At 64.2% G+C, this 57,671-nt stretch carries 44 protein-coding genes, 1 tRNA gene and 1 pseudogene (1 of these 46 running past the window's edge); 34 read left to right on the forward strand and 12 right to left on the reverse strand.

The features are described 5' to 3' along the window. Positions 1-233: 233 nt before the first annotated feature. A complete protein-coding gene (locus BCHO_RS06660; protein ID WP_024541522.1) occupies positions 234-1,841 on the reverse strand; it encodes an alpha-amylase family glycosyl hydrolase in 1,608 nt (535 codons plus the stop codon). A 255-nt stretch (positions 1,842-2,096) separates the two neighbouring features. Between BCHO_RS06660 and BCHO_RS06665 the strand changes: the two genes are divergently transcribed. From BCHO_RS06665 to BCHO_RS06725, 14 genes and pseudogenes are all read left to right on the forward strand, one after another. Next, positions 2,097-3,368: an extracellular solute-binding protein gene (locus tag BCHO_RS06665; protein WP_024541523.1), complete on the forward strand. Its 1,272-nt coding sequence runs from the start codon at positions 2,097-2,099 to the stop codon at positions 3,366-3,368. 303 nt (positions 3,369-3,671) lie between these two features. Beyond that, on the forward strand, positions 3,672-5,048 hold the full coding sequence (locus BCHO_RS06670; protein ID WP_024541524.1) for a carbohydrate ABC transporter permease: 1,377 nt from the start codon (positions 3,672-3,674) through the stop codon (positions 5,046-5,048). Further along, complete coding sequence (locus BCHO_RS06675) at positions 5,045-5,941, forward strand: sugar ABC transporter permease (RefSeq protein ID WP_024541525.1); 897 nt, start codon at positions 5,045-5,047, stop codon at positions 5,939-5,941. Before BCHO_RS06670 ends, BCHO_RS06675 begins: the two co-directional genes overlap by 4 nt. A gap of 2 nt (positions 5,942-5,943) precedes the next feature. Further along, a complete protein-coding gene (gene pulA / locus BCHO_RS06680; protein WP_029675716.1) occupies positions 5,944-7,992 on the forward strand; it encodes a type I pullulanase in 2,049 nt (682 codons plus the stop codon). A 20-nt stretch (positions 7,993-8,012) separates the two neighbouring features. Continuing rightward, on the forward strand, positions 8,013-8,834 hold the full coding sequence (locus BCHO_RS06685) for an HAD family hydrolase (protein WP_024541527.1): 822 nt from the start codon (positions 8,013-8,015) through the stop codon (positions 8,832-8,834). A 36-nt stretch (positions 8,835-8,870) separates the two neighbouring features. Continuing rightward, positions 8,871-9,638, forward strand: a complete 768-nt coding sequence (locus BCHO_RS06690) for a TraX family protein (protein WP_024541528.1) — start codon at positions 8,871-8,873, stop codon at positions 9,636-9,638. An 85-nt stretch (positions 9,639-9,723) separates the two neighbouring features. Further along, complete coding sequence (locus BCHO_RS06695; RefSeq protein ID WP_024541529.1) at positions 9,724-10,764, forward strand: LacI family DNA-binding transcriptional regulator; 1,041 nt, start codon at positions 9,724-9,726, stop codon at positions 10,762-10,764. An 890-nt stretch (positions 10,765-11,654) separates the two neighbouring features. Continuing rightward, on the forward strand, positions 11,655-13,517 hold the full coding sequence (dnaK, locus tag BCHO_RS06700; protein ID WP_024541530.1) for a molecular chaperone DnaK: 1,863 nt from the start codon (positions 11,655-11,657) through the stop codon (positions 13,515-13,517). Next, the gene (gene grpE / locus BCHO_RS06705) at positions 13,517-14,209 is read left to right on the forward strand and encodes a nucleotide exchange factor GrpE (RefSeq protein ID WP_024541531.1); all 693 of its coding nucleotides are present in this window, start codon (positions 13,517-13,519) and stop codon (positions 14,207-14,209) included. Before dnaK ends, grpE begins: the two co-directional genes overlap by 1 nt. 186 nt (positions 14,210-14,395) lie before the next feature. After that, positions 14,396-15,436, forward strand: a complete 1,041-nt coding sequence (locus BCHO_RS06710; RefSeq protein WP_024541532.1) for a DnaJ C-terminal domain-containing protein — start codon at positions 14,396-14,398, stop codon at positions 15,434-15,436. A gap of 5 nt (positions 15,437-15,441) precedes the next feature. After that, on the forward strand, positions 15,442-16,002 hold the full coding sequence (locus BCHO_RS06715; protein WP_024541533.1) for a heat shock protein transcriptional repressor HspR: 561 nt from the start codon (positions 15,442-15,444) through the stop codon (positions 16,000-16,002). Positions 16,003-16,191: 189 nt separating this feature from the next. Next, positions 16,192-16,941, forward strand: a complete 750-nt coding sequence (locus tag BCHO_RS06720) for an HAD family hydrolase (protein ID WP_232513850.1) — start codon at positions 16,192-16,194, stop codon at positions 16,939-16,941. A gap of 42 nt (positions 16,942-16,983) precedes the next feature. Continuing rightward, positions 16,984-17,201, forward strand: a pseudogene (locus tag BCHO_RS09610) (FMN-binding protein); the annotation flags it as partial. A 151-nt stretch (positions 17,202-17,352) separates the two neighbouring features. Beyond that, the gene (locus BCHO_RS06725) at positions 17,353-17,715 is read left to right on the forward strand and encodes a GlsB/YeaQ/YmgE family stress response membrane protein (RefSeq protein ID WP_369126145.1); all 363 of its coding nucleotides are present in this window, start codon (positions 17,353-17,355) and stop codon (positions 17,713-17,715) included. Positions 17,716-17,786: 71 nt separating this feature from the next. Here the strand turns inward: BCHO_RS06725 and nagA are convergent, their stop codons facing one another. The 5 genes from nagA to BCHO_RS06750 form a co-directional block, all read right to left on the reverse strand. Continuing rightward, complete coding sequence (gene nagA, locus BCHO_RS06730) at positions 17,787-19,076, reverse strand: N-acetylglucosamine-6-phosphate deacetylase (RefSeq protein ID WP_051354947.1); 1,290 nt, start codon at positions 19,074-19,076, stop codon at positions 17,787-17,789. Positions 19,077-19,123: 47 nt separating this feature from the next. Further along, entirely contained in the window at positions 19,124-19,912 is a 789-nt protein-coding gene (gene nagB / locus BCHO_RS06735; RefSeq protein ID WP_024541537.1) for a glucosamine-6-phosphate deaminase, read from the reverse strand. Between the two features lie 88 nt (positions 19,913-20,000). Next, on the reverse strand, positions 20,001-20,969 hold the full coding sequence (locus BCHO_RS06740; protein ID WP_024541538.1) for an ROK family protein: 969 nt from the start codon (positions 20,967-20,969) through the stop codon (positions 20,001-20,003). Positions 20,970-21,015: 46 nt separating this feature from the next. Further along, positions 21,016-22,164, reverse strand: a complete 1,149-nt coding sequence (locus BCHO_RS06745) for an ROK family protein (protein WP_024541539.1) — start codon at positions 22,162-22,164, stop codon at positions 21,016-21,018. Positions 22,165-22,324: 160 nt separating this feature from the next. After that, on the reverse strand, positions 22,325-23,848 hold the full coding sequence (locus BCHO_RS06750; protein ID WP_024541540.1) for a hypothetical protein: 1,524 nt from the start codon (positions 23,846-23,848) through the stop codon (positions 22,325-22,327). 313 nt (positions 23,849-24,161) lie between these two features. On the opposite strand from BCHO_RS06750, the gene BCHO_RS06755 reads away from it, so the two are divergent. The 6 genes from BCHO_RS06755 to BCHO_RS06780 all read left to right on the forward strand — a co-directional run bounded on the left by BCHO_RS06755 (position 24,162) and on the right by BCHO_RS06780 (position 32,622). After that, positions 24,162-25,478 carry an ABC transporter substrate-binding protein gene (locus BCHO_RS06755; RefSeq protein WP_033491079.1) on the forward strand — a complete coding sequence of 439 codons (1,317 nt, stop codon included), beginning with the start codon at positions 24,162-24,164 and terminating at the stop codon, positions 25,476-25,478. 244 nt (positions 25,479-25,722) lie between these two features. Next, positions 25,723-26,589 (forward strand): carbohydrate ABC transporter permease, encoded by an 867-nt coding sequence (locus BCHO_RS06760; RefSeq protein WP_232513900.1) that lies wholly within the window; start codon positions 25,723-25,725, stop codon positions 26,587-26,589. 38 nt (positions 26,590-26,627) lie between these two features. Next, entirely contained in the window at positions 26,628-27,545 is a 918-nt protein-coding gene (locus BCHO_RS06765; protein WP_418215008.1) for a carbohydrate ABC transporter permease, read from the forward strand. A 159-nt stretch (positions 27,546-27,704) separates the two neighbouring features. Next, entirely contained in the window at positions 27,705-29,864 is a 2,160-nt protein-coding gene (gene gnpA / locus BCHO_RS06770) for a 1,3-beta-galactosyl-N-acetylhexosamine phosphorylase (RefSeq protein ID WP_024541544.1), read from the forward strand. A 45-nt stretch (positions 29,865-29,909) separates the two neighbouring features. Beyond that, the gene (locus tag BCHO_RS06775; RefSeq protein WP_024541545.1) at positions 29,910-31,061 is read left to right on the forward strand and encodes a phosphotransferase enzyme family protein; all 1,152 of its coding nucleotides are present in this window, start codon (positions 29,910-29,912) and stop codon (positions 31,059-31,061) included. Then, positions 31,054-32,622, forward strand: a complete 1,569-nt coding sequence (locus tag BCHO_RS06780; protein ID WP_024541546.1) for a galactose-1-phosphate uridylyltransferase — start codon at positions 31,054-31,056, stop codon at positions 32,620-32,622. Before BCHO_RS06775 ends, BCHO_RS06780 begins: the two co-directional genes overlap by 8 nt. On the opposite strand, the gene BCHO_RS06785 is transcribed toward BCHO_RS06780, so the two are convergent. Then, positions 32,610-33,029 (reverse strand): flavodoxin, encoded by a 420-nt coding sequence (locus tag BCHO_RS06785; protein ID WP_051354941.1) that lies wholly within the window; start codon positions 33,027-33,029, stop codon positions 32,610-32,612. The genes BCHO_RS06780 and BCHO_RS06785 overlap by 13 nt on opposite strands. Before the next feature lie 482 nt (positions 33,030-33,511). Here BCHO_RS06785 and BCHO_RS06790 point away from each other — a divergent pair, with 482 nt between their 5' ends. Beyond that, the gene (locus BCHO_RS06790; protein ID WP_051354942.1) at positions 33,512-34,156 is read left to right on the forward strand and encodes a flavodoxin; all 645 of its coding nucleotides are present in this window, start codon (positions 33,512-33,514) and stop codon (positions 34,154-34,156) included. Between the two features lie 270 nt (positions 34,157-34,426). Here the strand turns inward: BCHO_RS06790 and BCHO_RS06795 are convergent. Further along, positions 34,427-34,499 (reverse strand) — tRNA-Ala (locus tag BCHO_RS06795). Positions 34,500-34,757: 258 nt separating this feature from the next. On the opposite strand from BCHO_RS06795, the gene BCHO_RS06800 reads away from it, so the two are divergent. From BCHO_RS06800 to yicI (BCHO_RS06820), 5 genes are all read left to right on the forward strand, one after another. Further along, entirely contained in the window at positions 34,758-35,762 is a 1,005-nt protein-coding gene (locus BCHO_RS06800) for a LacI family DNA-binding transcriptional regulator (RefSeq protein WP_024541549.1), read from the forward strand. 145 nt (positions 35,763-35,907) lie between these two features. Beyond that, on the forward strand, positions 35,908-37,218 hold the full coding sequence (locus BCHO_RS06805; RefSeq protein ID WP_024541550.1) for an ABC transporter substrate-binding protein: 1,311 nt from the start codon (positions 35,908-35,910) through the stop codon (positions 37,216-37,218). 108 nt (positions 37,219-37,326) lie between these two features. Continuing rightward, complete coding sequence (locus BCHO_RS06810) at positions 37,327-38,295, forward strand: carbohydrate ABC transporter permease (RefSeq protein ID WP_024541551.1); 969 nt, start codon at positions 37,327-37,329, stop codon at positions 38,293-38,295. A gap of 3 nt (positions 38,296-38,298) precedes the next feature. Further along, positions 38,299-39,225 (forward strand): carbohydrate ABC transporter permease, encoded by a 927-nt coding sequence (locus BCHO_RS06815; RefSeq protein WP_024541552.1) that lies wholly within the window; start codon positions 38,299-38,301, stop codon positions 39,223-39,225. A 203-nt stretch (positions 39,226-39,428) separates the two neighbouring features. Next, positions 39,429-41,612: an alpha-xylosidase gene (gene yicI / locus BCHO_RS06820; RefSeq protein WP_237743057.1), complete on the forward strand. Its 2,184-nt coding sequence runs from the start codon at positions 39,429-39,431 to the stop codon at positions 41,610-41,612. Positions 41,613-41,703: 91 nt separating this feature from the next. On the opposite strand, the gene BCHO_RS06825 is transcribed toward yicI (BCHO_RS06820), so the two are convergent. Beyond that, positions 41,704-42,444: a DedA family protein gene (locus tag BCHO_RS06825; protein WP_024541554.1), complete on the reverse strand. Its 741-nt coding sequence runs from the start codon at positions 42,442-42,444 to the stop codon at positions 41,704-41,706. Between the two features lie 428 nt (positions 42,445-42,872). Then, positions 42,873-43,526 (reverse strand): YesL family protein, encoded by a 654-nt coding sequence (locus BCHO_RS06830; RefSeq protein WP_024541555.1) that lies wholly within the window; start codon positions 43,524-43,526, stop codon positions 42,873-42,875. Between the two features lie 470 nt (positions 43,527-43,996). Here BCHO_RS06830 and BCHO_RS06835 point away from each other — a divergent pair, with 470 nt between their 5' ends. Together BCHO_RS06835 and BCHO_RS06840 are read left to right on the forward strand one after the other, a co-directional pair. Beyond that, on the forward strand, positions 43,997-45,061 hold the full coding sequence (locus tag BCHO_RS06835) for an ABC transporter permease (protein WP_024541556.1): 1,065 nt from the start codon (positions 43,997-43,999) through the stop codon (positions 45,059-45,061). A 46-nt stretch (positions 45,062-45,107) separates the two neighbouring features. Then, positions 45,108-46,064, forward strand: a complete 957-nt coding sequence (locus BCHO_RS06840) for a carbohydrate ABC transporter permease (RefSeq protein ID WP_237743058.1) — start codon at positions 45,108-45,110, stop codon at positions 46,062-46,064. A gap of 74 nt (positions 46,065-46,138) precedes the next feature. On the opposite strand, the gene BCHO_RS09615 is transcribed toward BCHO_RS06840, so the two are convergent. Next, the gene (locus BCHO_RS09615; protein ID WP_237743059.1) at positions 46,139-46,306 is read right to left on the reverse strand and encodes a hypothetical protein; all 168 of its coding nucleotides are present in this window, start codon (positions 46,304-46,306) and stop codon (positions 46,139-46,141) included. 84 nt (positions 46,307-46,390) lie between these two features. On the opposite strand from BCHO_RS09615, the gene BCHO_RS06845 reads away from it, so the two are divergent. The 6 genes from BCHO_RS06845 to BCHO_RS06870 all read left to right on the forward strand — a co-directional run bounded on the left by BCHO_RS06845 (position 46,391) and on the right by BCHO_RS06870 (position 57,263). Next, on the forward strand, positions 46,391-47,947 hold the full coding sequence (locus tag BCHO_RS06845; protein WP_237743060.1) for an extracellular solute-binding protein: 1,557 nt from the start codon (positions 46,391-46,393) through the stop codon (positions 47,945-47,947). 252 nt (positions 47,948-48,199) lie between these two features. Beyond that, positions 48,200-49,753 (forward strand): alpha-L-fucosidase, encoded by a 1,554-nt coding sequence (locus tag BCHO_RS06850; RefSeq protein ID WP_237743061.1) that lies wholly within the window; start codon positions 48,200-48,202, stop codon positions 49,751-49,753. A gap of 70 nt (positions 49,754-49,823) precedes the next feature. Then, a complete protein-coding gene (locus tag BCHO_RS06855; protein WP_024541560.1) occupies positions 49,824-51,953 on the forward strand; it encodes a glycoside hydrolase family 3 C-terminal domain-containing protein in 2,130 nt (709 codons plus the stop codon). An 83-nt stretch (positions 51,954-52,036) separates the two neighbouring features. Next, a complete protein-coding gene (gene yicI / locus BCHO_RS06860) occupies positions 52,037-54,067 on the forward strand; it encodes an alpha-xylosidase (RefSeq protein ID WP_024541561.1) in 2,031 nt (676 codons plus the stop codon). A 115-nt stretch (positions 54,068-54,182) separates the two neighbouring features. After that, a complete protein-coding gene (locus BCHO_RS06865; protein WP_024541562.1) occupies positions 54,183-56,210 on the forward strand; it encodes a beta-galactosidase in 2,028 nt (675 codons plus the stop codon). Positions 56,211-56,324: 114 nt separating this feature from the next. After that, the gene (locus BCHO_RS06870) at positions 56,325-57,263 is read left to right on the forward strand and encodes an ROK family protein (RefSeq protein WP_024541563.1); all 939 of its coding nucleotides are present in this window, start codon (positions 56,325-56,327) and stop codon (positions 57,261-57,263) included. 12 nt (positions 57,264-57,275) lie between these two features. Here the strand turns inward: BCHO_RS06870 and BCHO_RS06875 are convergent, their stop codons facing one another. Further along, on the reverse strand, positions 57,276-57,671 hold the end of the coding sequence (locus tag BCHO_RS06875; RefSeq protein WP_237743062.1) for a TetR/AcrR family transcriptional regulator. 411 nt of this gene lie beyond the right edge of the window; only the last 396 of its 807 coding nucleotides appear in the window; the start codon falls outside the window, past its right edge; it ends in the stop codon at positions 57,276-57,278.

Raw genomic sequence — 57,671 nt, forward strand, 5'->3', positions numbered from 1 at the left:
TTGGGACGCAAACGGGCCCTTTTGCGTCCCGGTTCGTCGAGGTGACCGATGGGTTGGGACGGAGCGGGACGGTTCGTCGATGGGTTCGATGGTACGGGACGGAAACGGGCCCTTTTGCGTCCCGGTCCATCGAGGTGACCGATGGGTTGGGACGCTGGCGGATTGGATCGGCGGCCGATGGGACGGAATGGGACGCAAGGTCAGAGGTTCTGCGTCCCACTCCGTCCGAACGGCTACTGCAGGACGGCGAAGGACTGCGGCGGGAGCGTCAGCGTCGTGTAGTCGAGCGTCGGGTCGCCATAGGACAGTGTCACGGTGCGCGCCTCGCTGCCTTCGCCGACCGGCAGCTCGATCGTTTCGGTCTCACGGCCCGGGTTGACGGCGACGACGGCGCTGACGCCGTCCTTCGTGCGCTTGAAGACGAAGGAACGGCGCTCGTCGGAAGCGAACAGCACGGTGAAGTCGGCGTCGGCGCGGAAGGCCGGCGAGTCGGCGCGCAATGCGAGCACGTCATGGACGGCCGTCCACAGCGAGTCGTCGGCATTGATCTGGTCGGCGACGGTCGGCGCGTCGTCGGATTCGTCAATCGGCAGATAGAGCGCGTCGGCGCTCGCTCCGGAGAAGCCGTCGTTCGCCGAACGGTCCCACTGCATCGGCGTGCGGCTGCCGGTGCGTGTATAGCCGCCCTCCTTCGTGGGCAGGTCGCGGTAGCGCATGCCGATCTCGTCGCCGTAGTAGATGAACGGGGCGCCCGGCATCAGCAGCATCGTCGCATAAGCGAGGCGGATCTCCTGCGGCAACAGGCGCGGCGCGACGCGCGCCGTGTCATGGTTGCAGGTGATGAGGTCGAGGTAGCCGCCGCGCTTGCGCGCCTGCTCGAGGCGCGGCTCGTATTCGTTGAGGAAAGCGCGGATGCCGACGCCACTGTCCGCGTTGAAATAGCTCTTGTCGCCGTCGTGCAGCATCGGGGTGTCGGTGTTGCGCAGCAGCATGTTGTAGCCGTTCGGCACGCCATCCCAGCGCCAGTCGAGATAGAAGTCCATGTCGAAGCCGGCGTCGAAGGCCTCGTCCGGGCGGCCCCATTCGGAGACGAAGGCCGCGTCCGGGAACTCCTCGCGGATCTGCTTGAACATGTACCGCCAGGTCGCGATCGTGGACGGCTTGCCGTTGTCGTCGTTCTTGACGAGGCTGTCGGCCATGTCGACGCGGAAGCCGTCGGCTCCGCGCGACAGCCAGAAGCGCATGACGTCGAGCATCGCGCCGCAGGTGTCGAGCGCCGCGTCGCCGAGCGCCGGCTGCTGCCAGGGCTTCGTCGGATGCGCGAAGCCGTAGTTGAGCGCCGGCTGGAACGCGAAGAAGTTCGTGATCGCCGCGCCGTTGCGTGGATAGACGCCGCCGATGAACGGCAGGCCGTCGCCGCCGGTGATCCACGAGTCGGTCCAGATATAGCGGTCGGTGTACAGGTTGTGCCGTTCTTCACTGCTGGCGATGAACCACGGATGTTCGTCGCTCGTGTGCCCCGGGACAAGATCGAGCAGGACGTGCATGCCCCGGGAGTGCGCCGCGGCGAACAGATCGATGAGGTCATCGTTGGTGCCGTAGCGCTCCGCGACCTTCGTGTAATCGGCGACGTCGTATCCGGCGTCGCGGAACGGCGAGGCGAAGCAGGGGTTGAGCCACAAGGCGTTGCAGCCCAATGACCGGATATAGTCGAGGCGTTCGGTGATGCCCGGGATGTCGCCGATGCCGTCGTTGTTCGAATCGTTGAAGCTCTGCGGGTACACCTCGTAGAAGACGGCCTGTTGCAGCCATGAAACAGGTGTGTTCATTGAGTTGGTCATATCGCTCCTTGCTGTGGGGTAACGCTCACGGCGTTTCCGTGAAAACGACACTCACGATGCGGACAGTTTTTGACAACGTTTGCAGGTGTGGTATACAGTATAGACCACTGAAGCGTTACGCAGCGCTCCGCTGAATACCAACGGTGGAGGTGGCTACGACGTGGAGACCTCGCGGAGCTGATTCGCGGGGTTCCCGCATGCGTGATGTTGAGGAAAACAGATGCAACTGCATTGATTGATGGAAAGGAAAGGTCAATGATGATCAATTGGAAGAAGGCAATCGGTCTGACCGCGGCTGTTGCGATGCTCGTCCCGATGGCGGCTTGCGGCGGCAACGATTCGAACGCGAACGGCAACGCCGCCGCTTCGAACTCGAACGAGAAGCAGACCGCGACGCTCACCGTGTGGGCTCCGTCGGAGGACGCCGACTGGATCAACGACATGGAAGCGGCGTTCGAAAAGGCCCACGCCAACTATGACATCACCTGGAAGAACGCGACCGTCTCCGAAGGCGACGCCGCCAAGACCGTGCAGACGGATCCGTCCGCTGCGGCCGACGTCTACATGTTCGCGAACGATCAGCTCGGCACCCTCATCAAGCTCAACGCCATCGGCGAAGTGAGCGAGGACGTCGCCAAGCAGGTCCAGGACCAGAACTCCAAGACGATGGTCCAGTCGGTCACCGGCGCCGACGGCAAGATCTACGGTGTGCCGTACACCTCGAACACGTACTTCATGTACTACAACAAGGACAAGTTCTCGGCTGATGACGTCAAGAACCTGAACACGATGCTCGAGAAGGGCAAGGTCTCCTACCCGCTGACGAACTCCTGGTACATCCCGGCGTTCTACCTCGGCGCCGGCATGCAAATGTTCGGCGACAAGGGCCAGGACGGTGCCGCGGGCATTGACTTCGGCTCCAACGCCGATGCCGTGACCAAGTACCTCGTCGACATGGTCGCCAACCCGAACTTCGTCCTCGACGACGGCACCAACGGTGTCTCGAACCTCGTCGACGGCACGACCGACGCGATGTTCTCCGGCTCCTGGTCGGCCGCTGACGTCAAGAAGGGCCTCGGCGACAAGTACGGCGCCGTCAAGATGCCGTCCTTCACCGCCGATGGCAAGGACTTCCAGATGAAGTCCTTCGCCGGCTCGAAGGCCGTTGCCTTCAACCCGAGCGCGAAGAACCCGCAGGTCGCCTCCGAGTTCGCCGCCTTCCTCGGCTCCGCCGACGCCCAGAAGAAGCACTGGGAGATGCGCGAGATCGTTCCGTCCGACAAGACGCTGACCGACCTCGAAGGCATGAAGGACGCCCCGTACGTCCAGGCTCAGATCGACACGATCGAGAAGACCTCCGTGCTGCAGCCGACGATCGCCGCGATGAACGGCTGGTGGACCCCGGCCGAGAACTTCGGCAAGGCCATCTACAACAAGGACGTCACTGCTGACAACTACAAGGATCAGACGAAGACCTGGATGGAGACCGAGAACAAGGAAGTCAAGGCTCAGGCGACTGAGGAGTGATTTCGCGGGGCCTCAAGGCTCCATCCCACCGGCCTGTGCCGGTGAGATTATCGGTGGATAATCGAAAATAGTGTGCGGAAGGCCTCAGATCCTGAGCTTTCCGCACACCTCATGTTCAGGATCAATCAGGCGGCGTCGCCTGAGGGGTGCGTGGGGGTCATTCTCGGGCTATGCACGCACCCGTCCGCAGGCCGTTGCGAGGTCGCACGGTTCGTGGGCACGGTCGCACGCCCCACACATCATACTTTTCAAAAGAGAGGCGGTAGAGGGTTCATGAGTACGGTAACCCTTTCACAACGAGAACTGCGGCGCCGCCGGAAACTGGGCGCGGACTATGTGGCACCATCGCCATACACGCTGAAGAACGCCTTGGAGAAGGGCGACGTCTTCACCAAGCTGTCCATCCTGATTTTCGGCCTCGGCAACGTGGTTCGCAAGCAATACGTCAAGGGTCTCATCTATTTCGCCGGTGAGGTCCTGTTCATCATCTACATGATCATGACCGGCGGCACGTGCATCAAGAACCTGATCACGCTCGGCGGCAACAAGCCCCGCAGCGGCTGGGTCAACGGTCAGTACGTGAACATCCCGGGCGACAACACGGTCCTGCGCCTGCTCTACGGCGTGACCACCGTCGTCTTCTGTGTCGTCTTCGTGCTGTGGTGGATCCTCGAGATCCGCTCCGCATACAAGGCGCAGTGCCTGGCCGGCAAGAACGGCCATGCCCCGTCCTTCATGGACGACATCCACACGCTCTTCGACGCCAAGGCGAACCAGCTGCTGCTGTTCCTGCCGATCGCCGGCATCCTGATCTTCACGGTCCTGCCATTGATCTTCATGATCTCGATGGCGTTCACGAGCTATGATCACAACCATCTGACGCTGTTCAAATGGGTCGGCCTTGAGAACTTCAAGACGGTGTTCTCGAACACCGGCAGCAGCGCGGTCTCGGGCAGCATGTTCCTGTCCGTCCTCGGATGGACGCTGATCTGGGCGTTCTTCGCGACGTTCCTGAACTTCTTCTTCGGTCTGTTCCTCGCGATGATCATCAACCGCAAGACGACCTACGGCAAGAACGTGTGGCGTGCGATCTTCTCGATGTCGATCGCCGTCCCACAGTTCGTCTCGCTGCTCGTCATGCACCAGATGCTGCAGCCGACCGGCGCCGTCAACCGCCTGCTGCAGAACTGGGGCTGGATCGACGGCCCGATGCCGTTCTTCACCGACGCCACGTGGGCGCGTGTGACCGTCATCATCGTCAATCTGTGGATCGGCATTCCGTACACGATCATGCAGGTGACCGGCATCCTCCAGAACATCCCGGCCGACCTCTATGAGGCCGCGAAGATCGACGGTGCGAACTGGTGGCAGATCTTCACGAAGATCACGATGCCGTACATCATCTTCGTGCTCACGCCGTACCTGATCACGACGTTCACCGGCAACGTCAACAACTTCAACGTCATCTACCTGCTCACGCGTGGTGATCCGGCCGTCAACGGCGCTTCCGCCGGCAAGACCGACCTGCTCATCACCTGGCTGTACAAGCTCACGGTGGATCGCAACGATTACAACCTCGGCGCGGTCATCGGCATCATGACGTTCATCGTCCTTGCCGCGGTCTCGCTGATCACCTACCGCAACAGCGGTTCCTATAAGAACGAGGAGGCCTTCCGGTGAGTAAGCACACTGAAGTCAAAGCGCAGAGCCAAGGATTCCTGCACGATCAGAGGAAGCGGCGCATCGCGGCCGACGTGGCGACCTACATCCTCCTCGGCGTGCTCGCGGTCATCTGGCTGCTGCCGATCGTCTGGATCTTCCTCGAGAGCTTCAACAAGAACACCGCTCCGTACCAGAGCACGTTCTTCCCGACGGAGTACTCGTTCGACAGCTACATCGGCCTGTTCACCGACCGTAAGGTCCTGGACTTCCCGCGCATGTTCCTGAACACCTTCATCATCTCGATCTTCACGTGCCTCATCTCCGTGTGGTTCGTGCTCTCGGTCGCATACTGCATGAGCCGTATGCGCTTCCGTGGCCGCCGCTCGTTCATGAACCTCGTGCTGATCCTCGGCATGTTCCCGTCCATCATGTCCGTCGTCGCGATCTACTTCATCCTCAAGGCGATAGGTCTGACGAGCGACGGCATGACGATCCTCGCTCTGATTCTCGTCTACTCGGCGGGCACCGGTGCAGGCTTCTACGTCATGAAGGGCTTCATGGATACGATCCCGATCTCGCTTGACGAGGCCGCGATGCTCGACGGCTGCACGCGTTGGCAGGTCTTCACGAAGATCATCATCCCGATGTCGAAGCCGATGATCGTCTACCAGGCCATTACCGGCTTCCTGATCCCGTGGCTCGACTTCGTCATGGCGAAGGTCATCGCCCGCACGCAGGAGAACTACACGGCCTCGCTGGGTCTGTGGCTCATGCTCGAGAAGGAGTACATCAACACCTGGTTCGGCCGCTTCGCGGCAGCCGCTGTGATCATCTCCGTCCCGATCGCGATCCTGTTCATCGTGATGCAGCGCTTCTATCAGGAATCCATGTCGGGTGCAGTGAAAGGCTGATCATGATTCAGGCATTCGAGCCCCTTTCCGAAGGGTTGGAGCCGGGTGTCGCAGAACCGTTCCCGCTTTGTCTGGAACGCACACTGGGTGCCGAGGTTTGCGAATCCGGCACCCAGTTCGCTCTCTGGGCACCATCGGCGCGTACTGTGACGCTGCGATTGTTCACCCGCGGTTCCTCCGAGCAGTCCGATGATATGCTCATCGAGACCGTGACGATGGCGAAGCAGTCCGATGGCGCCTGGACCGCGGATCTCCCACGGAACCTCGACGGCGTCTACTACGACTATCTTCTTGAATTCGACGGCGGCGTCACGCACCGTTCCGCCGACCCCTGGGCGCGTGCGGCCGGCGTCAACGGGCGCCGTAGCATGGTCGTCGACCTCGCGCGCACCGACCCGGAGGGCTGGGACGAGGACGAACGTCCGCGCACGCCGACCTCGGAGACGATGGTCTGGGAGGCGCACGTCGGCAGCTTCAGCAACAACCCCCACAGCGGCGTTCCCGAGGAGCACCGAGGCAAGTACCTCGCGTTCACCTACGACGACACGACGCTCGATGGCGACGGCGAACACCCGACGTGCATGAACTATCTGCGCGACCTCGGCGTGACCGCCGTGCAGCTGCTGCCGTTCTATGACTACGGTTCCGTCGACGAGCGCGACCCGTCCCAGTTCAACTGGGGCTACGATCCGCTCAACTACAACGTGCCGGAAGGCTCGTTCTCGACCGACCCCTACGACGGCGCGAACCGCATCACCGAATGCAAGCGGATGATCCAGTCGCTGCACGCCAACGGCATCAAGGTCATCATGGACGTCGTCTACAACCACATGTATTCGGCCGACAACTGGTTCGAACGCACGGTGCCGGGATACTACCTGCGTCGCAACGACGACGGCACGTTGGCGAACGGCTCCGGCTGCGGCGACGACATGCAGACCGAACGCGCGATGTTCCGCAGGTTCATCGTCGAATCGGTCACCTACTGGGCGCGCGAATACCATCTCGACGGCTTCCGCTTCGACCTGATGGGCCTCATCGACGTGCAGACGATGAACATGGTGCGCGCGTCGCTCGACCGTCTGCCGGGAGGCGAATCGATCCTGATGTACGGCGAGCCGTGGGCGGCCGGGCCAACGAACACGCTGCCGGGCACCGAACTCGCCAACAAGGAGGGGCTGCGCTATCTCAACACGCGCATCGGCCACTTCTGCGACCGCACGCGCGACGCGATCAAGGGCCATGTCTTCTATATGGAGCGCAAAGGCTACGTGAACGGTGACGCGAAGGCGAACAAGCCGCTCATCGAGCTGGGGGCGGACGCGTGGCGCGCACCGGAGACGAACGAAGGCGAAGCCGGGCAGATCATCCAGTACGTGAGCGCCCACGACGATCTCACGCTGTGGGACAAGCTGACGATGAGCATGTGCGAAGGGGACGAGCGGCTCGATGCGATCTTCGACGCCGAGCCGAGCCCGCAGACGACGGCCGTGCTCGAGGCGAACAAGCTCGCCGCGGGCATCATCTACACGGCCGCCGGCATCCCGTTCATGCTCGCCGGCGAGGAATTCGGCAAGACGAAGCACGGCAACGACAATTCCTTCGACTCCGGCAAGGAGGTCAACGAAGTGGATTGGCGCCGCGCCTGGCGTATGGGCGAGCTGCGCGACTACTACCGTCGCCTCATCGCGCTGCGCCGCGCGAACCCGGACTGGTTTGACGCCGAGCACATCGCCGTCGACGCGCCGGGCAACGCCGTCGCCTACCGGATGCACGACACGGCCGTGACGGTCAATCCGGACGTCGACGACCACACGATTGCCGCCGACAAGCTCACGCACGCCTACGCCGATGACGCCCACGACGAACTGCCGATGCCCGCGGGCGCCGACGACGACACGGCGCAGCCGCGCTGGGTCTGCGTGCTCGATTCGACGATGCACGACGGCATGCCCGATCCGCGCCGCACCGAATCGGTCGACGGCCGCATGCCGATGCCGGCGCGCTCGCTGCGCGTCTGGAGGCTCGAAACGGGCCGCGACACGCGCTGAACGGCGCTGAAAGGAATCCGATGACAACGGCACTCAAGTATCAAGCGGTGTTCTTCGACCTCTACGGCACCCTCGTCGACATCCACACGGATGAGCAAAGCGAGGGCCCGTGGACGGCGCTGCGGTGCGCACTGTACCGGGACGGCGCCGAATTCGCGACGAACGATCAGCTGCGCGCGCAGTTCGCCCGCGAACGCGCGAAGGCGAACGCGACGCGCGACCAGCGCGAATGGTTTGAGCCGGATCTGCTGCCCGCATACCGCGGCCTGTTCGACGCGTGCTGGATCGACGGCACGCCCGAACAGGCGCGTGCCGCCGCGTGGACCTTCCGCCGCGCGAGCACGACGAAGCTGCAGCTGTTCCCCGGCGCGATCGAACTGCTCGACCGTCTGCACGACGAAGGCCGCACCGTCATCCTCGTCAGCAACGCGCAGGCGTGCTACACGAGGCCGGAGCTCACCTTGCTCGGACTCGACGAGATGTTCGACGACATCATCATCTCGAGCGACGAAGGAGTGCGCAAGCCGTCGTTCGAGATCTTCCGCCGCGCGCTCATGCACGCTGACGTCGAGCCGGAGCATGCGCTCATGGTCGGCAACGACGAGAACAGCGACGTCTTCGGCGCCGTCGCCTGCGGCATCGACGCCGCCTATCTGCACACCGACGACAACACCGGCGGCGCCACGGTGCCGCAGGCGGCCATCTCGCTCGAAGGAGCCGACTACGACGGACTGCTCGCCTTCATCCACGGCGCCGACGCGGCGTGGAACGCGCTGCAGGCGCCGCGGGCGGCGGGCGGCGCGGACGACGATACGGAAAACGACACGGAGGCGAAGGACTGAGCGTCGCGCGGGCGACGACGGAACGGACGAAACACTATGGTGGACGAATACACACGGTATCTGGACGAGAAGAAGCAGCGCAAACATCGCGGACTGTCGAGGTTCAAGCTCAAGGTCATCGGCGACGTGCTGCTGTTCCTTTCGGCAGCGAGCGTCACGTTGATGCCGATGCTGCTCGGCGCGCCGACGGCGGACAACATGGCCTCGCTCACCGTGTCGGTGCTGTGCGAAGCCGTCTCCTGGGTCGCGATCCCGATCTACGCATGGCTGCTGTACACCGGCTTCGACCATACGCGCAGCTGGCTGCGCTACGGTGTGCAGCTGCTCGTGCTCGCACTCGTCAGCGAAGTGCCCTACGACATGGCCACCTTCGGCAGTTTCTTCGACCTGCGCTCGCAGAACCCGGTCTTCGGCCTCGTCATCGCATTGATCGTGCTCGTGCTGCTCGAGATGATGGAGGACTACGGCAAGGGGCTGCGCATCACACTCAGCGTGCTGGTCATCCTCGTCGGCCTGCTATGGGACTGGCTGTTCAAGATTGGACAGTCGCAGGCGATGCTCAATATCGGCATGGTCACGCTCGGCATGGCGCTCATCTTCTACTATCTGCACGCACGTGAGAACACGATGATGTTCACGGCGGCGCTTCTCGGCGCCGTGTGCTTCATCACACCGGGCATCGGCGTCGCGTTCCTCCACTACCGCAACGACGAGATCGGCTATCGGCACACATGGACGAAGTGGGTGTTCTATGCGATCTACCCGCTGATGCTGCTCGTGTGCGGACTGGTCGTTGTGCGTTGACGGTTCGCGGCGAGGCAGCCGCGGATAATCGGACAACCACCATCACAATCAACAAGGGAAAGCACAATCAAGTAAAGGGGCAATCGTGCAAAAGCAAGGAATCCGCGAAGTCGCGCAGCTTGCGGGAGTGTCCATCTCCACCGTCTCACGAGCGTTCACCCGGCCGGAACTCGTGTCCGAACGGACACGCGAGAAAGTCATGAGCGCCGCGGCGAAACTCGATTTCAACATCTCCCGTTCGGCGACGGCACTCAAGTCGGGACAGACCTTCCGCGTCGCGCTGCTGATGAATCAGGAGATCACCAGCTGGTTCAACGTCGAGGTCTTCGCCGGCGTCAACTCGGTGATGCACAAGGAAGGCTACGACATCTCGCTGTTCCAGCACATCGACGACGCGCGCACGCGCACGCAGTTCTTCCACGACATGCCGGTGCTGCGCAACGTCGACGCCGTGTTCGTCGCGTCCTTTGCGATAGAGCCGGAGGAGGTCGAGCAGCTCAGGCGCACGCGTGTGCCGATCATCGGCATCAACACGCCGAACGTCGAAGCCTTCGACGCGACGATCAGCGTCGACGACGAACAGGGCATGTACCGCGCGACGCAGCACATGATCAACCTCGGGCACAAGCGCATCGTCTACACATGCTCGGCGGCCGAGGAATCGCTCGAATCGTCGATCGACGCGCGCGGACGCGGATTCATCCGCGCCTGCGAGGCCGCGCAGAAGACGCACGACATCGATTGGAAGGTGCTGTCGGTGCCGCGGGGGCATGATTTCGCCGACGCGGCGCTCGCGGCCGTGCTTTCCGAGGAAACGTTCCCGGACGCGATCTGCTGCCAGATGGACATGATGGCGATTCCGCTCGTGCTCAAGCTGCAGCGCCACGGCTACCGCACGCCGCGCGACTATTCGATCATCGGTTTCGACGACTCGTCCTACGCGGACACGATCGACCTGACGACGATGCGCCAGGATCCGTTCGCGATGGGCGCGTCGGCGGCGCGCAAGTGCCTGAAGCTGCTCGCCGGCGAGGAGTTGGAGGAACCGCATTCGACGATCGAGCCGAAGCTGATCCTGCGCGGCACCGACGCCCGTCTCGACCCGGATACGCCGCTCGAGCGGTGACGGGTGTTTGCCGGACGCCTGACGGGTGCGGCCTGCACGACCCCTGCGAGGATGCAGGGCATGGCTGGGCCGTCGTAGGAATACCGCGGGATGAGGATGAGGAACTAGGCATTAGAAGAACCATTAGAGGAATCAGGGGTTGTAACGAAAGGCTTCGCATCGTCCGTTGGTGAGGGCCAAAGGGCAAGGGAATACGGGGCGGCATGCCGAGGGGGCATGGCCGCCCCGCTGTTTTGGGGTTGGGCGCGCGTTGGCGGTTGGGTGCGGTTTGCGTCCGGTTCCGTCGGCGCGCGCGACGGTTTGGGACGCGGGAGGTGCGGTTTGCGTCCCGGCTCGTCGAAGTCGTCGATGGTTTGTCCCGCTATCGGGTCTGGTTGCGGGTGGTTTCGTCGAGTTGGTCGATGGCTCGGGACGGAGCGTCTCGGTTCGCCGGCTGGGTCGATGGTTTGGGACGCGGACTGGTGCCGTTGCGTCCGGTTTCATCGATGGGCGCGACGGCGACGGCGAGGCGCGCTGGGCCGTGGCGGCCGGCGTGATGCTGCTGTTCGTGGCGATGACGGGCGCGGCGTCGCCGCTGCGGCGGCGGAGCGCGACCGTGTGCTGCTGAACGCGACCGCGTTCTGCGGCATACCGCATATCAGCTCAAGCTGAGGATTGGCTGGACTTTCCGTCCCGGAATGCTGGAACCGTTGCAAAACAGCGGTTTTTCGGGGCGGAAAACATTTTCGGAAAAATCTTCCGCAGTGGGAATAACGTCCGGCATGAAATAGTTGAGTGATGTAGGCTCAAGTTTTGGAAGGTTCAAGAAGGCCGGTCAAAAAGATGACCGCCGCCAGACAGAACTCGAGCGAAAACGTAACAAGTAGTGAACCAAACAAAGGAGAACAAGTATGGGACGCGCAGTCGGTATTGATCTGGGTACCACCAATTCCTGCATCGCGACGCTGGAAGGTGGCGAGCCCACAGTAATCGTGAACGCCGAAGGTGCACGCACGACCCCGTCGGTCGTCGCCTTCAGCAAGTCCGGCGAAATCCTCGTCGGCGAAGTCGCCAAGCGTCAGGCGGTCACCAATGTCGACCGCACGATCAGCTCGGTCAAGCGCCACATGGGCACCGATTGGACGGTGGACATCGATGGCAAGAAGTGGACGCCGCAGGAGATCTCGGCGCAGATCCTGATGAAGCTCAAGCGCGACGCCGAAGCCTATCTGGGCGAGCCGGTGACCGACGCGGTCATCACCTGCCCGGCATACTTCAACGACGCACAGCGTCAGGCGACGAAGGACGCCGGCACGATCGCCGGCCTCAACGTCCTGCGCATCATCAACGAGCCGACCGCGGCCGCGCTCGCGTACGGCCTTGAGAAGGGCAAGGAAGACGAACGCATCCTCGTCTTCGACCTCGGTGGCGGTACCTTCGATGTCTCGCTGCTGGAGATCGGCAAGGACGACGACGGCTTCTCGACGATTCAGGTCCAGGCGACCTCGGGCGACAACCACCTCGGTGGCGACGACTGGGATCAGCGCATCATCGACTGGCTCGTCAAGGGCGTCAAGGACAAGTACGGCGTCGACCTGAGCAAGGACAAGATCGCGCTGCAGCGCCTCAAGGAAGCCGCCGAGCAGGCGAAGAAGGAACTGTCTTCGTCGATGTCCACGACGATCAACATGCAGTACCTCGCGATGACCCCTGACGGCACCCCGGTGCACCTCGACGAGACGCTCACCCGCGCCCACTTCGAGGAAATGACGAAGGACCTGCTCGACCGTTGCCGCACGCCGTTCAACAACGTGCTCGCCGACGCCGGCATCTCCGTCTCGCAGATCGACCACGTCGTGCTCGTCGGCGGTTCGACCCGTATGCCGGCCGTCAAGGAGCTCGTCAAGGAGCTCGACGGCGGCAAGGAACCGAACCAGTCCGTCAACCCGGATGAGGTCGTTGCCATCGGCGCCGCCGTGCAGTCCGGCGTCATCAAGGGCGACCGCAAGGACGTCCTGCTCATCGACGTGACCCCGCTGTCGCTCGGCATCGAGACGAAGGGCGGCATCATGACGAAGCTCATCGACCGCAACACCGCCATCCCGGCGAAGCGTTCGGAGATCTTCTCGACCGCCGAGGACAACCAGCCGTCCGTGCTCATCCAGGTCTATCAGGGCGAACGTGAGTTCGCTCGCGACAACAAGCCGCTGGGCACCTTCGAGCTGACCGGCATCGCTCCGGCTCCGCGTGGCGTCCCGCAGATCGAGGTCACCTTCGACATCGACGCGAACGGCATCGTCCATGTCTCCGCGAAGGACAAGGGCACCGGCAAGGAACAGTCGATGACGATCACCGGCGGCTCCGCACTGCCGAAGGACGAGATCGACCGCATGGTGCGCGACGCCGAGGCCCACGAAGCCGACGACAAGAAGCGCAAGGAGGAAGCCGAGACCCGCAACCAGGCCGAAGCCTTCGCCTATCAGACCGAGAAGCTCGTCAACGACAACAAGGACAAGCTCTCCGACGACGTGGCCAAGGAAGTCACCGACGCGGTCAACGAGCTCAAGGAATCGCTCAAGGGCGACGACATCGAGAAGATCAAGTCGGATCAGGAGAAGCTGATGACGGCCGCGCAGAAGATCGGTCAGGCGCTCTACGCGCAGCAGGGCACCGAAGGCGCCCCGGCCGGCGACAACGGCGCATCGAACTCCGGTGACGACGACGTCGTGGACGCCGAAGTCGTGGACGATGACGACGACAAGGACAACAAGTAATGCCCGACTTCAACAAGGACGACTACCTCGATGACCTGCCCGACGCCGACGCGTTGGCGGACGGGCAGGCCGATCCCGGCTCCCAGCTCATGGACGACATCGAGCGCGACGCTGCGGCAGAGCAGCAGCCCGCCGATGCGGACGTGAAGGACGGGGCACAGGACGACGCGGCGCAGTCCGCGCCGTCCCCGGCCGAGGAAGCGGCCGAAGCGGCTCAGCAGGAGCCGCCGCAGGCTGACTCCGAAGACGGCAAGCTCACTCCGCTTGGCCAGGCCAAGAAGGAGGCGGCTGAGTACCTCGAAGCGCTGCAGCGTGAGCGCGCGGAGTTCATCAACTACCGCAACCGCACGCGCAAGGACATGGATCGGGCACGCCAGCAGGGCATCATCGATGTGCTGACGGCGGAGCTGTCCGCACTTGACGACATCGATCGCATCCGCGAGCACGGACAGATGGATGATTCGTTCAAGGCGGTCGCGGCGAAGCTCGAGAAGACCTTCGAGAAGTTCGGCGTGGAGAAGTTCGGCGTCAAAGGCGAGGACTTCGACCCGACGAAGCATGAGGCCGTGCTGCACAAGCCGGATCCGGACGCCGAGAAGGCGACGGTCGACACGGTTGTGGAGGCCGGCTACCGCATCGGCGATCGCGTGATCCGCGCGGCCCGCGTGGTCGTGGCGTCGCCGCAGAACTGACACGGTGACGCATGGGGAGGCCGTGGACCACAATCGTGTGCGGTCCACGGCCTCCTGTGCGCTGTACCGACGGATGCCGGCGAAGGGAGGCGTCTTAAAGACGTCGCCCTTCGCCGGCAATGAACGAGACTTTTTCACCCGTCCCGACGGGGACGGATTCAGCAACACCTCGAAAGGAGGCACAACATGGCTGAGAACGAATGGCTGAACAAGGACTTCTACAAAACCCTCGGTGTCTCCAAAGACGCCACGGAAAGCGAGATCACGAAGGCGTATCGCAAGCTCGCGCGTAAGTACCATCCGGACATCAACAAAACCAAGGAAGGCGAGGAGAAGTTCAAGGACATCTCCGAGGCCTACGATGTGCTCAAGGACAAGGAATCGCGTGAACGCTACGACGCGATCCGCCAGTTCGGCGCGGGCGGTGCGCGCTTCGCCGGCGGTGCGGGAGGCGCGGGCGGCTTCAACGCCTCCAACCTCAACGACATCTTCTCGATGTTCGGCGGCGGCGCAGGTGCGGGCGGCAACGGCTCGCATATCCGCTTCTCGACGAACGGCGGCGGCGCGGGCTTCGACGACATCTTCTCGATGTTCGGCGGCGGCAACGCAGGCGGCTACGGCGGCCACGGCTACGAGGACTACGGTGACGGCGCCTACGCCGGCTACCGTCCGACTCCGGCCCCGGAGGACGGCGCCGACCTCAACTCGAAGATCACGCTGACCTTCCGTCAGGCCGTCAAGGGCGCGACCGTCTCGCTGAGCGCGGGCGGCAAGAAGTTCAAGACGCGCATCCCGGCAGGCGTGAAGAACGGCCAGAAGATCAAGCTCGCCGGCAAGGGCAAGCCGGGCATGCACGGCGGCAGGAACGGCGACATGTATCTGACCGTCACCGTGACGCCGGACGCGAAGTTCACGATGGACGGCGTCGACCTCGTCATGGACCTGCCGGTCACCGTCGGCCAGGCCGTCGATGGCGGCAAAGTCGAGGCGAAGGACTTCAACGGCGAACCGGTGACCTTCAAGGTGCACGCCGGCACGTCGAGCGGCGCCGAGGTGCGCGTCAGGGGCAAGGGCGTCAAGACGAAGCGCGAGACCGGCGATCTCGTCGGACGCGTCCAGATCCGTGTCCCCGAGCATCCGGGCGTCGGCGAAAAGCACGCTGCGAAGGAATTCGACAAGGCGTGCGGCGACTTCGCCGATAGGCTCGCCGAGCAGCGGGAGGCTTGAGCAGCATGACGCGGGTCTCCCAGCAGAAACGCCGGCTGTATGAGATGTGCGCGATGGCGATCGTCGCGCAGCGGGCGAATCTCGAAGGTGCGGCGCGCGTCGGCTTCAACGTCGACCTGCCGATCTTCAGCGTCGGGCGCGCCGCCGAACTCGCGAGCATCCATCCGCAGACGCTGCGTCAGTACGACCGCGCCGGCCTCATCGTGCCGCAGCGCACAGAGGGCGGCGCACGTCGCTACTCGCTGCGCGACATCGACCGGCTCATACAGGCGCAGTCGATGAGTCAGCATGACGGCATCAACCTCACCGGCATCGCGCGCATCCTCGAACTTGAGGAGGAGAACCGTCAGCTGCGCCGGCAGCTTGAACGGCTGAGTGACAACTCGGTGAGTGTCTTCACCGCCGACATGGACGGCGGCATCACCGAAGTGCGTCGTTCCTCGCGTGCGCGGCACTGGCGGCGGCATCTGCACCCGCAGACGCGGCAGCTGGCGGCCGGCGCGAGTCATCGGCCGGCTCAGGCCGAGTCGAAATCGGTGGTCCTGTGGCATACGATCTACCGGTGAACGAATAGGCGGCATAGGCATAGAGGACAGCAAGGCGTCCGGAACCTGAATTTGGGTTCCGGACGCCTTGTGTATGTATGTGTGGCGTCGCGTGTGGCGTATGCGTGCGCTGTGCCGGACGCGGGCGCGTATCGTAGGAAGTGGTGCCGGACCGAGATGGCCGTGGCGTATGACGATCGAACGACGCGAATGACGAAGGAGGAGACGATGGGCGCTCGCAACAATGGAGCCGCCGGGGTCGGCGCGCTGCAGGGCGTGTTCTGGGACATGGATGGGACGCTCATCGATTCCGAGCCGCTGTGGCACGAAAGCGAGCTGCGGCTCGTGCGTGAATACGGCGGCCACTGGACGAAGCAGATGGCGATGGACGGCTCCGGTCGACCGGTGCCGCAGATCGCCCATGAGATGGCCGATCTCGGTTGTCCGCTGCCTCCCGACGAGATCGGACGTCGCATGATCCAATACGTGACCGACGAGGAGAAGAAGCGGCTGCCGTGGATACCCGGCGTGCGCCGTCTGCTCGAGCAGCTGCGCGACGCCGGTGTGCCGTCGATGCTCGTGACGACGTCGCCGCGTGACCTGGCTGAGAACCTCATCGCGCAGGCGCCGCCGAACACTTTCGCCGGTTATGTATGCGGCGACGACGACGTGCCGAAGAAACCCGATCCGGCGCCGTACAAGCTTGCCGCGCAACGACTCGGCATCCCCGATGTGCTGCTGCCGTGCTGCGTCGCCTTCGAGGATTCGATGAGCGGGCGCACGTCGGCTGCCGCGTCCGGCATGATGACCGTCGTCGTGACCGGCTATCTCGCCGGCGGCTATGTGCCCGGTCCCGGCTACACGACAACCGAAAACTACGACGACATCACGCCGCAGTCGCTTAACCGCATGGTGCAGCGCATGTACGACCGTCTCGCGCCGCTCGTCGGGCGTGACTGAGCCTGCGTCCGCCGCGCACGATCGACGTGTATGTCAAGTGCGCGTGACGGCCTTGTGCATGATGTATGCGTCGTCGGGCATCCGTTCACATCCATCTCACGGGGCATCAGGAGGCTTTCGCCAAGGAAGTGCCGGGGTCGTCACCGGCAAGCCGATCAAGGATCTGAAGGTCGACAAGATCGCCGGCGCCAGCTGGACGAGCGACGCCTTCAACGCCCGCCTTGGATGAGGTGCGGCGGCAGGCGGCGCAGCAGCACTGACCTGTAGTCGCGTCCTGGGCCGTGGCGGTCGGCGGGAGGCACGAGCGGGATGAGGGTCGTCGTGTCCGGTTCCGCTTCTGCCGCGTTCCGCGGCCGACATGGGCGCGACCATGCGTATAACAGCCCGACCTGAGCGTTACGTGATTTTGCCGTGGTAGCGGAAACCCGCGTGATTGCGGGCGAAACGCGCCCTGATCCCGTACCGTGGAGGATAGTTCAAGGTTTTTCGGACTTTGGAAAGACTCAAAGGAAGCACAATATGTATTGGATTTGGACGCTCGTCGTCGGAGCGATCATCGGCGCCATCGCCGGCGCGATCACCAACCGCAGCGGATCGATGGGTTGGATCGCCAACATCATCGCCGGTCTTGTGGGCTCGTCGCTCGGTCAGGCGATCTTCGGCAGTTGGGGACCGCAGCTCGGAGGCATGGCGATCTTCCCATCGCTCATCGGCGCGGTCATCGTGGTGCTAGTCGCCTCGTTCGTCGTGATGCGGGTCGTCGGCAAGAGTTGACTGTTCGCGCTTCGGTCTCGATTATGCGCAATTAGCCCGTATTGGGCCGTACTGCGGTCCGATCCACAAGCCTACCGTTGACGGCGCCCAGCGCACCAGACATGCCGGACCGCCCAATCGGCGAGGTCGAGCAGCAGCACGTCGGCCGCATAGCCGCGGCATACCAGGCCGAGCGGCGCGCCGGTGACGGCGTTCGGACGGTCGAAGCCGAAGACCTGCGCCGGAATGAGCGTCGCCGCGGCGACGGCGTCGGCCGGGGCCATGCCCAGATTGAGCACCGCACGTCGCACTGCGCCCTCGAGCAGCAGCGTCGACCCGGCGATCGCGCCGTTCGAGACGAGACGGGCGTGGCCGTCGACGACCCGCACATCCAGTCCGCCGAGCTTGTAGGGACCGTCCGGGCAGTCGGTCGCCGCCATCGCGTCGGTGACGAAGACGGTGCGGCGCGGTGCGAAGCCGAGCGCCATGCGCAGCACCGGGTCCTGCACATGGAAGCCGTCGGTGATCAGTTCGATCGCGACGCGCGGGTCCTCGACGGCCGCTGGGATCGGCCCGGGCTTGCGATGGTGCAGCGACGGCATCGCGTTGAACAGATGCGTCATCAGCCGTGCGCCGGCGTCGAAGGCGCGCACGGCCGTCATGTAGTCGGCGTCGGTGTGGCCGACGGCCGCGACGACGCTGGCGTTCGCGAACATGCCGATCGCCCGCATCGCGTGCGGCAGCTCCGGCGCGATCGTGATCTGCCGCAGGCATCCGTCGGCGGCGTCGAGCAACGTCTCGACATGCTCCGGCGTCGGGTCGCACAGGCATGCGGGATCATGTGCGCCCTTGTGCAGCGGCGAAAGGAACGGGCCTTCCAGATGCGCGCCGAGGATGTCGGGCCGCTCGCGCATCGCGTCGCGCACATTGCGCAGGTTCGCGGTCAGGGCGTCGAAGGGATTCGTGATGAGGCTGCAGACCTGCCGCGTCGTGCCATGCATCATATGCCCGGCACGCGCGACGCGGATGCCGTCGGCGCCGTCGTCGAAGGACATGCCCCACGCGCCGTGCGCATGGATGTCCACGTATCCCGGCGTCAGCAGCATGCCGTGCGCGTCGTGCGTGTGTTCGTCATCGATGCCGTGCCGCGCGGCGGCGGCCTTGAAATCCGCAGCCGTCGCGCCTGCGTCGACGATGACGCCGTCCGAGCAGATGATCCAGCTGTCGGGGAGGATGCCGCGTGCGTCGACGCGCGTCGCGTTGACGATGCCGAAGGCTTCGGGCGGCAGGGCGAAGGAACGTGCGATTCGTTCGGCGGTCGCGGCGCGTTCATGCGGCGCCGTCGGGATGCCGGGAAGTTCGGATGGGCTGTCCTGATGCATGATCGTCATTTTCGTGTCCTGTACGGTCCGCTGGCGGACGCGCGCCCTCAGATGCCCTGCCATGCCGGCTTGTGCGCGTAGGCGTAGCGGTAGTAGTCCTTGTTGCGCAGTCGTGCCGCCGCCTGTTCGTCGACGATGACGGTCGCGTGCGGATGCAGTTGCAGCGCGCTCGCCGGGCAGAACGACGAGACGCCGCCCTCGACCGTCTCGGCGATCGCTTCGGCCTTGCCGTCGCCGAACGCGAGCAGCACGAGATGGCGTGCCTTCATGATCGTGCCGATGCCCTGCGTGATGCAGTGCGTCGGCACCTGATCGACGTCGCCGTCGAAGAAGCGCGCGTTGTCGATGCGCGTCTGTTCGGTGAGCGTCTTGATGCGCGTGCCCGAGGCGAGCGACGAACCCGGCTCGTTGAACCCGATGTGGCCGTCGGTGCCGATGCCGAGGATCTGCACGTCGATGCCGCCGGCCGCCTCGATGGCCGCGTCGTATGCCTTGCCGGCATGTTCGATCGTCGCGAGGTCGCCGTTCGGCACATGGACGAGCTCCGGGTCGAGGCCGAGCGGTTCGATGACGGTGCGTTCGATGACGCTGTGATACGACTCCGGATGCTTCGGGTCGAGGCCCGCGTACTCGTCGAGCGAGAAGCCGCGCACCCGCGAGACATCGAGACCGCGTTCCGTGATCGTCCTCGCTAGCTCCTGATAGGCGGCGAGCGGGCTCGAGCCGGTCGCAAGGCCGAGCACGCAGTCCGGCTTGCGCTCGATGAGATCGGCCACGCACTTGGCGTAGATGGCGCCTGCCTCCCGTTCGGACTCGGCGATGATGACTTCCGTCATGATGATGCTCCTTCGTGATGCCGTCGAGGCTATGCGGCGGCTGATCGATGATTGGCTATTGTGAATGCTGATTGCCGTATGGGCGGTGTCACGCGCCGACCGATGCCGCAGCGTTGAGCGCTGCGCCGATCGCGCCCACCGGCAGATCCTTCGGCGCGAGCCGCAGGCGCGCCGGCAGGTTGAGCGCATGGATGAAGCCGCTGTCATGGGCGCGGCGGCGCAGTTCGGCGCGGATCGCATCGAGCAGCGGAGCGCCGGTCTGCGCCATGCCGCCGCCGATGATGATGACGTTCGGGTCGACGGTCACGGCGAGCACGTCGAGCGCGTTGGCGATCGCGGCGACGATCGTGTCGCGCGTCTCGACGGCATGCCGGTGGCGCGGATGCGCGTCGTCGGCCGCTGCCGCGAGGATGTCCGGCATCGGCGGATCGGCATACGGCCACAGCCGTTTTGCGGCCCCGCCGCTGCCCGCCGTCTCGAGACAGCCGCGCTGCCCGCATGCGCAGCGCCAGCGATGCGGCTCGACCGGGATGTGGCCGATTTCGCCGACCGTGTTGCTTGAGCCGTGGTCGAGCCTGCCGTCGCGGATGACGCCGGCCGCCATGCCGGTGCCGAGATTGAGGAACGCGATCGTCTCGTCGGACGCGGTGCCGTCCTCGATGAGGCGGGCGGCGCCGAAGGCGGCCGCGTTGACGTCGTTCTCGACGACCGTCGGCAGTCCGAAGCGCGCATGGATGGCGCCTGCGAGCGGCACATGGTCGATGGACAGGTTTGCGATGTCGCGCACGTCGCCGGTCGTGCCGTCCACGGTGCCGGGCGTGCCGATGCCGATCGCGCCGCAATCTGCGGGAACGTGAGCGAGCAGCGTGTCGATGAGCGCGGCGACGTCGTCGATGAGCGCGGCGGCTCCCGGCCGGGCGGGGCGGTCGGCCTGAGTGAGGACGCACACGTCGCCGTCGCCGGCATGCGCGGACGTGTCGATGACGACGCCCGCGATCTTCGTGCCGCCCACGTCGATGCCGATGAGCGGCGGCGGTGAATTGGTTGAATCTGCCATGACAACTCCTTTGTTGCGGCTGATGGTGGTGAGGGTCGACGCCCGCTCAATCGCGTGCGCGCAGTTCGCGGATATGCGGCACGAGGAGCCGCAGCACGTTGATCGCCTGCCCGCGCAGCGAGGCGTCCGCGCCGACCTGACAGCGGTGCAGCAGCGGAATCGTCATGTACTGCGTGTTCATCGCGGCGCTCAGCTCGCCGCGCATCGCATGGATGAAGGTCTCGCCGGCGATGTCCGCGGGGGCGTCGATCGTCACGTCGCGCAGATTGAGCAGGCCGAGCGACATCGCCATGACGCGGCCGAGCAGCTGGCCCGCCCCGGTGAGGATCTCGGTGCGCTGCGCGGGGTCGGCGGTGATCTGCGCGTACAGGTTGTTCGTGGACAGGTACGCCTCGAGGCAGCCGCGTTTGCCGCAGGCGCAGGCGGGGCCTTCCGGGTCGACGACGACATGGCCGATCTCGCCGGCCATCGAGGTGGCGCCGTCGATGATCTGCCCGTTGAGGCACAGACTGGCGCCGACGCCGGCGCCGATGCGGATCAGCATCGAATCGTCGCCGCCTTCGCCGAAGAACCGTTCCGCGACGAGCGCCGCGTTGGTGGCGTTGCCGACGAGCACGGGCATGCCGAGCGCCTCGCGCAACTGGGCGTGCAGCGGCACGTCCTCCCATCCCAGCTGCACGGCGTCCACGACGGTGCCGTCACGGTCGACGACGCCGGGCACGGCCACGCCGACGCCGAGGATCGGCTGTACGGCGTCCGCCTTGAGCCGCTGCACGAGATCGATGATGATCTCGAGCGTGACGTCGGTGCCGTGTTCGACCGGTATCTCGGTGCGTTCGATGATGCGCCCGCCGAGGTCGACGAGCGCGCCCTGCACGACGTACTGCTGGGACAGGTCGATTGTGATGATGCGCCAGAAGGCGGTGTCGATCGCGAGCATGACCGAGCGTTTGCCGCGGCCGCTGCGCGTGTCCTCGCCGACTTCGCGGATGATGTGGTTGTCGAGCATCTCGCCGGTCACTTCGGTGGCGGCCATGCGCGAGAGCCCGAGCGTCTTGCCCAGTTCGCTGCGCGAGATCGACGCGGCCGGGAACAGCAGATTGAACGCGGCCATCGTGTTGCGGCCGCGGATGTCGGAGGGTACGGTCTTCGTGCTCGTGTTCAGCAGGATCTGTTCGAGTGGCGAAGGGTTCATTATGGCTCCTTGTCTCGAATGCCGCCGTACGATGGTGGATGGATGTCGGCGTCGATGGTCGGCTGATATGTTCAGCGTAGCAAGTTGTCTTAATTATGTCAATCAAGTATACATAATTACGCTGTTGTGAAAAATCGTTTTGTTGCGGCGCTTGGTGTCGTCACTTCGACCTGTGCATCTGTGGTGATGATTGGTTATTGTCACCGTCATATCGATATGGCTGCGGCGCTTCGGCCGCGTCCTGTTCGGGGGTGTCCGCGAAGCCGATGTAGACGTTGCCGCTGTAGCTGACGTGCGAGCCGCGGGGATGCCATTCGGTGCGTTTCGGCGTGGCGCCGGCGTAGACGAAGGTGTTGCCCTCGACGTCGGCCGTGCCGTCCGCGCGGTCGAGGCGCAGCGGGTCGGCGTCTTCGGCGATGATGAAGGTGTTGCCGGTGACGCTCGCGTCCGGGTTGCGCGGGATGTCGATCGCCCCCATGCGGTCGCGGTCGGAGACGTTGCAGTGGAACAGCGAGTTGACGGCCTTCTCGTTGCAGAACATGATGCACCCGCCCGAGTTGTTGCGCGAATAGTTGTAGCGGTACTCGGTGCCGTCGCCGAAGTCGGCGTCCCACGCCTGGCCGTCGCCGTTGCCGCGGTCGGCGTTGAGCGTGTCGTAGGCCTCGTTGTATTCGAAGATCGCGTTTCTGCAGCGCCACGGCCAGATCGCCGCGGCGACGCGGTCGTTCGTCGTCGCCGTGTAGACGTCGTCGCGGATGTCGATGGCCGCTTCGCGCGAGACGTTGCGCCGCACGAGCGGACGGTCGCAGTACATGACGGTGATCGCATCGCCGCCGGCGCGCTCGACGACGTTGCCTTCGACGACGACGTTCGTCGCGCCGTAGCGGCGCAGCGTCGCCTCGTCGATCGTGCCGTCGCCGTAGTCGAAGGTGTTGTCCCAGTTGCCGTCGGCGTCGCGTCCGCCGTGGTCGATGACATTGAGGTAGGCGGTGTATCCGACGGCGATGCCCCAGCGGCTCGTGTCGCGCACGATGTTGTCGGCGATGCGCAGGTCGTCGAAGCGCGCGATGTTCGTCTCGATCGTCGACGCGTCCTCGGGGAGGTGCGCGATGACCTGGATGCCGCCGTTGGCCATGTGCTTGTCGTAGATGTTGCCGTTCACGTCGTGGATGTACAGCCGCTCCAGCCTGACGCCGCGCGACGTGCCGCCGTTCTCGGCGATGACGGCGACGCCGGTGCGGTCCATGACGTCAAGGTCGTTGTAGCGGTGGCCGTCGGCGTCGTCGATGCGCCGGTTCGTGATCTCGATGTCGTGTACGTGCACGTGCGAGCAGTCGCGCAGCAGCAGCGCCGTCGAGACGGTACCGCGGTTGCGGTGCGGGGAGCCTCCGATCGGTGCGCGGTAGTCCTCGAACCATCGGCCGTTGCCGTCGCAGGCGATGATCGGAAGCGGCTGTGACGGGTCGCCGTAGCAGCCGATCGTCACGGGCCGCTCCGCGTCGCCGGAGATGTCGTGCAGATGCAGCGACTGTCCGGTGAATCGCGAGCCGCGCGCGAGCAGCAGCGCGTCGCCGGGAGATGGGTCGAGCCCCTCGGCGCGGGCGAGCGTGCGCCACGCCGATGCCGGCGTCAGGCCGTCGTTGGCGTCGTCGCCGTCGGATGAGGAGATGAAGTGGTCGGTCATGGCGTGGCCTTTCGTTGGTGTTGTGCCGTTCGCGCGTCCTTCGTCGGTGCGGTCGGGCAGAAGGGATGACTCGAGTGTACACCATTTGAACGGAATGATGACATTACGGTATATGGTCGATAAATGCTGATATTTCAACGTTTCTTGAGTAGATATGCTCAGAAAGAACTAAAAAGTAATCAAAGTTGACAAAAAGTTGACGGCTCGGTATCGTGAAGGTATCACCACGAGGCAGTGGCGGTGCAACGTAAGCCAAAAGGAACCAATGGGCGGCTGTCCGCCCATAGCCCCGATCACGAAGGAGTGCAGGGACATGAAGTGGAACAAGGGTTTGATGACCGGAGCAGCGGCGGTCGCCGCGGCGTGCATGGCGCTGTCCGGATGCGGCGGCGCCTCATCGTCCGGCGGCGCATCCGGCGGTTCGTCGGCCGGCGGCAAGGTGGAGATCACCTACATCCACCGACTTCCGGACAAGTCGGGCATGACGTCGGTCGAGCAGATCGTCTCGCGCTGGAACAAGGAGCATCCGGACATCCATGTCAAGGCGATCCATTTCAACGGCAACGCCTCCGACCTCATCAAGAAGCTCGAGACTGACGTCAAGGCGGGCAACGCCCCCGACCTCGCGCAGGCCGGCTACTCCGAGATCCCCGAGCTCTTCACGAAGGGCATCCTCGAGGACGTGACCTCCGAGGCCGAACAGTACAAGGGCGACTTCGCCGAAGGCCCGTTCGACAACATGTCGATCGGCGGCAAGACCTTCGGCCTGCCGCAGGATACCGGACCGCTCGTCTACTACTACAACAAGACCGAATTCGACAAGCTCGGCATTGCCGTGCCGAAGACGCAGGGCGAACTTATCGCCAGCGCGAAGAAGGCCGCCGCGCAGGGCAAGTACATCATGTCCTTCCAGGCGGATGAGGCGGGCAACATGCTCACCGGCCTCGCCGGCGCCTCCAGGCCGTGGTACACGGTCGAGGGCGACGCATGGAAGGTCGATACGCAGACGGCGGGCTCGAAGGCCGTCGCGAAGGTCTACCAGCAGCTGCTCGACGACAAGTCGGCGACGACGAACCCGCGCTGGGATCCGTCCTTCGACGCCTCGCTGCAGAAGGGCGAGCTCATCGGCACGATCGGAGCCGCATGGGAGGCACCGCTGCTGATGGATTCGATGGCGGACAAGGGCAAGGGCGACTGGCGCGTCGCGCAGATTGGCGACTGGTTCGACAACGGCGAGAAGACCGGCCCTGACGGCGGCTCCGGAGTCGTCGCTCTCAAGGGCATCAAGCACAAGGCCGAGGCGATGCAGTTCCTCGACTGGTTCAACACGCAGATCGACGACCTGACCTCGCAGGGCCTCGTCGTCGCCGCGACGACCGGCACCGCGAAGACGCCGGCGAGCTGGTCCGAGTTCTACGGCGGCCAGGACGTCATGGCCGAGTTCGCGGCGGCGAACGCCAACCTCGCCGGATTCTCGTACATCCCCGGCTTCTCCGCCGTCGGCACGGCGATGAAGGAGAAGGCCGCGGACGTGGCCGAGGGCAAGGCGAAGACCGGATCCATCTTCGACGCTGCGCAGACTGCATCGGTCGACACCCTCAAGGACTACGGACTGTCGGTCGCGCAATAGGCGACACGACGCCGGCAAGCACGGCAATCACCGACAGGAGGGGACGGGATCCGTCCCGTCCCCTCCCATCCATCTTGTGCAAAGGAGCAATGCGATGGCAACGGTAATCTCATCAGCGACGCCCACCAAACCCGGCGTCCTCGTGCGCGCCACGGAAGGCGAGACGGGGGCGACGAAGGGCAAGAGGACGAAGGGACGCCTGTCCCCGGCGGCAAGGCGCGAGGAGCGCACCGGCTGGCTGTTCATGCTGCCGTTCGTGTTGCTCTTCCTGCTCGTCTTCATCGTCCCGATCCTCTACGCGGTCTACTCGAGCTTCTTCCAGCAGGTCGCGACCGGCGGCGGCGCCTACGGCGGCGGCGAAATCGTCAACAGATTCGTCGGACTCGAAAACTTCAAATACGTCATCACATCGGGCACCTTCTGGGCGGGCATGGGCAGGGTGCTGCTCTACACGCTCATCCAGGTGCCGATCATGATCATCAGCGCGCTCGCGCTCGCGATGCTGCTCGACTCGCTCATCGTCAAGCACGTCGCCGGCTTCCGCCTCGGCTACTTCCTGCCGTACGCGATCCCGGGCGTCATCGCCTCGATCATCTGGGTGTATCTGTACAACGGCCAGATCTCGCCGATCGTCAAGGGGCTCGCGGCGCTCGGCATCAACGTCGACTTCTTCGCAAGCAACGTCGTGCTCGCGTCGATGGTCAACATCACGACGTGGACCTTCACCGGTTACAACATGCTGATCTTCCTTTCGGCGCTGCAGGCGATCCCGCACGAGCTCTACGAGGCGGCGCGCATCGACGGCGCGAACGGCTGGCAGGTCGCCACGAAGATCAAGCTGCCGAACGTGCGCGGCGCCGCGCTGCTCGCGATGCTGCTGTCGATCGTCGGCACGATCCAGCTGTTCAACGAGCCCCAGGTCATGCAGACCGCCGATCCGGCCATCTCCTCCTCGTACACGCCGATGATGATGGCGTTCAACACATCCCGCGGCTTCCTCACCCCGAAGGGCGACGGCCCCGCCAACGCAATCGCGATCGTCATGGCGATCATCGCCGGACTGCTCGCAATGATCTACGCCTTCGCTGAAAGGAAGGTGAACGAGTCATGAGCCTCATCGACACCACGCGCGCGAAGTTCCGCAACCCGATGCGCGCACAGAAGAAAGCCGACCGTATGCGCGAACGCATGGAGAACGACCTGCCGCGTTCGATGCGTCCGAAGCCGATCGCGAAGATCCTGACGGTCATCATCCTCGTCGTCGCGCTCATCTACTTCCTGTTCCCGATCTACTGGGCGATCGTCGCGTCCACGAAGAGCCCGGCGCAGCTCACCGGATCGAACGGCCTGTGGTTCGCGGTGCCGCTGAACGAACTGCCCGACGCGATCGCCGCGAACTACGCCACATTGCTCGGCTGGACGCGTGACAGCTTCTGGCGTTGGGTCGGCAACTCGCTGCTCTATTCGGGCCTCTCGGCGGTCATCGGCACCGTCGTCTCGGTCATGGCCGGCTATGCGACGGCGAAATTCCGGTTCCGCGGCAAAGGCGTGACGATTGGCGTCATCATGGCGGCAATGCTGATGCCGGCGGCGCTGCTGACGATCCCGCAGTATGCGATCTTCAACTCGCTGCATCTGGACAACACGATGCTCGCGGTCATCATCCCGTGCTGCGTCTCGCCCTTCGGCTTCTTCCTGGGCCGCGTCTACGCGCAGAGCTCAGTGCCGAACGAGCTGCTCGAGGCGGCGCGCATCGACGGCGCCGGCGAGGCGCGCATCTTCTTCACGATTGTGCTGCGGCTGCTCGCCCCGGCGATGGTCACGATCTTCCTGTTCATGTTCGTGGCCACTTGGAACAACTTCCTGCTGCCGCTGATGATGCTTTCGAGCGAGGACCTCTATCCGGTCACGCTCGGCCTGTACGGCATGGTCTCGCTCGCCGTCTTCAACGACCGCGGCGCGTTGATGATGGGCGCACTGCTCGGCGTGCTGCCGGTCATCATCCTCTTCCTGACGCTGCAGCGCTTCTGGCGTGCGGGCCTCGCGGCCGGTTCCGTCAAGGGCTGAGCGGCGCGCAGCCTTCCCGATGTGCGTGGCCGCGCATGGGCGACCATGTGACGCGGATCATGCGCGGCCGCGCATCTGCCTTCCGTCTATCCTCATTCCCCAGTATTTCCGATTTCCCGATTTCTCCCATCCCCTCCCATTCGTTCCCAAGGAGTCATCATGACCACGACTGGCCGTTTCACGATACCGAGCGAAGAGCATTTCGCCGACGAGACGAAGCGTCTCGCCGAACTGTGGGGCGCCGACGCCATCCGCAATTCCGACGGCACCCATCTGGACGAGGCCGTCGAGCGGCTCGGCAAGAAGATCTACAGCGCCTACTTCCCGACGCGCGCTCACAATGAATGGATCAGCCTGCACATGGATGAGACGCCGCAGGTCTACCTGCTCACGCAGCGCGTCCTCGCCGAGGCGGACACGGTCACCGTCGACCTGATGGAGCGCTTCTACGCCGAGCAGCTGCAGCCGAACCGCGACGCCGACCCGCACCGCTACTGGGAGGTCGTCGACCGCACGACCGGCGAGGTCGTCGACCCGGAACGTTGGGATTTCGACGCCGAGCATGATGCGGTGACGATCCGCGGGAGCGAAGCGATGCACGAATACACGGTCTCGTTCCTCGCATACATCATCTGGGATCCGGTCGAGATGTACAACCATCTGACGAACGACTGGGGAGACAAGGAGCATGAGATCCCCTTCGATATCTACCATCCGGCGACGCGCGACTTCGTGTTCCGCACGTTCGGGCAGTGGCTCAAGGACAATCCGCAGACCGACGTCGTGCGCTTCACGACCTTCTTCTACCAGTTCACGCTGATTTTTGACCAGAAGCACCGCGAGAAGATCGTCGACTGGTTCGGCTGCGCCTGCACGGTCTCGCCGCGCGCGCTCGACGACTTCGAGGCGCTGCACGGTTACCGTCTGCGCCCCGAGGACTTCGTGGACGAAGGCTGCTACAACTCTACGTGGCGCATCCCGCGCAAGGCGCAACACGACTGGATCGCGTTCCTGGCCACCTTCGTGCGCGCGAACGTCAAGAAGCTCGTCGACGAGACGCACGCCGCCGGCAAGGAGGCGATGATGTTCCTCGGCGATCAGTGGATCGGCACCGAACCGTACATGGAAGGCTTCGACGAGCTCGGCCTTGACGCGGTCGTCGGCTCGGTCGGCGACGGCACGACGCTGCGCATGATCGCCGACATCCCCGGCGTGCGCTACACCGAGGGCCGCTTCCTGCCGTACTTCTTCCCCGACACCTTCCATGAGGGCAACGATCCGAGCATCGAAGGCCTCGACAACTGGCGCAAGGCGCGCCGTGCGATCCTGCGTTCGCCGATCTCGCGCATGGGCTACGGCGGCTACCTCTCGCTCGCCGCGAAGTTCCCGAAATTCGTCGACACGGTGACGGCGATCGCCGACGAATTCCGCGACATCCACGAGCGTACCGGCGGCAAGCCGGCCGAAGGCGAGCTCAACGTCGCGATCCTCAACTGCTGGGGCCGCATGCGTAGTTGGATGGCGTTCACCGTCGCGCACGCGCTGCCGAACCAGCAGACCTACTCGTACTACGGCATCCTCGAGGCGCTCTCCGGCATGCGCGTCAACGTGCGCTTCATCAGCTTCGACGACGTGCTCGAACGGGGCGTCGACGACGACGTCGACGTCATCATCAACGCCGGCCCCGAGCGCACCTCCTTCAGCGGCGGGGACGTGTGGCGCGACCCGCGCCTCGTCTCGACGATCCGGCGCTGGGTGCGCGGCGGTGGCGCCTTCGTCGGCGTCGGACAGCCGACGTCGAGCGATTGGCAGGGGCGGTTCTTCCAGCTCGCCGACGTGCTCGGCGTCGACCAGGAGCGCTTCCAGACGTTGTCGGTCGACAAGTACTGGCCCGCCGTCACGGACGCCAACTTCATCACCGAGGAGGCGACCGACGTCGACTTCGGCGAACCGATTCTCAACGTCTACCCGATCGATGAGGACGTGACGCTGCTCGACGTGAAGGACGGCCGCGTGCAGCTCGCCGCCAACGACTACGGCCGCGGCCGCGGCGTCTACATCTCCGGATTGCCGTATTCGGCGGCGAACGCCCGGCTGCTCGAACGCGCGTTGTTCTATGCGAGCCGCAACGAGGACCGTTACGCCGCATGGAGCTCGACGAACCCGGAATGCGAGGTCGCCCACTTCCCGGAAAGGCACCTGTATTGCGTCGTCAACAACACCGATCAGATGCAGACGACGAGGGTGCAGCGCGCAGACGGCGCAATCGACGATTTCACACTCGCGCCGAGCGCGATCGCTTGGCAGGAGCTCGAATAGACGATCCGCGGCACGTGGGCGGCATCATGCGACAAGGAGGTCGACATGGACAATGGCAGCAGCAAGCAGACGGCGGCGCTGAAGCGCATCGTGGAACGGTTCGCCATCGACGGCGCCGTCGCGTCGGTCACGCCGTACGGCGACGGGCACATCAACGTCACCTATCTCGTGGTCACCGATGAGGCCCGCTACGTTCTGCAGCGGATGAACACCGATGTGTTCCCGGACACGGCGGCCCTGATGCGCAACATCGAGCTCGTCACCGGATTCCTGCGCGCGCAAGGCCAGGAGACGCTCGAGATCATCCCGACGAAGGATGGCCGCAGCTGGCTCGCGGCGGACGACGGCATGTTCCGCGTCTACCGATTCATCGAAGGTACGATGTCCTACAACCTCGTCGACGATCTGCGCGTCTTTGAGCGCGCCGGCGCGGCCTTCGGCGCGTTCCAATGCACGCTCGCCGAATTCGACGCCGCCCAGCTCGCGGAGACGATCGCCCGATTCCATGACACGCCGCACCGCTATGCCGACTTCCGTGCGGCCGTCGCGGCCGATCCGCTTGGCAGGGCGAAGGACGTGCGCGACGAGATCGGGTTCTTCGATGAGCGCGCGCCCGAATACGGGCGGATCGTGGACGCGCTCGCCGACGGATCGGTGCCGCTGCGCGTCACGCACAACGACACGAAGCTCAACAACATCCTGATGGACGCGGACAGCGGCGAGCCGCGCGCGATCATCGACCTCGACACGGTGATGCCCGGTTCGATGCTCTTCGACTTCGGCGATTCGATCCGCTTCGGCGCTTCGACCGGTCTCGAAGACGAGCCGGACCTGGGCAAGGTGCATTTCAGCCTGCCGCTGTTCCGCGCCTACGCGAGCGGATTCCTCGGCGAGGTCGGCGCGACCGCCGCCCCCCGTGAACTCGAGCTGCTGCCTGAGGCCGCGCGGCTTATGACGCTCGAATGCGGCATGCGCTTCCTCGGCGACCATCTGCTCGGCGACGTCTACTTCGCGACGAAATACCCCGGACACAACCTCGTGCGCGCGCATACGCAGATGCAGCTCGCACGCGAAATGGAGGAGCGGATGCCGCAGATGCATGCCGTCATCGACGAGATCATGGGCGCCGGCGCCGAACATGACGCGAACGCTGGATCCGACTCGGACGCCGCAGAGGAGGAGCACGACGATGCGTGAGACGGCTTCCACGGCCGCCGAGGAGACGGCGGTTCTCGGCGCCATCGACGCGCTCGTCGACTATGCGCGCGCCCGGCTGCTGCTCGACCCGCGCGACGTGGACTGGATGCGCAACCGGCTGCTGGAGGTCCTCGGCGCCGACGAGGCGCGCCGCGCGGAAGCGGCCGCGCTCCGCTTGACCGAATCGGATGACGCGGCGGCGTCGGGCGACGCGGCGAACCCGGACGACATCGCGGCGACGGATGATGCGTCGAGGAAGGCGGCCGCCGCCTTCCTCGACGACGACGTGATCATGGGCGCGCTGTCCGCGGCGCCGTCGCGCATCCAGGACGCCTATGACGACGTGCGAGCCGGCGCCGGCAACATGGCGGCGATGCGTTGGTTCTACGACTACGGCGTCGCGAACGGCTACATCAAGCTCGCGCAGCTGCGGCGCAACGTGCGTTTCGACGGTGCCGGCCTCGTCGTGACGATCAACACGGCGAAACCGGAGTTCAAGGACATGCGCAAGGCGACGAGCGGCAACAGCGTCGACGGCAGCTTCGCGCAGTGCACGATCTGCCATGCGAACGAAGGGCTCGCGGCGCGCGGCAAACGCACATTGCGCACCGTCGAGGTCGAACTCGACGGCCGGCCGTGGTTCTGGCAGTTCTCGCCCTACGGCTACTTCGCGCAGCACGGCATCTGCGTGAACCGCGAACATACGCCGATGCACGTCGACAGGTCGACCTTCGCCAACCTGCTCGACTTCGTCAACCAGTTCCCCGACTACTTCCTCGGCTGCAACGCCGCGTTGCCGCGCATCGGCGGATCGGTGCTCGCTCATGACCATTACCAGGGCGGCGGCGAGACGATGCCGATGCAGCGCGCGGCGGCATGGCGGCGCTACCGCTGCCCGGACGCCGACGACGCCGTCCTCGAGATTATCGACTGGCCGGCGAGCGCGATGCGTGTGCGCTCGCGCAACCGCGCCGCCATCGTACAGGTCTGCGAGCGTATTCGCGAAGCCTGGGCATGCTACGACGACGCCGCGCTCGGCATCGCATCCCATGACGCCGCCGGCGCCGCACAGTCGTCATTGTCGCCGATTGCGCGGCTCGTGCCCGGCGAGGACGGCGCTCCCATGTATGAGATGAGCCTGATCCTGCGCAACAACGCGGTGAGCGGGCGGTATCCGCTCGGCGTCTTCCATGCGCATCCCGAATACTTCTTCGTCAAGCAGGAACCGATCGGCCTCATCGAGGCGATGGGCTTGTTCGTGCTGCCGGGGCGTCTCGTCGGGCAGCTCGGTGCGCTCGAGGACGCATTGGTCGCCGGCGATGCGCTGCCCGACGGTCTCGCCGAGTTCCGGCTGCTGTGGGATGAAGTGCGTGAAGCACTGAGGCAGGAGGGGATGGGCGCCGCGGATCGCGGAATGGATCGCGATACGGTCCGCAGGGCCGTCCGCGATGCGCTCGCCGACGTCTGCCGACGCATCCTGGATAACATCGCCGTCTTTCCGAATCACGAGGAGCTCGGCCGATTCCTCGAGGGGCTGGGATTTGAGGCTCAGGACTGCTGACGGACCCATGCCTCGACGTTCTGCGCGCTTTCCGACGAGCTGAAGCGCTGCCCGTCCTTCCAATCGCCACCGTTGGCGAGCTTCGCCAGTTCGCTTGCGCTCGAGCCGAGCGGCGAACTTGCGGAGGTGCAGAACGGGATAACCGTCCTGCCGGAGAAATCGTTGGCGCGCACGAAGGTGTTCATCGGCCATGCCGCGACGCCCCACCAGATCGGATAACCGATGTAGACGGTCGTGTAGCGGTCCCAGTCGGGCACCTCGGTCGTCTTGAGCTTGACGTCGCGCAGGCGTTCGTCGTCGTGCTCCCTGCTGACTCGGCTGTCGGCGTCGTTGTAGTTGAGGTCGTCGCTCGTGTACGCTTCGGCGGGTTCGATCGCGAACAACGTGCCGCCGGTGGTCGTCGCGATGTCCTCGGCGACGCGCTTCGTGCTGCCGGTCGCCGAGAAATACGCGACGAGCGTCGTTGAGTCGCCGCCCGTCGCCGGATCCGCCTCCGCAGGCCGTCAACGTGACAACGGCCGCCGCCCCGACGATGCATGCAGCAAGACGCTTGTGCCAGTTCATCATGTCCTCCTTGTATCGTCGCGTGCCCCGTCAGGCCGCGTTACCGCTTGGATACGGCCAGTATCGCATGCCTGCGCCGCCCAAGCACATGTCTGCGGAATGACGAAATGCATGCGCGATCGTAATGCCGCTGCTGATGGCATGTCCGATTGCGTCTAACGGCTTATCGGAGTCGGATTGCCGGTTGTGGTCATATCCAAGAATGCAATCAGTGAACGTATTGCAGATATGCATGTAGAATCGTTGTTTCGCTGTATTGGTTTTCCGTGCGATCCGGTGCCTGTGCTGCGAACGCACAAGCTAAACGGTTTGGCAAGGAGGTGCCATGAATCTGGCAAAACGCATCATGACAGGCATCGTCGGGCTTGCGGCGGTGGTGACGTTGGCGGCGTGCGGCTCGACCGGCTCGACGTCGAATAGCCCGACCGCGGACGCGTCGGACGGCACCGGCGGCAGTGCACCCGCAGGGACCGCGACGAGCGGCGACGGCAAGACGATCGTCGTCTATTGGTCGGGCACGGGCAACACGAAGCGCGTCGCCGAGGACATCGCCAAGGACACGGACGCGACGCTCTACGAGCTGGAGCCGGATCCGGCGTACACGCAGGAAGATCTCAACTTCAACGACGCCGACAGCCGCGTGGTCAAGGAATACGAGGACAAAAGCCTCGAGGACATCAAACTCAAGAACGCGCAGGTGCCAGATTGGAACAGTTACACGACCGTGTATTTCGGCTATCCGATCTGGTGGCAGGAAGCGGTGTGGCCGGTGTGCAACTTCATCCGAGACAACGACTTCTCCGGCAAGACGGTCATCCCGTTCTGCACATCGATGAGCTCGCCGATCGGCGATAGCGCGACGAACCTGAAGAAGCTCGCGAAGAACCCGGGCGCTTGGAAGGACGGGCGACGCTTCTCCGAGGACGCCGACCCGAACGACGTCGCCGACTGGGTCAAGAGCCAGCGGTAGTCGTTCGCTCTGCCCCACGCGTACACAACGAACGCGCATGGCGACAGGGCGTACCACCACATTGATATGCGGTGCGCCCTGTCGCATGCGCGGATTCCGGTACCACGCCCGATGTCCCCGCTTGTACACCTGACTGTGTACCTAAAACGTGGATTTCTGTGTACTTTTCCGCACTTTCACGCACTCGACCCGTACCATCGGGAGAAGCTCGAAACCCTTGGAATCACAAAGAAAAGAGCCGCTGCGGTGGAATGAATGCAGCGGCTCTAGTGGAGCTGATGGTAATCGAAACCACGACCTCTTCGATGCGAACGAAGCGCTCTACCAACTGAGCTACAGCCCCGTGGATGTTGTCGTGCTCCGCATGACAACTCGCCTAACGATACTAGTGGATGCGAACAAATGCAAATCGCGTGTGTCGCGGCGTGGCGGCGCCTTCGTTTCGACGAATTTCGACAATCGACGCGCAATGATGGAATGTCCTGTCGAAACACGTTAGGATGGCGCGCGGGTGCGGCGTGCGCGACCACGGCGCGCAACGTATGACGCGGCGGGCGCGAGGCAGCGCCGCCGCGCGACGCAATCAGCGAGCGAGGTGCAGATGGCTGGTATCAAGGATGTGGCGGCGAAGGCCGGCGTGTCGATCAGCACGGTCTCCTATGTCGTCAGCGGTAAACGCAAGATCGGCGATCAGACGCGCGAGCGCGTGCGCGTGGCCGCGCTCGAGCTCGGCTACCGGCCGGTCATCGACGCGACGACGCCGGTCGGGTCCACCCATGTGCTCGCCGTCAGTTCGCCGTTGCGTCCATACACCGACGCGTCGAACTATGCAGCCTTCTTCCTTGCGCTCGCGTCGGCGTCGAAACGGCATGGCTACGACATTCTGCTGCTGATGCACGAGGCCGGCGATCAGGAGCTGCGGCGCGTCGCCGACCGGCATATGGCGGACGGCGTCTTCCTGCTCGACGTCCTGCTCAGCGATTCGCGCGCGGACATGGCCGGCGCGATCGACATTCCCGTGGTCAGCATCGGCTATACGAACGACACGGCGAACGTGTACACGGTGGACATGGACTTCGCGGGCATGGGGCGTGAGGCGATGGACAAGGCGCATGTGCTGGGGCACCGCCATGTGATGCTGTACTGTCCCGACCGCCGTGCGTTCCTCGACGGCTCGAACTTCCTCGTCCGTTTCCTCGATGCGGCGATGCAGCGCGGTGAGGAGCTCGGCATGACCGTCATGCGCAAGTTCGCGTCCGGCCGATCCGCCGATGACGTGAACCTCGCCGTCGACGAGGCCTTCGCCGCCGATCCGCGAATCACGGCGATCATCTGCGAGGAGAACGCCGCGCAGATGGGGCTGCTGATGAATGCGTTGAGCCGCAGGGGCCTGCGTGTGCCGCAGGACGTCTCCGTCATGGCGGCGTGCGCGAACGGTTCGACGGCGCGGCTCGCCGACGAGATGCCGATGAACCCGGCCGCCGTGTGCGAGCGCGCCGTCGATATCATGGTCGAGGTGCTGCGCGGCGAGCGTCGTGATGTCGGCTACGTCGAGCTGCTGCCGGGGGAGTACTGTGCGCGTGGCACGATGCGCGCGCGTCGGTGACGTCGCCGTGCTTCGAACCGATTTCGACGATTGTCGAAATCGGTTGGATGACGATTACTTCGATGATTTAATTTACTCATGAGATTCAACGGCTGAATCCCTGCAATATCCGAAAGTCAGTAATGGCGCTGAAAAAGGAAGAGATATGAACGTTCGTAAGGCAATCGCGGCGGGTCTGGCCGCTGTGACGGCGGTCGGCATGTGTGGGCTTGCGGGATGCGGCGGCAGCGGCACCGCGCAGGAGGAGAATCCGACCTCGATCAAGATTTGGCACTACGAGGAGGACAACGGCGCGATGGGCGTCGCCTGGAAGAAGGCGATGGAGATCTTCGAGAAGGAGACCGGCGTCAAGGTCGAATTCGAGAAGAAGTCCTTCGAGCAGATCCGCCAGAACGCGTCGCAGATCCTCAACTCGGACGAGGCCCCGGACGTCATGGAGTACAACAAGGGCAACGCGACCGCGGGACTCCTCGCCAGCCAGGGACTGCTGACGAATCTCGACGACTACGTCAAGCAGTACAAGTGGGACGAGAAGGTCACCGGATCGCTCGCCGACACCGGCAAGTACAACGACAAGGGCGTCATGGGATCCGGCAACTGGTACGGCATCACGAACTACGGCGAGGACGTGATCATGTACTACAACAAGGACATGTTCGACAAGAACGGCATCGAGATCCCGACGACGATGGACGAGCTGACCGACGCGATGCAGAAGTTCGTCGACAAGGGCATCACGCCGCTTGCCGAGGGCGCCGCCGAATACCCGGTGCAGCATCTGTGGTGGCAGCTCGCGCTGAGCAAGGCCGACGACCAGTTCGTCAAAGCGTACGAGATGTACGACGGCGACGTCGACTGGGATTCGGAGCCGATCGTCTACGCGACGCAGACAATCAAGGACTGGACCGACAAAGGCTACATCTCCAAGGACTGCACCGGCCTTAAGGCCGAGGACGTCGGCCAGGGCTTCATCAACGGCACCTATCCGATGTTCTTCTCCGGCACCTGGTGGTTCGGCCGCTTCCAGAACGACATGAAGGGCAAGAACATCACGTTCTCGACGTTCCCGCAGTCCAAGAAGGTCGTCGGTTCCTCCGGCAACCTGTGGGTCATCCCGGAGAACTCGAAGCGCAAGGATCTGGCCGCCAAGTTCATCAACATCACGCTGAGCCCCGAAGTGCAGGACCTGATGGGCAACTCCGGCGGTCTGCCGATCGCCGCCGATCCGGACAAGATCACCGATCCGTCCACGAAGGAGCTCATCGAATCCTTCAACACGGTGCTCAAGGACAACGCGCTCGGCTTCTACCCGGATTGGCCGACCGCCACGTTCTACGACGAGCTCAACGCCTCGCTGCAGGAGCTCATCAACGGCTCGACCGACGTCAAGGGCGCGATCGCCCAGATGAAGTCCGACTATGACAAGGGCGTCCAGGACGCCGGCGTCAAGGACTGACCGGTCCTCTGAACCCATTCCATTCGCGGCGGCCGGGCGGCGCAGCTCCGCGCTCGGCCGTCCGGCCGCCGCATACCTGCAGGTCAACACCGCTGAGGGAAGTGCATCATGTCTTCACCAACCAACCGTACCAAGCGCGAGCGCGACGCGGCCAAACGCGAGCGTGGAATGTCGCGCATCCCCGGAAGCCCGTCGCGGCGATTCTGGATCTATCTGATTCCGGGTCTGCTGATGCTGCTGTGGATCATCGTGATCCCGGCCGTCTGGAATATCTATCTGAGCTTCACCAACTACCGCGGCATCAAGCCGCCGGTATGGGCCGGCATGACGAACTGGGCCCGCCTCGTCAAGGACCATACGTTCTGGATCTCGTTCATGAATTCGATCTGGATGATTCTGGCGATGGTCATCATCCCGATTCTCGTCGGCCTCATATTGTCGTCGCTGCTGTTCGACGTCGTGCAGAAGAAGTTCGGCCCGCGCACCGCCTCGACGATGCGTGCGCTGTACTACTTCCCGCAGCTGTTGCCGATCGCCGTCGCGTCGCTCGTCATGGGCTGGATCCTGCGTCCGGAGAACGGCGCGCTCAATGCGTTGCTCAAGGCGATCGGGCTGGGCGACCTGCAGCACGACTGGCTCGGCAAGCCGGACACGGCGCTGATTTTCCTGATGCTCATCATGATCTGGATCCAGATCGGATACCCGCTCGTCATCTTCATGTCCGGTCTGCAGCGCGTCGATCCGGAGCTCTACGAGGCCGCAAACCTAGACGGCGCCAACTGGTGGCAGCGGTTCCGCGCGATCACGCTGCCGTCGATCAAGCCAGAGATCTTCGTCGTCGCGCTCACCTGCACGATCGCCGCACTCAAGGTGTTCGGCCCGGTGCAGATGCTCACGCGCGGCGGTCCGGGCACGAGCACGACGGTGCCGTCGTACTACTCGTACAAGCAGTTCTTCCAGTCGCAGCAGGTGGGATACGGTGCGGCGATCGCCACGGCGCTCACCATCGTCATCATCATCGTTTCGATCGCGTTCACGAACCTTCAGGAGAAGGTCGCCAAAGAGGATGAGGAGTAGGCCATGACTTCCACGCTCGTATCCGCCGAACAGGACTACGAATACAACTCGCCCGATCAGCACAAGCTCACGCCGAAGGAACTCAAGGAGATCGCGCATGTCAAGAAGAACCGCACGGCGGGCGACTGGGTGGCGCTCGCGCTGCTGATCGTCGGTGCGCTCATCATGATGTTCCCGTTCATCGTGCTGCTGCTCAACGCCTTCAAGACGCCCGCCGACTACAATGCCTCCGGTCCGCTCGCGTGGCCGAAGGAGCTGAGCTTCGCAGGCCTGTCCACGTTCTGGCAGCGCGTCAACTTCCCCGAGAAGGTCTGGAACAGCATCTGGACCTCCGGACTTGTGGCCGTGCTCGCCGTCGTGCTGTCGATGTTCAACGCCTTCGCGCTCGGCATCGGCCGCGTCAAGGGCCGCAAATGGATCACACTGCTCATCATGCTCGCGAACATGCTGCCGCAGGAGGCGATGCTCTATCCGCTGTACACGATGTTCAAGGGCATGGGCCTGTACAACAACCCGTGGGCGATCGTCATCATCTTCACCGTCATCCAGAGCGCCTTCGGCACCTATCTGCTGTCGTCGGTCTTCGGCACCTTCCCGAAGTCGATCCTCGAGGCCGCCACGATCGACGGCGCGAGCCGCTGGCGCATCTTCAAGGACGTCGTCTTCCCGATCTCGAAGCCGACGCTGAGCGTGCTGCTCGTGTTCTTCTTCATCTGGACATGGAACGAGTACATGATCCCGCTCGCGTTCCTCGTCGACAATTCGTCGCAGACCGTGCCGATCGCGATCAGCTCGCTGACCGGCGACCGCCTGATGGACGTCACGACGACGGCTTCGGCATCGCTCATCAGCATCGTGCCGACGCTGATCTTCTTCCTCATCTTCCAGCGCACGCTGTCGCGCGGCATCACCGCCGGCGCCGTCAAGTGACCTGCGCGGACCATTCATTCACCTGCAAGGAGCATCATGAAATTCACCAACGGCTACTGGCTGATGCGTGACGGCGTCGATGCGCTGTTCGCGCGCGACGCCTACGAACTGCACGCCCACCCGGCGCAAGAGACAATCGATGTGCTCGCGCGACGGGCGTCGTCCACGAGCGCGCGAACACGCTCAACCTGCCGGCGTTTCACGTGGAACTCAGCACGCCGATCGAAGGCGTCATCCGCGTGCGCGCCACCCACTGGCGCGGCGGCGCGCAGGGCATCGGCTTCCCGATCATGCACGACGAGGCCGGCGGACGCGACTACGTGAGCGTCGTCACGCATGGCGACGGCGACGGCGAGACCGGCGAGCGCGGCGCGACGGCCTCGTTGCGCTCCGGCGGACTGACGGCGACCGTCGTCAAGGGGCCGGAATGGAACCTCACGTTCACCGACGAATCCGGCCGCGCGCTCACGCAGTCGCGCGGCAAGTCGCTCGCGCACTTCGCGCTCAACGACCTCGCCGACGTCAGCGCGGAGCCGGTCGGCGAGTTCGGCGTGACGCCGACCGGACTCGCGAAGGACGAATCGCGCACGTTCACGTCGATCCAGCTTGCGCTCGGCGTCGGCGAGACCGTCTACGGCCTCGGCGAACGCTTCGCCGCGTTCGTCAAGAACGGGCAGAGCATCGACATCTGGAACGAGGACGGCGGCACCGCGTCCGAGCAGGGATACAAGAACGTCCCGTTCTATATGACAAGCAACGGCTACGGCGTCTTCGTCAACGACCGCGGCCACGTCTCCTTCGAGGTAGGCACCGTGAACACCGAGGCCGTGCAGTGCTCGGTGCCGGGTGAGACGATCGACTTCTGCGTCATCTACGGGCCGACGCCGAAGCAGATCCTCGACCGCTACACGCGGCTGACCGGGCGCCCCGCCATGGTGCCGGCGTGGAGCTACGGCCTGTGGCTGACGACGTCGTTCACGACGAAGTACGACGAGGCGACGATCACGTCCTTCGTCGACGGCATGGCCGAGCGCGGCATCCCGCTGAGCGCGTTCCACTACGACTGCTACTGGATGCGCGAGTTCCACTGGACCGATTTCGCATGGGATTCGCGGTTCTTCCCGGACATCGAAGCGACGCTTAAACGGCTGCACGAGGACAAGGGGCTGCATCTGTGCGCGTGGATCAACCCATACATCGGCCAGGCCGGCGCGATGTTCGGCGAGGGCATGCGCGAAGGCTACCTCGTGCGCAACCCGGACGGCACGATCTGGCAGACCGACAACTGGCAGGCCGGCATGGGTCTCGTCGATTTCACGAACCCGGACGCGCGCGCCTGGTTCAGAAGCAAGGTCGTCGCGCTGCTCAGGCAGGGCATCGACGCGATCAAGACCGACTTCGGCGAGCGCATCCCGCGCGACGTCGTCTGGTATGACGGCTCGCCGAAGCTGTCGATGCACAATTGGTACACCGAACTGTACAACCGGACGGTGTTCGAGGCGATCGAGGAGGTGTACGGCGTCGGCAAGGCATGCCTGTTCGCGCGTTCGGCGACGGCCGGCGGACAGCGCTTCCCGGTGCATTGGGGCGGCGACTGCGAATCGACGTTCAACGGCATGGCGCAGACATTGCGCGGCGGTCTGTCGCTCACGTCCTCCGGATTCGGCTTCTGGAGCCATGACATCGGCGGCTTCGAAGGCGCGTTCCCCGATCCGGCCGTCTACAAGCGCTGGCTGGCCTTCGGCCTGCTCAGCTCGCATTCGCGGCTGCACGGCTCGACCGTCTACCGCGTGCCGTGGCTGTTCGACGAGGAGGACGAGCGGCAGGGGCGCAGCGTCGAACCCGGGCAGAGCGCCGTCGACGTGTGCCGCAAGTTCACGCTGCTTAAGCTCAGCCTGATGCCGTATCTGTATCAGGCCGGCATCGAAGCGCACGAACACGGCACGCCGGTCATGCGTTCGATGTTCGTCGAATTCCCCGACGACCCCGCATGCCGCACGCTCGACCGCCAGTACATGCTCGGCTCGTCGCTGCTCGTCGCGCCGGTGTTCAGCTACTCGGGCGACGTGAGCTACTATCTGCCGGCCGGCGGGTGGACGAACTGGTTCACCGGCGAGCATGTGCGCAGCGAGCACGGCATGTGGCGCACCGAGCATCACGATTTCGATTCGGTGCCGCTGTGGGTGCGCGACGGCTCGGTCATCGTCACCCATCCGGGTGCGATGACGCCGGACTACGACTACGCCGCCGACGCCGACGTGCGCGTCTTCCTCGGTGACGAAGCCGAGGCGAGCACGACGGTCACGTGCACTGACGGGCGTCGCGTCGTCTTCACGGCGAAGCGCGACGGCGACGGTGACGTCGTCGTCGATCGAACCGACTGCTGACAGGCGTCGAGGCTGTATCTAGATGAACGCGCCGGGGGCGAACGGTATTTCGTTCGCCCCCGGCGCGTTCATGCATGCAGTTGCGGGGTGATCAGGCGTTATCGGAATCGTCATCAAGGGACTCGACGAGCGGGGTTGTCTCGTCCTTGGCGAGTTCGGTCGCCGACGCGACCTTCTTTTTGCCGAACTTCGCCTTGAACAGGCCGACGAAGGTTGGAATCAGCGAAATGACGAGAATTGCGACGATGACGAGCTCGAAGTTCTCCTGGACGACCGGAATGCCGCCGAAGAAGTAGCCGAGCAACGTGAACAGCGACGACCACACGAGGCCGCCGAGCACCGAGAACGGCGTGAAACGACGCCACTGCATGCCGGTGATGCCGGAGATGAACGGCATGAAGGTGCGGATGAACGGGAAGAAACGGCCGAGGAAGACGGCGAGCGGACCCCAACGGTCGATCATCGTCTCGGTCTTGGCAAGACGTTCCGGCGTCATCGCCTTGACTTTGCCGGATTCGATGATGCGGCGGCCGAAGAAGTGGCCGATGAAGTAGTTGCATTGGTCGCCGAGGATCGGCGCGATCCAGACGACTGGCAGCAGCGCGGCGATCGGCAGCGCTGATTCACCGGTCGTGGCGTCGGGGGCGGCGAAGAAACCGGCGGCGAACAGCAGCGAGTCGCCGGGCAGGAACGGGAAGAAGACGACGCCGGTCTCGATGAAGACGATCAGGAAGATGAAGCCAAGCGTGGGGGCGACGCCCATCGCGATCCAGCCGGCGATCGCGCCGCGCGGATCCTTGAGCAGGTTGGCGATGAAATGAATGAATCCCATGGAAATCCTTGACGAGTGAGGACGCGGAAGCGCCGTGGCCATGCGTTACCTATTACCGGTTATCTTGTATAGCATGTCAGCCCTACGGCTCGGCGGCCGGAAAGGGTGCGGATGGTCGGGGGAGACGGTCGCGGAAGGGCTTAGCGAACGGAGTTGGGTGGCTGTGCGGCGGTTGCGGTCGCGGAGGTGCTGGTTAGCGAACGGAGTTGGGCGGAAGCGCGGCGGTCGTGTTCGCTGAGGTGGGGCTTAGTGAACGGAGTTGGGCGCGAGTGTGACAGTTGCGGTCGCGGAGAGGAGGGTGATGCCGCAAAAGAGAGCGGCCGCAGCCAAGGAAGCGCTGCGGCCGATTGTTGAGGAAAGGGGAAGGGTAAGTCTGGTTTGTTTACCGGATGTCCATCTCGGTATGCGGCGCGGGTGCCGCGAGCCGATCACAGTCCGGAGTTGGCGTTCACGTAGGTCGGGCGTTCGACCTCGCCGTAGCCGCCGTACTTCTTGAAGCCCCACAGCAGGATGAGCGACTTCGCGTAGGCGACCCAGCTCAGACCGAAGATGAGCATGAGCACGCGGATGAACGGGACGAAATACGCCAGGCCGAGCGCGACGACATCGATGCCGACGAGCGCGAACGAGCAGGCGAAGGCGCGCCACGGGAACAGCGCGGCGAGCTTCCAGGTGCGTCCGACCGAATTGGCGAAGCGCGCCTGCAGCGGGAACAGGTATTCGGCGAGGAACAGCACGGCGACCGATGCGGCGACGAGGATGATGAGCGGGACGTAGGCGGCGTTCGTGTCCCAGGCCACCCAGAACGCGAGGCCGAAGATGAGGACGGCAACGAGCGCGAGCAGCAGCAGTCCGGAGATGAGGCCCTGCTTGAACTCCCGCTTGAAGCGCTTGAGGTATTCGTGTACGAGCCGGATGTCGTCATGTTCGTCGTACTGGAACAGCGTGCTGTAGAGCGCCGCCTGCGCCGGACCGATCGTGACGATCGGCAGCAGCGTGACGAGGAAGACGAGATTGAGCGCGGTGAATCGCGCGAGCGTTCCCATGAACTGCCAGAACGGCGCTTCGGTGTTGAACCTCATGCTGCTTCCTTTCCGTGCCGTGGCGCCGCTGCGATGCGACGGCCGTGTGCGTCGTGCACCCGGCGACTCCGTATATATACGCACTGTATATATCTGTCGGACGATGGCTGGCGGCGTGCAGATCGTTCTGCGGTTCGCCGTGCAGGGTAACGTGGTGGAGTTGTTGTTGGATGCATGTCCACATCGACTGTTGTTGATAAGTATATAAATAAGTGGCGCGCTTGTCTACTGCAACAGCATCGCGCGTGTCGCGAAAACGTTGCCGTTTCAAGGTAGAGCGAGTTCAGCTTATGGTGAAACTTGCGTGTCGCCTTGTGTTTCCGGCGGGTGGCGCGCCATCGTGGCACGGGACTTCGTTATCTGATTTGACAAAGATAGTCGTTGTTTATAATCTATTCAACAAGAAGTGAGAAAGCCTCGCGAGGTTGCGGGACTTGGAATCGCTGACATCAGTTTCCGAAGGAGGAGAGATGCAGACGTCGTCTAGTACCGAAACCGATGAGACCATCGGTTCGACCGGTGGCGCTGCGGCGGTTGTCGGCAGGGAAGTCGAAGCCGCCGAAGAATCCAAACTGAGCCGCCGCGACCGTCGCGCCGCGAAGAAGGCGGCGAAGATGGCTGCCGAATCGCGCACTGACAGGAAGCATGCGATGAAGCTGTGGCTCTACGTCGCGCCGCTGCTGATCCTGGTCTTCCTGTTCAGCTACGTCCCGCTGTTCGGCTGGATCTACGCGTTCTATGACTACCAGCCGCCGATCCCGCTTTCCGAAAGCAAGTTCGTCGGCCTGCAGTGGTTCGAGATGATGGTGCAGAACCCGGCGCAGCTGCGCACAATCGGCCAGGTGCTGCTCAACACCTTCGCGATGTCGGGCCTCAACATCCTCACGTCGTTCCTGCCGGTCATCTTCGCGATCGCGCTCAACGAGATCCGCGCGAAGTGGTTCAAGAACCTCATCCAGACGCTCACGACGCTGCCGAACTTCATCTCCTGGGTGCTCGTCTACTCGATCGCCTTCGCGATGTTCTCGTCGACCGGCATGGTCAACGACCTGCTGCAGAACCTGCATATCATCAGCGAACCGATCAAGTTCCTCGACTCACCCGACCAGGTCTGGTTCAAGATGCTGCTGTGGAACCTGTGGAAGGGCCTCGGCTGGGGCTCGATCATGTACCTCGCGGGCATCGCCGGCATCGACCCCGAACTCTACGAGGCCGCGCAGGTGGACGGCGCGAACCGCTTCCAGCAGATCATCCACGTGACGATCCCGCAGCTGATGCCGACCTACTTCGTGCTGCTCATGCTGTCGATCTCGAACTTCCTCAACAACGGCATGGACCAGTACTACGTCTTCCAGAACGCCTTCAACCAGAAGTGGATCCAGGTGCTCGACCTCTACGTCTACAACGTCGGCATGGGCCAGAACAGCCTGTCGCTCGGCACCGCGATCTCGATGCTCAAGTCCCTCGTCTCGGTCGGCCTGCTGCTGCTCGTCAACTGGCTGTCCAAGCGCACGCGCGGCGTCGGCATCGTCTGATCCGCATCCAGCAGTCACGAATCGTGTATTGGGTTAAGGAGTAACCATGTCAACCGCAACAGCACCCGCAAGCGCCAAGAAGCCGAGGAGGGCCAAGGCGAGCGTCTCCCCGGCCATGCGCCGCACGAAGGGCGAGAAGATCTACAACGTCGTGAACATCATCATCCTCACGTTGTTCGCGCTGATCTGCACCTACCCGTTCTACTATCTGATCATCAACTCGCTGTCGAACAACCAGGCGGCCGCCGCGGGCGACGTCACCTGGAGGATCGAGGGCCTGCACTGGGACAACTACAAGACCGTGCTCGGCCTCGACGGCCTGGCGCAGTCCGCGTGGATCTCGGTGGCCCGCACCGTCATCGGCACCGTGCTCACCGTGCTCGCCTCCGCCTACCTCGGCTTCATGTTCACACAGCAGAAGATGTGGAAGCGTTCGTTCTGGTACCGCTTCGTCGTCATCACGATGTACTTCAACGCGGGCCTGATCCCGATGTTCATCACGATGAAGAACTACGGCCTGACGAACAACTTCTGGGTCTACATCCTGCCGGCGATTGTGCAGCCGTTCAACATCATCCTCGTCAAGACCTACATCGAGTCGATCCCGGCATCGTTGCAGGAGGCCGCCGAAGTGGACGGCGCGGGCACGATGACGGTGTTCTGGAAGATCGTGCTGCCGATGTGCACGCCGATCCTCGCGACCGTTGCGATCTTCTCCGCCGTCAACCAGTGGAACTCGTTCCAGGACACACTGATCTACATGACCGATTCGAAGCTGTGGAGCCTGCAGTACTTGCTCTACACCTACATCAACCAGGCGAGCTCGATCGCGAACTCGGTCAAGGCGAACGCCGCGAACGCCGCACTGCTGGCCACGGCGGCGACGCCTACGGCGATCCGCATGACCGTCTCCGTCATCGTCGTCCTGCCGATCATGTTTATCTACCCGTTCTTCCAGCGCTTCTTCGTCAAGGGCATGATGCTCGGCGCAGTCAAGGGCTGACCGTACGCGGGGAGCCGTGCGGCTCCCCGCCCCGATCCACGTTTCCGTACCAACCACCAACCAACCAGATGTGCTCAGTGATGAGCCGAAGTTAGAAGGATACAAGGAGGTTTCCTCATGGAAATCAGGAAGAAGATCGTCTCGGGAATCGCCGCGACGCTTTCGGCGGCGATGCTCGTCTCCGTCGCGGCCTGCGGCGGCAACGACTCCGCGAGCGACGGCCCCGACGACGGCAGCTTCATGAAGGTGGACGTGTTCTCGTCGACCGCGAACTACCAGGGCGTCCAGAAGGCTGGTTCGCCAAGATCGTCAAGGACAAGTTCAACATGGAGCTCAACATCATCGCCCCGAACGTGGCCGGCGGCGGCGACACCTTGTTCGACACGCGTTCCACGGCGGGCAACCTCGGCGACCTCGTCATCGTCGGCATGCAGAACGGCCGTCTGCAGAAGCTCGTCAAGTCGAAGCTCATCACCGACATGACGCCGTACTACGGCAAGATGACGAACGTCAAGCGCTACCAGGCCGGCGTGGACTACGTGACGAAGCAGGCCGGCCAGGACGGCGTCTGGGGCGTGCCGGGCAACGTGTCCGACGAATCGCCGACGAAGTCCGCCGACGGCATCGAACCGGCCGCCGCCCCGTACATCCGCTGGGACTACTACGCGAAGATCGGGTACCCCGAGATCAAGGATCTCGACGGTTTCGCGGACGTGCTCAAGCAGATGCAGGACAAGGCGCGCGAGGAGACCGGCGACGACGACATCTACGCCGTGTCGCTGTTCAAGGACTGGGACGGCGAGATGATGCAGAACGCGATGGCCGCCTCGCAGTGGTACGGCTACTTCGCGCAGAATTCGGTGCTCGTGCCGTCCGACGACAAGGATTCGCAGATCGTCCCGGCCTCCCAGGTCGGCAGCGCCTACGACAAGATGATCGAGTTCTTCAACAAGTGCGACCGCATGGGACTCGTCGATCCGGAATCGACGACGCAGAACTGGGACAACCTGTCGACGAAGGTGACGAACGGCAAGGTGCTCATGTCGATCTGGTCGTGGCTCGGCAAGCCGCGCATGAACAGCAACGAGAACCAGGAGAAGGGCGTCGGCTTCATGCTCGCCCCGCTGCAGGACATGGACGTGTACACGCCGGGCTTCCAGCCGGAGGGCGATGGCAACACCTTCATCGCGATCGGCTCGAAGGCGAAGAACAAGGAACGCCTCGCCAAGTTCATCGACTGGCTCTACTCGCCTGAAGGCATCTACGCCTCGGCCACCAACTCCGGCGGCGCCGCCTGCCCGAAGGACATGTGCTGGACGCTCAACGACAAGGGCGAGCCGCAGCTCAACGAGTTCGGCGAGAAGGCGATGTTCAACTCCGACGGCCTGCAGGTGCCGGCCGAATACGGCGGCGGCTCCTACAACGACGGCATCTCGACGCTCAACTTCAAGACGGTGAACGCGAACAGCACCGATCCGGACACGAAGTCCGCGTACAACCCGCAGCTGTGGGCGACCCAGCTCGCGAAGCAGACGAAGCTGAGCGAGGACTGGTCGAAGCACATGGACGGCGCGAAGACCGACATCGAATACCTCGAGAAGGCCGGCAAGCTCGCCGTCGCGCCTGGCGCCACCTACACGCCTCCTCAGGAGGATTCGCAGATCTCGACGCTGCGCTCGTCGGTCAAGACTGAAGTGATCAACGCGTCGTGGCAGGCCGTCGTCGCCAAGAGCGAAGCCGAATGCCAGTCGACCTTCAAGAACATGGGCACGCAGCTCAACGACCTCGGCTACGAGCAGGTGCTCAAGGTCGACGAGGACAACGCGAAGGCGCTGATCAAGGCCCGTCAGGAGATCGTCAAGGAGTACGCGGACAAGCAGTGACCTTTCGGGTCGCCGCCTCCTTGCGGCACAACTGAACAACCGAAAGGGCGCCGCCGTCACAGGACGGCGGAGACCCTCGGCACGGGAGCGTCGCATCCGTCGGGATGCGGCGCTCCCTGCAAATCACCTGTTGGTTCGATCATCGAACCAACTCGGACGTGACAGCTGCGGCCGACGGCGCACGTCCGGCGGACACGGGGCGCCCGGAGCGCCATCAGACGGCAAAAGGATAACAACGAAGGGGAGCGTGTGATGATGAACGACACGACGAAACCGGACGACGCGGCGCAGCCCGAAGGCGAGGCGAAACTCGACGCGGCCGCGATGCTCGACGCCTGCGCCTTCGACGCGACGATCGCCGCCGGCCCCTACGACGCGACATGGGCGTCGCTCGCAGCGCACCGCGATCCGTCATGGTTCGCCGACGCGAAGTTCGGCATCTTCACGCATTGGGGGCCGTACACGGTGCCCGGATACCGCAACGAATGGTATTCGCGCAACATGTACATTGAAGGCTATCCCGAATTCGAGCATCATCGCGCCGTCTACGGCGACCAGCGCGTCTTCGGCTACAAGGACTTCATCCCGATGTTCACGGCGCCCGCCTTCGACGCCGACGCCTGGTGCGCGCTGTTCGCCCGCGCCGGCGCGCGCTACGTCATGCCGGTGAGTGAGCACCACGACGGATTCCAGATGTACCGCAGTCGGCTGTCACATTGGAACGCCGCCGAAATGGGGCCGCGCCGCGACGTGCTCGGCGAACTGCGCGCTGCCGCGATCGCGCACGGCCTGCATTTCACGACGTCGAACCACCGCGCCGAACATTGGTGGTTCATGGGGCACGGCCGCTGTTTCGACTCCGACGTGCTCGAGCCGATGCGCCGCGGCGACTTCTACTGGCCGGCGATGACGCCCGAGCCGAACGAGTTCGACATCGACGCGCACCCCGCGCCGACCGCCGAATTCCTCGACGACTGGCTCGCGCGCAACGTCGAGATCATCGACAGATACGCGCCCGAACTGCTCTACTTCGACTGGTGGGTGCAGCATCGTGAGTTCCGTCCTTATCTTGCGTCGTTCGCCGCCTACTACTACGACCATATGGCCGCGCTCGGCCTCGACGCCGCGATCTGCTACAAGTACGACGCGCTCGCGTGGGGTGCCGGCATCGTCGACGTCGAACGCGGCGGATTCGCCGACGCGACGCCCTTCGTCTGGCAGACCGACACGGCGATCGCGCGCAACTCGTGGTGCCACACCGACTCGCTCGACTACAAGACGCTTCCCGAGCTGCTCGTGAGCCTGATCGACGCGGTGAGCAAGAACGGCAACCTGCTGCTCAACGTCGGCCCGTGCGCCGACGGTTCGATCGCCGAGCATGACCGCGCGCTGCTCGAAGGCATCGGTGACTGGCTCGCGGCAAACGGCGACGGCATCTACGGCAGCCGCCCGTGGCATATCAGCGGCGAAGGGCCAACAGTGCTGCCCTCCGGCATGTTCGCCGACCAGAAGCCGACGGCGTGGACCGCCGACGACTGGCGATTCACGGCGAAGGGCGGCGACCTCTACTGCTACTGCCTCAACCCGTCCGGCGCCGACGAACTCGTCTGCCGCACCTTCGCCGCCTTCGACGGCGAGCATCGGCCGGCGTTCAACGGCGTCATCTTCGGCGTCGATCTGCTCGGCGACGGCCCGACGCCCTATGAGCGCCGCGCCGACGGCCTGCACTTGCCGATCTCAGAGAGACGAAGACGGCCGGCCGGCGAGATGGCTGTGCCGCTTGGCTTCCGCCTGCGGCTCGGCTAGAAAGCCGTCGCACGATGACCAATCAGCTTTCAACGACTTCCAATCCGCAACAGAGAGAAGGAGACCACCAATGACGATGATCAGCGAAGCGAATATGCGCAAGGCGCGCGAACTGACCGCACAGCTCACGCTCGAGGAGAAGATCGGCATGATCCACGGCGCCGCGCTGTTCCACACGGCCGCCGTCGAACGCCTCGGCATCCCCGAGATGAAATTCGACGACGGCCCGATGGGCGTGCGCGCCGACACACACGACGACAACTGGGCGCCGCTCAACAACACGCGCGACATGGTGTCCTACCTGCCGAGCGGCTCGGCCGTCGCCTCCACATGGAACCCGCGACTGGCGCATCTGACCGGCCAGGTGCTCGGCCAGGAGGCGCGCGGCCGCGGCAAGGACGTGATCCTCGGCCCCTCGCTCAACATCAAGCGCTCGCCACTGTGCGGACGCAACTTCGAATACATGAGCGAGGACCCGCTGCTCACGGCCGTGCAGGGCGACGCCTACATCGAAGGCGTCCAGGAATCGGACGTCGCCGCCTGCCCGAAGCACTTCGCCGCAAACAGCCAGGAGACCGACCGCCTCGAAGTCGACGAGAAGATCGGTGAACGCGCGCTGCGCGAACTGTATCTGCCCGCCTTCCGCGCGGCCGTGCAGCAGGCCGGCGCGCTGACGATCATGGGCGCCTACAACAAGGTCAACGGCGCGCAGTGCTGCGAATCGCATTGGCTGCTCGACGAAGTGCTGCGCGACGAATGGGGATTCGACGGCCTCGTCGTCTCCGACTGGGGCGGCATCAAGAACACCGAACGCAGCGCCGCCGTCGGTATCGACGTCGACATGAACGTCACCTACGACTTCGACGACTACTGCTTCGCGCGCCCGCTGCTCGAAGCGGTCAAGGACGGCCGCATCGCCGAATCGACGATCGACGCGAAGGTCGAGCATGTGCTCGCCGTCATGGACGCGCTCAACATGCTCGGCGACGCCCGCGCGCATCGCAAGGCCGGCTCCTACGCGACGCTCGCGCATGCGCGCTCGGCGTTCGACATCGCGCGCGAATCGATCGTGCTGCTCAAGAACGACGCACAGGTGCTGCCGCTCGACGAACATGGCATCCGCCGCCTGCTCATCGTCGGCGCGAACGCCGACCGCATCCACTCGCTCGGCGGCGGCTCGGCCGTCATCAAGGCGGTGCACGAGATCTCGCCGCTGCTCGGCATCAACGGCATGCTCGGCGGCAACATCGAGATCACCTACGCTGAAGGGTATTACGCGCCGCAGGTCAATCAGGACGACACATGGCAGGAGGAAAGCCTCGAGAACTCGCAGGCGAAGGCGAACGAGGAAGCGGCGCGCGCACGCCGGCTGCGCGACGAGGCGCTCGCGCTCGCGCAGGACTTCGCGCAGACCAGCGACCCGGTCATCTTCATCGGCGGCCTCAACCACGACTACGACCTCGAGGCGCGCGATCGCGAGGACATGACGTTGCCGTACGAGCAGGACGCGCTCATCGACGCGCTGCTCGACATCGATCCGGACACGGTGCTCGTCTTCGTCGCCGGCTCGCCGATCGCGATGCCGTGGGCGGACAAGGCCTCGACGATCGTCTGGAATTGGTACAACGGCATGGAAAGCGGCACCGCGCTCGCCGAAACGCTTTTCGGGCGCGTGAGCCCGAGCGGCCACCTGCCGGAGACCTTCCCAATGCGACTCGAGGACTGTCCGGCGCATGCGATCGGCACCTTCGGGCTCGTCGGGCACGTCGACTACGCCGAGGACATCTACGTCGGCTACCGCTACTACAGCACGAAGGACGTGCCGGTGCGCTTCTGCTTCGGCCACGGCCTGACCTACACGAGCTTCGCATACTCGGACCTCGAAGTGCGCGAACTCGGCGACATGATCCGCCTTGATTTCCACGTCACGAACACCGGCGCGCGCGCGGGCAAGGCGGTGCCACAGGTCTACGTCACGCTCGAAGACACCGGCGAAGACCGTCCGGCGTTCGAACTGCGCGGCTTCACGAAGGTCGCGCTCGAGCCGGGCGAACGCCGTCAGGTGACGATCGAGATCCCGCGCGACGAGGCGCTGCGCTACTGGAGCGAGCGGACGCACGCCTTCGCGCTCGCGCCGCGCGCGGCCGTGCACGTCGGCGAATCGGTCGGTGACCTGCGGCTCGACGGCCGGATCGGCTGAGCGGACGGCAAATCAGTAATCAATCAACACAACAAACATCAACCAACAACATCAACCCACACACAACTAAGCGGGGAGACACCATGAAGTTCCTCAACGGCGGATGGCTCATCAAAGACGGTTTCGACGTCAAGTACGCGGCCAACATCTACACGGCGGACATCGAGGCGGACAAGCTCACGCTGTTCTGCCCATTCGGCTCGCCCATCTACAACCCGGGCATGACGCTCGACGGCGGCATTCTGACGATCGAGGTGACGAGCCCGCGCGAGAACATCATCACGACGCGTCTGATCAATTTCCGCGAGGACCGTTCGCACAAGCCCACGTTCGCGCTGAACGAGACGTCGCCGCAGGTGAGCGTCGAGGAGAGCGACGAGGCATGGCTGTTCACCTCGGGCAAGCTCACACTGCGCATCGCCAAGGGTGAGACGATCGATTTCACCTACCTGTACGACGGCAAGCGGATTGCGCACTCCGGATGGCGCGCCAAGGCGCTCGTGACCGATCCGAGCGGCGTGCTGCACGTCTCCGAACAGCTCGATCTCGGCGTCGGAGAGAAGATCTACGGCCTCGGCGAACGCTTCACGAACTTCGTCAAGAACGGCCAGTCGGTCGAGATCTGGAACGAGGACGGCGGCACCGGCACCGAGCAGGCATACAAGAACGTGCCGTTCTACATGAGCAATAGGAACTACGGCCTGTTTGTGGACAACCCGGGCAAAGTCGAGTTCGAGATCGGCTCCGAGAAGGTCTCGCGCGTGCAGTTCAGCGTGCCCGGGCAGGAGATGAGCTACTCGGTGATCGGTGGCGCCGACATGAAGGAGATTCTCGCCAACTACACGGCGCTCACCGGCCGCGCGCCACTTGTGCCGGACTGGAGCTACGGCCTGTGGCTGAGCACGAGCTTCACGACCGATTACGATGAGCAGACTGTGCTCGACTTCGTCGACGGCATGGCCGAACGTGGCATTCCGCTTTCGGTGTTCCACTTTGACTGCCGCTGGATGAAGGAACTCGAATGGTGCAACTTCGCCTGGGACGAGTCGAAGTTCCCGGATCCGGAAGGCCTGCTCGCCAAGCTGCATGAGCGCGGCCTCAAGGTCTGCGTCTGGATCAACTCGTACATCGGCCAGAAGTCGCCGCTGTTCGCGGAGGGCGCGAAGAACGGCTACTTCATCAAGCGCAACGACGGCTCGGTGTGGCAGTGGGACAAGTGGCAGGCCGGCATGGCGATCGTCGACTTCACGAACCCGGCCGCCGTCGAGTGGTATCAGGGCTATCTGAAGAAGCTCGTCGCGATGGGCGTCGATTGCTTCAAGACCGATTTCGGCGAGCGCATCCCGACCGAGGACGTGCAGTACTACGACGGCTCCGACCCCGAACTCATGCACAACTACTACACGCTGCTGTACAACAAGGCCGTCTATGACGTCCTCGTGGAAACCAAAGGCGCCGACGAGGCGATCCTGTTCGCCCGTTCGGCGACCGTGGGAGGCCAGTGCTACCCGGTGCATTGGGGCGGCGACTGCTCGTCGAACTATCCGTCGATGGCCGAATCGCTGCGCGCGGGACTCTCCTTCGGCATGTCCGGCTTCGGCTACTGGAGCCACGACATCGCCGGCTTCGAGGATCAGGCGACGCCCGACCTGTACAAGCGCTGGACGCAGTTCGGCCTGCTCAGCTCGCATTCGCGCTACCACGGCTCGACCGCCTACAAGGTGCCGTGGCTGTACGGCGACGAGGCGGTCGACGTCTGCCGCGAATTCGTCGAGCTCAAGGATTCGCTGCGCCCGTATCTCGAGAAGAGCGCGCGCGAGACGCATGCGAGCGGCGTGCCGATGATGCGCTCGATGGTGCTCGAATTCCAGGACGACCCGACGTGCGAGGACATCGACACGCAGTACATGCTCGGCTCGGACATCCTCGTCGCTCCGATCTTCAACGAGGAGGGCGTCGCCCGCTTCTACGTGCCCGACGCCGGCGACGACGCCCCGTGGCGCAACCTGATCACCGGCACCGAATACGAGCCGGGACGCTGGTACGTCGAACGGTACGACTACCACGCGCTGCCGGTGCTTGTGCGCCCCGGCACGGATCCGCGCAACGTGTGATCCCCCTCACGTCCGGGCGGTTTCGTCGGCCGCCCGGACGTGGCGCTTTCCCACGACGATAGACTGATGGCGATTCGGACGGCGACGGTGCCGTCCTATGCGAAGGAGCGATACGATGACGGCGATGTTCGACGATTTTCTCTTCGGCGGCGACTACAACCCCGAACAGTGGCCACAGGACAGCTGGGAGCATGACCTCGAACTGCTCGAGCATGCGCACATCAACGAGGCGACGATCAACGTGTTCTCGTGGGCGCTGCTCGAACCGAGCGAAGGCGACTACGACTTCTCGATGCTCGACGCGATCGTCGCATCGCTCGACCGCCACGATATCCGCATCGTCATGGCGACCGGCACGGCCGCCGTGCCGGCGTGGATGGCGCGCAAGTACCCGCATGTGATGCGCAAAGGCGTCGACGGCACGCAGCAGATCTTCGGCGGCCGCCACAACTTCTGCCCGAGCTCGCTGAAATACCGCGAGCGCGCGCAGGCGCTCGCCTCGGCCGTCGCGCGCCGCTACGCGGGCCATGACGGCCTCGTCGCCTGGCATGTCAACAACGAGTACGGCAACGGCGGCGGCTATTGCTACTGTGATACCTGCGCGGCTGCGTTCCGCGACTGGCTGCGCGCCCGCTACGGCACCGTCGAGGCGCTCAACCGCGCATGGTGCATGAACTTCTGGAGCCATACGATTTACGATTTCGACGAGGTCGCGCCGCCCGTCACCTACGGCGATGGCATCGGCACCGACAAATGCGTGATCTCCGGTCTGCAGATCGACTACCGCCGTTTCCAGAACGAGCAGATGCTCGACTGCTTCCGCCTCGAACGTGACGCGATCCGCGAATTCGATCAGGAGACGCCGATCACGACGAATCTGATGGGAACGTTCAAGGATCTCGACTACTTCGCGTGGGGTCGTGAGATGGACGTCGTCAGCTGGGACAACTATCCGGGCATGGATACGCAGCCGAGCTTCACGGCGATGTGCCACGATCTGATGCGCGGCGTCGGCGGCGGCAAGCCGTTCATGCTGATGGAGCAGACGCCGAACCAGCAGAACTGGTTCCCGTACTGCAAGGTCAAGCGTCCCGGCGAGGTCGGCAAGCTCAGCTGGCAGGCCGTCGCGCACGGCGCCGACACTGTACAGTTCTTCCAGCTCAAGCAGTCGATCGGCGGCTGCGAGCGCTTCCATGGCGCCGTCATCGGCCATGACGATTCCGACCGCTCCCGCACCTACCGCGAAGTCCGCGCGCTTGGCGCCGACGTCGCCGCACGTGCGAAGCGCATCATGGGCGCGCGCGTCGACGCGAAGGTTGCCGTTGTCTTCGATTGGGAGAACTACTGGTCGCTCGAAGGTTGCGTCGGCCCGACGCAGGGCCTGCACTATCCGGACGAAGTGCATCGCTTCTACCGTGCGCTGTGGAAGCGCAATGTTGCTGTCGACATCATCGAAAGCACGGCCGATCTGGAGACGCTGCGCCGCTACGATCTCGTCGTCGCACCGACGCTGATCATGGTCAAGCCGGGCGTCGCCGACAATCTCGAACGCTATGTCGCCGGCGGCGGCGTCCTCGTGACCGGATACATGTCCGGCATCCACGACGAGCACGATCTCGTCATCGAAGGCGGCTATCCGGGGCCGCTGCGCAGTCTGTGCGGCGTGTGGGTCGAGGAGATCGACGCGGTCGCGCCCGGCGCGAGCGTGCCGGTGCGCCTCAACGTCGGCGGCGCGGACGTCGATTGCTCGGGCACGATCGTCGCGAGCATCATCGAGCCGGAAGGTGCGCGCACGCTTGCGACCTACGGCGCCGACGACTTCTACGCGGGCACGCCGGCCGTCACCGCGCACGAGGTCGGCGAAGGCTGCGCCGTCTTCGTCGGCACCGCGCTCGACGAAGTCGGCATCGACGCGCTGTTCGACGACATGCTGCGCACGGCCGGCGTGGCGACGATCGACGCGCCCGAGGACGTCGAGGTCGCCAGTCGCGTCGGCGACGACGGCACCGTGTACACAATCGTGACGAACACCGGCGACGCCACGCGCGTGTGGGAGCGCGCGGACGGTGAACGAATCGTGCTCGACCCCTTCGCGGTGCTGCTGTTTGAGAACGACGTGCAAGTCGCGACGCCGCAACGATGAACGACGTGCAACGATGAGCTACGTACCGGGGCGGCGCCGCAATGGCGGACCGCCCCGGCCGATATGGGCACGTCGTCGGTACAATTGGCGAGGACGGACAAAGAGGAGCGAACGATGACGAAACGCAGCGGCGTGCATCAGGTGCTCGCGTTCGAGATCAACACGAACTTCACGCGGTACGCACTGTTCACCGACGGACGGATGGGCATTCCCGGCACTTTCGCGACGCCGAACACCGATCTCGACGAATTCTACGACGCGCTCGTGCAGGTCGTGCGCAAACTCGGCGTGCAGCTCGACGGCATCGCGATCAGCATGCCTGGATTCATCAATCCGCGCACGCAGACAGCGGAGACAGCCGGCGCGCTGCGCATCCTGTACAAACAGCGCATCGGCGCCGAACTGACGGCGCGCCTCGGCGTCGACATCCCCACATGGATGGAGAACGACGCGAACTGCGCGGCGATGGCCGAAAAAATGACCGGCAACGCGCGCAAATGCGACGATTTCGTGCTCATCACGCTCGACATGGGCATGGGCGGCGCGCTGTTCCTCGACGGCAAGCTGCGGCGCGGCAAGGATTGGCGGGCCGGCGAACTCGGCACGATGATCATCAATTACGATTCCGCAGGCTCGCTGCCGCTGCATGACTTCGTCTCGACGATGAAACTCTCGCAGTGGTACGCCGAGGAATTTGGCGTCAACGAGGGCGACGTGCTGCCGAGCACATTGTTCCACAAGCTCGACGATCCGCGCGTGCGCGCAATCGTCGAACGGTGGCTGCGCTACGTGGCGGTCGCCATCTTCAACACCGTCGTCGCCGTCGACCCGCAGATCGTGCTCGTTGGCGGCAGCATCAGCCGCGAGCCGGCGCTCGTGCCGATGCTCGAGGACGCGCTGAACACGATCCGTGACTGGAAGGCGTTCAAAACGCAGATCAAACGCTGCCGCCACAGTGGCAACGCCGGGCTGGTCGGCGCTTATTTCATGTTCGTCGAGGAAGTCGTCGAACATGGCGGCGCCAGCGACGTGCTCGCCGTCGGCGCGCGCTGAGCGGAAGGTCGCTCAGCCGAGCTCCTGTAGCGTGTACGGCAGCAGGCAGCGCGTGTCGTGCGCGTCGAGCTCCGACGGGTCCATGCAGCCCTCCCACAGCGCACGCGGGAAGATGACGTCGCTGAAGCGCACCCACTCTTCGAGCAGATCGATTGATTCGTCGGCGAGCCAACGCTGCTGCAGGCCGTCCATCGCCGACTGCGCGAGCGTGAACAGATCGAAGAAACGTTCCTCGGTCATGCCGCGCGGCAGCAGCCAATTCATCGAACCGACCATCTCCCACAGCCGCATATGGCGGCCGGTGAAGAAACGGTGAGCCGGATGGTCGGGGTTGAGCGCCTCGCCGCTGAGCACGCAGAACAGCTGAATCATCTCCGGACGCTGCATGTTGTACAGCACGGTGTTCAG

This window comes from Bifidobacterium choerinum (assembly GCF_000741135.1).
In the GTDB taxonomy this organism is placed as follows: Bacteria; Actinomycetota; Actinomycetes; order Actinomycetales; family Bifidobacteriaceae; genus Bifidobacterium; species Bifidobacterium choerinum.

Coding starts and splice junctions, on each gene's coding strand:
- BCHO_RS06660 (WP_024541522.1), bottom strand. CDS start 1,841: ATGACCAACTCAATGAACACACCTGTTTCATGGCTGCAACAGGCCGTC.
- BCHO_RS06665 (WP_024541523.1), top strand. CDS start 2,097: ATGATGATCAATTGGAAGAAGGCAATCGGTCTGACCGCGGCTGTTGCG.
- pulA (WP_029675716.1), top strand. CDS start 5,944: ATGATTCAGGCATTCGAGCCCCTTTCCGAAGGGTTGGAGCCGGGTGTC.
- BCHO_RS06685 (WP_024541527.1), top strand. CDS start 8,013: ATGACAACGGCACTCAAGTATCAAGCGGTGTTCTTCGACCTCTACGGC.
- BCHO_RS06690 (WP_024541528.1), top strand. CDS start 8,871: ATGGTGGACGAATACACACGGTATCTGGACGAGAAGAAGCAGCGCAAA.
- dnaK (WP_024541530.1), top strand. CDS start 11,655: ATGGGACGCGCAGTCGGTATTGATCTGGGTACCACCAATTCCTGCATC.
- grpE (WP_024541531.1), top strand. CDS start 13,517: ATGCCCGACTTCAACAAGGACGACTACCTCGATGACCTGCCCGACGCC.
- BCHO_RS06710 (WP_024541532.1), top strand. CDS start 14,396: ATGGCTGAGAACGAATGGCTGAACAAGGACTTCTACAAAACCCTCGGT.
- BCHO_RS06715 (WP_024541533.1), top strand. CDS start 15,442: ATGACGCGGGTCTCCCAGCAGAAACGCCGGCTGTATGAGATGTGCGCG.
- BCHO_RS06720 (WP_232513850.1), top strand. CDS start 16,192: ATGACGAAGGAGGAGACGATGGGCGCTCGCAACAATGGAGCCGCCGGG.
- nagA (WP_051354947.1), bottom strand. CDS start 19,076: ATGCATCAGGACAGCCCATCCGAACTTCCCGGCATCCCGACGGCGCCG.
- nagB (WP_024541537.1), bottom strand. CDS start 19,912: ATGACGGAAGTCATCATCGCCGAGTCCGAACGGGAGGCAGGCGCCATC.
- BCHO_RS06740 (WP_024541538.1), bottom strand. CDS start 20,969: ATGGCAGATTCAACCAATTCACCGCCGCCGCTCATCGGCATCGACGTG.
- BCHO_RS06745 (WP_024541539.1), bottom strand. CDS start 22,164: ATGAACCCTTCGCCACTCGAACAGATCCTGCTGAACACGAGCACGAAG.
- BCHO_RS06750 (WP_024541540.1), bottom strand. CDS start 23,848: ATGACCGACCACTTCATCTCCTCATCCGACGGCGACGACGCCAACGAC.
- BCHO_RS06755 (WP_033491079.1), top strand. CDS start 24,162: ATGAAGTGGAACAAGGGTTTGATGACCGGAGCAGCGGCGGTCGCCGCG.
- BCHO_RS06760 (WP_232513900.1), top strand. CDS start 25,723: ATGCTGCCGTTCGTGTTGCTCTTCCTGCTCGTCTTCATCGTCCCGATC.
- BCHO_RS06765 (WP_418215008.1), top strand. CDS start 26,628: ATGCGCGCACAGAAGAAAGCCGACCGTATGCGCGAACGCATGGAGAAC.
- gnpA (WP_024541544.1), top strand. CDS start 27,705: ATGACCACGACTGGCCGTTTCACGATACCGAGCGAAGAGCATTTCGCC.
- BCHO_RS06775 (WP_024541545.1), top strand. CDS start 29,910: ATGGACAATGGCAGCAGCAAGCAGACGGCGGCGCTGAAGCGCATCGTG.
- BCHO_RS06780 (WP_024541546.1), top strand. CDS start 31,054: ATGCGTGAGACGGCTTCCACGGCCGCCGAGGAGACGGCGGTTCTCGGC.
- BCHO_RS06790 (WP_051354942.1), top strand. CDS start 33,512: ATGAATCTGGCAAAACGCATCATGACAGGCATCGTCGGGCTTGCGGCG.
- BCHO_RS06800 (WP_024541549.1), top strand. CDS start 34,758: ATGGCTGGTATCAAGGATGTGGCGGCGAAGGCCGGCGTGTCGATCAGC.
- BCHO_RS06805 (WP_024541550.1), top strand. CDS start 35,908: ATGAACGTTCGTAAGGCAATCGCGGCGGGTCTGGCCGCTGTGACGGCG.
- BCHO_RS06810 (WP_024541551.1), top strand. CDS start 37,327: ATGTCTTCACCAACCAACCGTACCAAGCGCGAGCGCGACGCGGCCAAA.
- BCHO_RS06815 (WP_024541552.1), top strand. CDS start 38,299: ATGACTTCCACGCTCGTATCCGCCGAACAGGACTACGAATACAACTCG.
- BCHO_RS06825 (WP_024541554.1), bottom strand. CDS start 42,444: ATGGGATTCATTCATTTCATCGCCAACCTGCTCAAGGATCCGCGCGGC.
- BCHO_RS06830 (WP_024541555.1), bottom strand. CDS start 43,526: ATGAGGTTCAACACCGAAGCGCCGTTCTGGCAGTTCATGGGAACGCTC.
- BCHO_RS06835 (WP_024541556.1), top strand. CDS start 43,997: ATGCAGACGTCGTCTAGTACCGAAACCGATGAGACCATCGGTTCGACC.
- BCHO_RS06840 (WP_237743058.1), top strand. CDS start 45,108: ATGTCAACCGCAACAGCACCCGCAAGCGCCAAGAAGCCGAGGAGGGCC.
- BCHO_RS09615 (WP_237743059.1), bottom strand. CDS start 46,306: ATGAAGCTGCCGTCGTCGGGGCCGTCGCTCGCGGAGTCGTTGCCGCCG.
- BCHO_RS06845 (WP_237743060.1), top strand. CDS start 46,391: ATGGAGCTCAACATCATCGCCCCGAACGTGGCCGGCGGCGGCGACACC.
- BCHO_RS06850 (WP_237743061.1), top strand. CDS start 48,200: ATGATGAACGACACGACGAAACCGGACGACGCGGCGCAGCCCGAAGGC.
- BCHO_RS06855 (WP_024541560.1), top strand. CDS start 49,824: ATGACGATGATCAGCGAAGCGAATATGCGCAAGGCGCGCGAACTGACC.
- yicI (WP_024541561.1), top strand. CDS start 52,037: ATGAAGTTCCTCAACGGCGGATGGCTCATCAAAGACGGTTTCGACGTC.
- BCHO_RS06865 (WP_024541562.1), top strand. CDS start 54,183: ATGACGGCGATGTTCGACGATTTTCTCTTCGGCGGCGACTACAACCCC.
- BCHO_RS06870 (WP_024541563.1), top strand. CDS start 56,325: ATGACGAAACGCAGCGGCGTGCATCAGGTGCTCGCGTTCGAGATCAAC.